Origin of the sequence: Sphingobacterium puteale (genome assembly GCF_050986225.1) — a bacterium.
Classification (GTDB): Bacteria; Bacteroidota; Bacteroidia; order Sphingobacteriales; family Sphingobacteriaceae; genus Sphingobacterium; species Sphingobacterium puteale.
Genome location: NZ_CP158959.1, coordinates 1 through 57,671 on the forward strand (window position 1 = coordinate 1; position 57,671 = coordinate 57,671).

Annotated in this window: 60 protein-coding genes (1 of these 60 running past the window's edge); 35 read left to right on the forward strand and 25 right to left on the reverse strand. The window is 40.0% G+C overall.

Going from position 1 to position 57,671, the window contains the following annotated elements:
* A complete protein-coding gene (gene dnaA, locus ABTV71_RS00005) occupies positions 1 to 1,425 on the forward strand; it encodes a chromosomal replication initiator protein DnaA (RefSeq protein ID WP_104384755.1) in 1,425 nt (474 codons plus the stop codon).
* Between the two features lie 147 nt (positions 1,426 to 1,572).
* Here dnaA and ABTV71_RS00010 read toward each other — a convergent pair whose 3' ends face one another.
* The 7 genes from ABTV71_RS00010 to ABTV71_RS00040 all read right to left on the reverse strand — a co-directional run bounded on the left by ABTV71_RS00010 (position 1,573) and on the right by ABTV71_RS00040 (position 7,370).
* Positions 1,573 to 1,983, reverse strand: coding sequence for a hypothetical protein (locus ABTV71_RS00010; RefSeq protein ID WP_433901832.1), 411 nt, complete (start codon positions 1,981 to 1,983; stop codon positions 1,573 to 1,575).
* A gap of 59 nt (positions 1,984 to 2,042) precedes the next feature.
* Positions 2,043 to 2,429 (reverse strand): hypothetical protein, encoded by a 387-nt coding sequence (locus tag ABTV71_RS00015; RefSeq protein ID WP_433901833.1) that lies wholly within the window; start codon positions 2,427 to 2,429, stop codon positions 2,043 to 2,045.
* Positions 2,430 to 2,815: 386 nt separating this feature from the next.
* Positions 2,816 to 3,184 (reverse strand): hypothetical protein, encoded by a 369-nt coding sequence (locus ABTV71_RS00020; protein ID WP_433901834.1) that lies wholly within the window; start codon positions 3,182 to 3,184, stop codon positions 2,816 to 2,818.
* An 81-nt stretch (positions 3,185 to 3,265) separates the two neighbouring features.
* On the reverse strand, positions 3,266 to 4,315 hold the full coding sequence (gene lpxK / locus ABTV71_RS00025; protein ID WP_433901835.1) for a tetraacyldisaccharide 4'-kinase: 1,050 nt from the start codon (positions 4,313 to 4,315) through the stop codon (positions 3,266 to 3,268).
* Entirely contained in the window at positions 4,315 to 4,779 is a 465-nt protein-coding gene (locus ABTV71_RS00030) for a gliding motility lipoprotein GldH (protein ID WP_183078732.1), read from the reverse strand. The genes lpxK and ABTV71_RS00030 overlap by 1 nt, the downstream gene beginning before the upstream one ends.
* 55 nt (positions 4,780 to 4,834) lie before the next feature.
* Positions 4,835 to 6,217, reverse strand: a complete 1,383-nt coding sequence (locus ABTV71_RS00035; protein WP_183078731.1) for a PSP1 domain-containing protein — start codon at positions 6,215 to 6,217, stop codon at positions 4,835 to 4,837.
* A 10-nt stretch (positions 6,218 to 6,227) separates the two neighbouring features.
* Complete coding sequence (locus ABTV71_RS00040; protein ID WP_121125396.1) at positions 6,228 to 7,370, reverse strand: ATP-binding protein; 1,143 nt, start codon at positions 7,368 to 7,370, stop codon at positions 6,228 to 6,230.
* A 209-nt stretch (positions 7,371 to 7,579) separates the two neighbouring features.
* Here ABTV71_RS00040 and dnaN point away from each other — a divergent pair, with 209 nt between their 5' ends.
* From dnaN to ABTV71_RS00085, 9 genes are all read left to right on the forward strand, one after another.
* Positions 7,580 to 8,701 (forward strand): DNA polymerase III subunit beta, encoded by a 1,122-nt coding sequence (gene dnaN, locus ABTV71_RS00045; RefSeq protein WP_108635409.1) that lies wholly within the window; start codon positions 7,580 to 7,582, stop codon positions 8,699 to 8,701.
* 14 nt (positions 8,702 to 8,715) lie between these two features.
* Entirely contained in the window at positions 8,716 to 9,378 is a 663-nt protein-coding gene (locus ABTV71_RS00050; protein ID WP_433901836.1) for a DedA family protein, read from the forward strand.
* A gap of 24 nt (positions 9,379 to 9,402) precedes the next feature.
* Positions 9,403 to 10,050: a DedA family protein gene (locus tag ABTV71_RS00055; RefSeq protein ID WP_433901837.1), complete on the forward strand. Its 648-nt coding sequence runs from the start codon at positions 9,403 to 9,405 to the stop codon at positions 10,048 to 10,050.
* A 43-nt stretch (positions 10,051 to 10,093) separates the two neighbouring features.
* Positions 10,094 to 10,666: a CAP domain-containing protein gene (locus ABTV71_RS00060; RefSeq protein WP_121125393.1), complete on the forward strand. Its 573-nt coding sequence runs from the start codon at positions 10,094 to 10,096 to the stop codon at positions 10,664 to 10,666.
* A gap of 27 nt (positions 10,667 to 10,693) precedes the next feature.
* A complete protein-coding gene (locus tag ABTV71_RS00065) occupies positions 10,694 to 11,569 on the forward strand; it encodes a YicC/YloC family endoribonuclease (protein WP_121125392.1) in 876 nt (291 codons plus the stop codon).
* Positions 11,570 to 11,571: 2 nt separating this feature from the next.
* On the forward strand, positions 11,572 to 12,141 hold the full coding sequence (gene gmk / locus ABTV71_RS00070; RefSeq protein WP_108635404.1) for a guanylate kinase: 570 nt from the start codon (positions 11,572 to 11,574) through the stop codon (positions 12,139 to 12,141).
* 8 nt (positions 12,142 to 12,149) lie between these two features.
* Entirely contained in the window at positions 12,150 to 12,725 is a 576-nt protein-coding gene (gene nadD, locus ABTV71_RS00075; RefSeq protein WP_433901838.1) for a nicotinate (nicotinamide) nucleotide adenylyltransferase, read from the forward strand.
* Between the two features lie 236 nt (positions 12,726 to 12,961).
* Positions 12,962 to 13,717 carry a hypothetical protein gene (locus ABTV71_RS00080; RefSeq protein ID WP_433901839.1) on the forward strand — a complete coding sequence of 252 codons (756 nt, stop codon included), beginning with the start codon at positions 12,962 to 12,964 and terminating at the stop codon, positions 13,715 to 13,717.
* Positions 13,718 to 13,750: 33 nt separating this feature from the next.
* The gene (locus ABTV71_RS00085) at positions 13,751 to 14,593 is read left to right on the forward strand and encodes a formylglycine-generating enzyme family protein (protein WP_220700096.1); all 843 of its coding nucleotides are present in this window, start codon (positions 13,751 to 13,753) and stop codon (positions 14,591 to 14,593) included.
* A gap of 27 nt (positions 14,594 to 14,620) precedes the next feature.
* Here the strand turns inward: ABTV71_RS00085 and ABTV71_RS00090 are convergent, their stop codons facing one another.
* Genes ABTV71_RS00090 through kduI form a run of 3 tightly spaced genes read right to left on the reverse strand, consistent with a single transcriptional unit; the run spans position 14,621 to position 17,402 of the window.
* Positions 14,621 to 15,385 (reverse strand): SDR family NAD(P)-dependent oxidoreductase, encoded by a 765-nt coding sequence (locus ABTV71_RS00090; protein ID WP_433903731.1) that lies wholly within the window; start codon positions 15,383 to 15,385, stop codon positions 14,621 to 14,623.
* Positions 15,386 to 15,390: 5 nt separating this feature from the next.
* Positions 15,391 to 16,515, reverse strand: coding sequence for a DUF4861 family protein (locus ABTV71_RS00095; protein WP_433901840.1), 1,125 nt, complete (start codon positions 16,513 to 16,515; stop codon positions 15,391 to 15,393).
* Between the two features lie 41 nt (positions 16,516 to 16,556).
* On the reverse strand, positions 16,557 to 17,402 hold the full coding sequence (kduI, locus tag ABTV71_RS00100) for a 5-dehydro-4-deoxy-D-glucuronate isomerase (protein ID WP_121125387.1): 846 nt from the start codon (positions 17,400 to 17,402) through the stop codon (positions 16,557 to 16,559).
* A 250-nt stretch (positions 17,403 to 17,652) separates the two neighbouring features.
* Here kduI and ABTV71_RS00105 point away from each other — a divergent pair, with 250 nt between their 5' ends.
* From ABTV71_RS00105 to ABTV71_RS00155, 11 genes are all read left to right on the forward strand, one after another.
* The gene (locus ABTV71_RS00105) at positions 17,653 to 18,645 is read left to right on the forward strand and encodes a helix-turn-helix domain-containing protein (RefSeq protein WP_433901841.1); all 993 of its coding nucleotides are present in this window, start codon (positions 17,653 to 17,655) and stop codon (positions 18,643 to 18,645) included.
* A 717-nt stretch (positions 18,646 to 19,362) separates the two neighbouring features.
* Entirely contained in the window at positions 19,363 to 19,983 is a 621-nt protein-coding gene (locus ABTV71_RS00110) for a hypothetical protein (protein WP_121125384.1), read from the forward strand.
* A gap of 101 nt (positions 19,984 to 20,084) precedes the next feature.
* Complete coding sequence (locus ABTV71_RS00115) at positions 20,085 to 20,792, forward strand: hypothetical protein (RefSeq protein ID WP_121125383.1); 708 nt, start codon at positions 20,085 to 20,087, stop codon at positions 20,790 to 20,792.
* Between the two features lie 106 nt (positions 20,793 to 20,898).
* Positions 20,899 to 21,708, forward strand: coding sequence for a 5'/3'-nucleotidase SurE (gene surE, locus ABTV71_RS00120; protein WP_121125382.1), 810 nt, complete (start codon positions 20,899 to 20,901; stop codon positions 21,706 to 21,708).
* Entirely contained in the window at positions 21,698 to 21,958 is a 261-nt protein-coding gene (locus ABTV71_RS00125) for a hypothetical protein (RefSeq protein ID WP_147430455.1), read from the forward strand. The genes surE and ABTV71_RS00125 overlap by 11 nt, the downstream gene beginning before the upstream one ends.
* Before the next feature lie 81 nt (positions 21,959 to 22,039).
* Positions 22,040 to 22,909, forward strand: a complete 870-nt coding sequence (locus ABTV71_RS00130) for a menaquinone biosynthesis family protein (RefSeq protein ID WP_121125380.1) — start codon at positions 22,040 to 22,042, stop codon at positions 22,907 to 22,909.
* Positions 22,910 to 23,227: 318 nt separating this feature from the next.
* Positions 23,228 to 26,515: a preprotein translocase subunit SecA gene (gene secA / locus ABTV71_RS00135; protein ID WP_433901842.1), complete on the forward strand. Its 3,288-nt coding sequence runs from the start codon at positions 23,228 to 23,230 to the stop codon at positions 26,513 to 26,515.
* 20 nt (positions 26,516 to 26,535) lie between these two features.
* On the forward strand, positions 26,536 to 26,994 hold the full coding sequence (locus ABTV71_RS00140) for an SPOR domain-containing protein (protein WP_121125378.1): 459 nt from the start codon (positions 26,536 to 26,538) through the stop codon (positions 26,992 to 26,994).
* Between the two features lie 13 nt (positions 26,995 to 27,007).
* A complete protein-coding gene (locus tag ABTV71_RS00145) occupies positions 27,008 to 28,198 on the forward strand; it encodes a M20 metallopeptidase family protein (RefSeq protein ID WP_433901843.1) in 1,191 nt (396 codons plus the stop codon).
* A 10-nt stretch (positions 28,199 to 28,208) separates the two neighbouring features.
* Positions 28,209 to 28,781, forward strand: a complete 573-nt coding sequence (locus ABTV71_RS00150; protein ID WP_433901844.1) for a thiamine diphosphokinase — start codon at positions 28,209 to 28,211, stop codon at positions 28,779 to 28,781.
* Positions 28,778 to 29,278 carry a GNAT family N-acetyltransferase gene (locus ABTV71_RS00155; RefSeq protein WP_121125375.1) on the forward strand — a complete coding sequence of 167 codons (501 nt, stop codon included), beginning with the start codon at positions 28,778 to 28,780 and terminating at the stop codon, positions 29,276 to 29,278. Before ABTV71_RS00150 ends, ABTV71_RS00155 begins: the two co-directional genes overlap by 4 nt.
* Here ABTV71_RS00155 and ABTV71_RS00160 read toward each other — a convergent pair.
* Complete coding sequence (locus ABTV71_RS00160) at positions 29,275 to 30,579, reverse strand: M20/M25/M40 family metallo-hydrolase (RefSeq protein ID WP_433901845.1); 1,305 nt, start codon at positions 30,577 to 30,579, stop codon at positions 29,275 to 29,277. The genes ABTV71_RS00155 and ABTV71_RS00160 overlap by 4 nt on opposite strands.
* Positions 30,580 to 30,846: 267 nt before the next feature.
* Here ABTV71_RS00160 and ABTV71_RS00165 point away from each other — a divergent pair, with 267 nt between their 5' ends.
* Genes ABTV71_RS00165 through ABTV71_RS00175 form a run of 3 tightly spaced genes read left to right on the forward strand, consistent with a single transcriptional unit; the run spans position 30,847 to position 31,706 of the window.
* Positions 30,847 to 31,161 carry a rhodanese-like domain-containing protein gene (locus ABTV71_RS00165; RefSeq protein ID WP_070562591.1) on the forward strand — a complete coding sequence of 105 codons (315 nt, stop codon included), beginning with the start codon at positions 30,847 to 30,849 and terminating at the stop codon, positions 31,159 to 31,161.
* A gap of 1 nt (position 31,162) precedes the next feature.
* Entirely contained in the window at positions 31,163 to 31,462 is a 300-nt protein-coding gene (locus tag ABTV71_RS00170) for a PLDc N-terminal domain-containing protein (RefSeq protein ID WP_433901846.1), read from the forward strand.
* 1 nt (position 31,463) lies between these two features.
* On the forward strand, positions 31,464 to 31,706 hold the full coding sequence (locus ABTV71_RS00175) for a DUF6358 family protein (protein WP_121125372.1): 243 nt from the start codon (positions 31,464 to 31,466) through the stop codon (positions 31,704 to 31,706).
* A gap of 82 nt (positions 31,707 to 31,788) precedes the next feature.
* Here ABTV71_RS00175 and gcvT read toward each other — a convergent pair whose 3' ends face one another.
* From gcvT to ABTV71_RS00205, 6 genes are all read right to left on the reverse strand, one after another.
* Entirely contained in the window at positions 31,789 to 32,871 is a 1,083-nt protein-coding gene (gene gcvT / locus ABTV71_RS00180) for a glycine cleavage system aminomethyltransferase GcvT (RefSeq protein WP_121125371.1), read from the reverse strand.
* Between the two features lie 80 nt (positions 32,872 to 32,951).
* A complete protein-coding gene (locus ABTV71_RS00185) occupies positions 32,952 to 33,773 on the reverse strand; it encodes a DUF6929 family protein (RefSeq protein WP_433901847.1) in 822 nt (273 codons plus the stop codon).
* A complete protein-coding gene (locus ABTV71_RS00190; RefSeq protein WP_433901848.1) occupies positions 33,770 to 34,456 on the reverse strand; it encodes a pseudouridine synthase in 687 nt (228 codons plus the stop codon). Before ABTV71_RS00190 ends, ABTV71_RS00185 begins: the two co-directional genes overlap by 4 nt.
* 1 nt (position 34,457) lies before the next feature.
* Complete coding sequence (locus tag ABTV71_RS00195) at positions 34,458 to 34,826, reverse strand: DUF4359 domain-containing protein (protein WP_121125368.1); 369 nt, start codon at positions 34,824 to 34,826, stop codon at positions 34,458 to 34,460.
* Positions 34,827 to 34,971: 145 nt separating this feature from the next.
* Positions 34,972 to 35,469 (reverse strand): DUF4112 domain-containing protein, encoded by a 498-nt coding sequence (locus ABTV71_RS00200; RefSeq protein WP_433901849.1) that lies wholly within the window; start codon positions 35,467 to 35,469, stop codon positions 34,972 to 34,974.
* A gap of 2 nt (positions 35,470 to 35,471) precedes the next feature.
* Positions 35,472 to 36,188: an SIMPL domain-containing protein gene (locus tag ABTV71_RS00205; protein WP_077436842.1), complete on the reverse strand. Its 717-nt coding sequence runs from the start codon at positions 36,186 to 36,188 to the stop codon at positions 35,472 to 35,474.
* 163 nt (positions 36,189 to 36,351) lie between these two features.
* Between ABTV71_RS00205 and ABTV71_RS00210 the strand changes: the two genes are divergently transcribed.
* Positions 36,352 to 36,543 carry a cold-shock protein gene (locus tag ABTV71_RS00210; protein WP_046672593.1) on the forward strand — a complete coding sequence of 64 codons (192 nt, stop codon included), beginning with the start codon at positions 36,352 to 36,354 and terminating at the stop codon, positions 36,541 to 36,543.
* Positions 36,544 to 36,951: 408 nt separating this feature from the next.
* Here the strand turns inward: ABTV71_RS00210 and ABTV71_RS00215 are convergent, their stop codons facing one another.
* The 3 genes from ABTV71_RS00215 to ABTV71_RS00225 all read right to left on the reverse strand — a co-directional run bounded on the left by ABTV71_RS00215 (position 36,952) and on the right by ABTV71_RS00225 (position 38,703).
* Positions 36,952 to 37,488: a DUF805 domain-containing protein gene (locus ABTV71_RS00215; RefSeq protein ID WP_433901850.1), complete on the reverse strand. Its 537-nt coding sequence runs from the start codon at positions 37,486 to 37,488 to the stop codon at positions 36,952 to 36,954.
* 242 nt (positions 37,489 to 37,730) lie between these two features.
* Positions 37,731 to 38,453, reverse strand: coding sequence for a DNA repair protein RecO (gene recO, locus ABTV71_RS00220; protein WP_433901851.1), 723 nt, complete (start codon positions 38,451 to 38,453; stop codon positions 37,731 to 37,733).
* Positions 38,437 to 38,703: a signal peptidase gene (locus ABTV71_RS00225; protein ID WP_121125363.1), complete on the reverse strand. Its 267-nt coding sequence runs from the start codon at positions 38,701 to 38,703 to the stop codon at positions 38,437 to 38,439. Before ABTV71_RS00225 ends, recO begins: the two co-directional genes overlap by 17 nt.
* A gap of 218 nt (positions 38,704 to 38,921) precedes the next feature.
* Here ABTV71_RS00225 and rpmB point away from each other — a divergent pair, with 218 nt between their 5' ends.
* The 7 genes from rpmB (at position 38,922) to ABTV71_RS00260 (ending at position 47,423) form a co-directional block, all read left to right on the forward strand.
* Positions 38,922 to 39,155: a 50S ribosomal protein L28 gene (gene rpmB, locus ABTV71_RS00230; protein ID WP_046672597.1), complete on the forward strand. Its 234-nt coding sequence runs from the start codon at positions 38,922 to 38,924 to the stop codon at positions 39,153 to 39,155.
* Between the two features lie 77 nt (positions 39,156 to 39,232).
* Positions 39,233 to 39,415, forward strand: a complete 183-nt coding sequence (gene rpmG / locus ABTV71_RS00235) for a 50S ribosomal protein L33 (RefSeq protein ID WP_002998409.1) — start codon at positions 39,233 to 39,235, stop codon at positions 39,413 to 39,415.
* A gap of 55 nt (positions 39,416 to 39,470) precedes the next feature.
* Positions 39,471 to 39,638: a DUF4295 domain-containing protein gene (locus ABTV71_RS00240; protein WP_077436837.1), complete on the forward strand. Its 168-nt coding sequence runs from the start codon at positions 39,471 to 39,473 to the stop codon at positions 39,636 to 39,638.
* A gap of 134 nt (positions 39,639 to 39,772) precedes the next feature.
* Positions 39,773 to 40,735 carry a signal recognition particle-docking protein FtsY gene (gene ftsY, locus ABTV71_RS00245; RefSeq protein WP_077436836.1) on the forward strand — a complete coding sequence of 321 codons (963 nt, stop codon included), beginning with the start codon at positions 39,773 to 39,775 and terminating at the stop codon, positions 40,733 to 40,735.
* Positions 40,736 to 40,883: 148 nt separating this feature from the next.
* Entirely contained in the window at positions 40,884 to 42,221 is a 1,338-nt protein-coding gene (rimO, locus tag ABTV71_RS00250; protein ID WP_433901852.1) for a 30S ribosomal protein S12 methylthiotransferase RimO, read from the forward strand.
* A 257-nt stretch (positions 42,222 to 42,478) separates the two neighbouring features.
* Positions 42,479 to 44,068 (forward strand): bacillithiol biosynthesis cysteine-adding enzyme BshC, encoded by a 1,590-nt coding sequence (gene bshC, locus ABTV71_RS00255; RefSeq protein WP_121125361.1) that lies wholly within the window; start codon positions 42,479 to 42,481, stop codon positions 44,066 to 44,068.
* 175 nt (positions 44,069 to 44,243) lie between these two features.
* Positions 44,244 to 47,423: a carboxypeptidase regulatory-like domain-containing protein gene (locus ABTV71_RS00260; RefSeq protein WP_433901853.1), complete on the forward strand. Its 3,180-nt coding sequence runs from the start codon at positions 44,244 to 44,246 to the stop codon at positions 47,421 to 47,423.
* Positions 47,424 to 47,622: 199 nt separating this feature from the next.
* Here the strand turns inward: ABTV71_RS00260 and ctlX are convergent, their stop codons facing one another.
* Entirely contained in the window at positions 47,623 to 48,576 is a 954-nt protein-coding gene (gene ctlX, locus ABTV71_RS00265) for a citrulline utilization hydrolase CtlX (protein WP_121125359.1), read from the reverse strand.
* Between the two features lie 541 nt (positions 48,577 to 49,117).
* On the opposite strand from ctlX, the gene gcvP reads away from it, so the two are divergent.
* The 3 genes from gcvP (at position 49,118) to ABTV71_RS00280 (ending at position 53,926) form a co-directional block, all read left to right on the forward strand.
* Positions 49,118 to 51,991, forward strand: a complete 2,874-nt coding sequence (gcvP, locus tag ABTV71_RS00270) for an aminomethyl-transferring glycine dehydrogenase (RefSeq protein WP_433901854.1) — start codon at positions 49,118 to 49,120, stop codon at positions 51,989 to 51,991.
* A gap of 240 nt (positions 51,992 to 52,231) precedes the next feature.
* Positions 52,232 to 52,891, forward strand: a complete 660-nt coding sequence (locus ABTV71_RS00275; protein WP_121125357.1) for a hypothetical protein — start codon at positions 52,232 to 52,234, stop codon at positions 52,889 to 52,891.
* Between the two features lie 210 nt (positions 52,892 to 53,101).
* Entirely contained in the window at positions 53,102 to 53,926 is an 825-nt protein-coding gene (locus tag ABTV71_RS00280; RefSeq protein WP_121125356.1) for an N-acetylmuramoyl-L-alanine amidase, read from the forward strand.
* Between the two features lie 167 nt (positions 53,927 to 54,093).
* Here ABTV71_RS00280 and idi read toward each other — a convergent pair whose 3' ends face one another.
* From idi to ABTV71_RS00300, 4 genes are all read right to left on the reverse strand, one after another.
* Positions 54,094 to 54,627 carry an isopentenyl-diphosphate Delta-isomerase gene (gene idi / locus ABTV71_RS00285; RefSeq protein WP_121125355.1) on the reverse strand — a complete coding sequence of 178 codons (534 nt, stop codon included), beginning with the start codon at positions 54,625 to 54,627 and terminating at the stop codon, positions 54,094 to 54,096.
* A gap of 74 nt (positions 54,628 to 54,701) precedes the next feature.
* On the reverse strand, positions 54,702 to 56,015 hold the full coding sequence (locus ABTV71_RS00290; protein WP_121125354.1) for a nicotinamide mononucleotide adenylyltransferase: 1,314 nt from the start codon (positions 56,013 to 56,015) through the stop codon (positions 54,702 to 54,704).
* A gap of 78 nt (positions 56,016 to 56,093) precedes the next feature.
* Complete coding sequence (locus ABTV71_RS00295) at positions 56,094 to 56,636, reverse strand: NUDIX hydrolase (protein WP_433901855.1); 543 nt, start codon at positions 56,634 to 56,636, stop codon at positions 56,094 to 56,096.
* Positions 56,637 to 57,671, reverse strand: the 3' portion of a protein-coding gene (locus ABTV71_RS00300) for a phospho-sugar mutase (RefSeq protein ID WP_433901856.1). Its footprint extends 702 nt past the window's final position; 1,035 of the gene's 1,737 nt are visible here — the last part of the coding sequence; the start codon falls outside the window, past its right edge; the stop codon is at positions 56,637 to 56,639.

Sequence of the window (57,671 nt, forward strand, 5' to 3'; positions counted from 1 at the left end):
ATGGAAAAAACGTATTCAAGTGTCTGGAATAATTGTCTTTCGATTATCAAAGATAATATACCGGCGCAAAGTTTCAAGACCTGGTTTGAACCTGTGAAAGCAGTCCGTTTGGAGGGTGACGTTTTGACTATTCAAGTTCCTAGCTTATTTTTTTACGAGTGGCTGGAAGAGCACTATGTAGGTATTCTTCGCAAGACCGTAAAGAAGTTTCTGGGAGAGCAAGGTAGATTGGAATACAATATTGTAGTGGAGAAGTCATCGGCTTCTCATCCCTATACGACTAATCTTCCATCGAATGGCAATGGAGCAGAGGGTAAGAGACAATCTATTCCTGTGCCGGTATCTTTGAATAGAGATATCAAAAATCCATTTGTTATTCCTGGATTAAAGAAATTGCAGGTTGACCCGCAATTGAATCAAAACTACACATTTGAGAATTTTATTGAAGGTGAATGTAACCGTCTTGCTCGTTCTGCAGGTTATGCCGTCGCAAACAAACCGGGAGGTACTTCATTCAACCCTTTAATGATCTATGGTGATGTAGGTTTGGGAAAGACACACCTTGCCCAGGCTATCGGTAATGAAATCAAAAGAAATCTTCCCGATAAGTTGGTCATTTATGTGTCCTGTGAGAAATTCTGTCAGCAGTTTGTGGATTCATTGAAAAATAACACCATCAATGATTTCGTAAATTTTTATCAGGCAATGGATGTTATCATTATGGATGATGTACACAATTTTGCCGGTAAAGAGAAAACGCAGGATATCTTCTTCCATATATTCAATCATTTGCATCAATCTGGAAAGCAAATCATTTTAACTTCCGATAAGGCACCTAAAGATTTAGCTGGTTTAGAGGAACGTTTGCTCAGTCGTTTTAAATGGGGATTATCTGCAGATATTCAAATTCCGGATCTTGAAACAAGAATGGCGATTTTGAAGAAAAAAATGTATTCTGACGGCATTGAGTTACCTGAAAATGTCGTGGAGTATGTAGCCACACAGATCGATAACAGTGTTCGTGAATTGGAAGGGGCAATGGTGTCTCTATTGGCTCAGTCAACATTGAACAAAAAGGAAATTGATTTGGGACTGGCAAAATCGATGTTGAAGAATTTTGTGAAAAATACACATAAGGAAATTTCAATGGATTTTATTCAGAAATTAGTTTGTGAATACTTTGAAGTTCCTGTGGATATGGTAAAGTCAAAGGTCAGGAAGCGTGAAATCGTGCAGGCCAGGCAAATTTCGATGTATTTAGCAAAAGCCCACACAAAATCTTCACTTAAATCGATCGGTGCATTCTTCGGAGGAAGAGATCATTCAACAGTCATCTATGCCTGTCAAACCGTTGAGGATTTAATTGAAACTGACAAGAAATTTAAAACTTATGTCAGCGACATTATGAAGAAATTGAAATCTTAATGTAGCTTGATATCGAGTTAAAGTAAAAAGGCTGTCCAGATAGACAGCCTTTTTTTGTAACCAGGGAGGACGATATAATAAAAAACCTCTGAATACGCCTAAACGTATCCAGAGGTTTAATACATTCCTATTAATTGAGTAGAATGATTATTGTTGTTGATTGCTGTTTTCGTTATTATTTTCCTTTTGTTCTGTTGGTGGTGTTGGGCTTGCGGGAATGTCTACTGCTGGCCGCTCTTCAATATATTTTTGAAAGGCTGCTTTTTGCTCATCAGTCAATAATAGCGCAATCTTGCTATCTGATTCACCTTGGAGTTTTGTAATGCGCTCTTTTTTAACCTCGGCAGTGGTGGTAGAATCCTGTATAAGCGCCGCTACCGCCTTCTCCTGATCTAACACAATTGTTGATACGGCTGTTTTTTGTTCGTCATTCAGCGTAAGCTTTGTGACTAATTCGGTCACAATTTTGGTTGCATTTTCTTCTGGAGTCGCTTGCTGTGCGAAGGTTAGACTCATCGCCAGGAAAAATCCTAGACCGGTTAAAAATAACTTTTTCATGATGTTTAATTTTAAATGAAATTATTCAATGAATTTATTAACGTCTGTTTTTTGGTTGTTTAATTAGTACCGGGTTCTGTTTTAGAAGCTTCAGTACGTGTAGGGACAGCTTTTGCCGGGCGTTCGGCAATTACCTTCTGATAGATGGTTTTTTGATCTTCCGTCAGTAATTGACTCACTTTGCCGTCTACTTCCGTTTGAAGTTTATTGAGGATTTCAACTTTCGCAGCCGTAGTAGAAGTACTGTCTTTTAAAATTGTTTCTTCTGCTTTTGCTTGATCCAATAGAATGGAGGATATGGCAGTCTTCTGCTCATCGTTCAGATTCAGCTTTTGTACCAGTTCGGTAGTGGCTTTTGCCACAGTTTCCTCCGGTGTGACCTGTTGGGCAAATGTTAGGCTCAGTGCCAGACACAGCCCCATACCTGTTAAAATTAGCTTTTTCATATCTATTGTATTTAAAAAGTTACAACTATGATGTCTTGCTATAAAAACTATCAAAGTCAATTTATATTGTATCAAGTATGTTACTTTAACAAATTTTTAACGCTAGATTTGGATATATGTTTCTATTATCAGCTTGATAAATGTTTTTCACGTTGTGTAATATAGACCTGTTATTGTTTTGTTTGAATAAAGGGCTGAGAATGACGATCAGTGTAAACTCGGGGAAATGCTTGCTTGGATAGATAAATAATGCTGGAAGGCTTTATAATGGTATTTATGGCTAAATATTGGGGGTAATTTAGTAATAGAAAACAATAGTTATGTTTATGTAATATAATCGCACTATAAAAAAGGTCGATTATAAATAACCGACCTTTCGATGCTAATTAGTTTGAAGAACGTTTAGACATCCTATCTTTCATTTTTTCTTGCTGCTCATCAAATAATTTGATTTGATCAGGAGTAAGCCAAGACTTTATTTTGGTCGCCTGAGCTTCTTGGAGCTGTTTAAATTTTTCCATATTGGCTTTGCGGTCTCCTCCATCATTTTTTTTCGCTGCGCGCTGTTGGGCATTGGCTAATGTAAGATTATAGATGGAATCTTTTTGCACTTGATTAAGTGTAAGTAGTTTGTCTAGATGTTCTACACGCATCTTCGCCAGTTCTTCTGGGCTCCGTTGTTGGCGTTGCTGCGCAAAAGCGACTGTTGTCGCCAAAAGCAGGCCGCTTATTGCCATTAAAGTTTTCTTTTTCATCGCTTTATATTTTAAGTCTACTTCTATTTTGAATATAAATTTGACGAAAAAGTTTACTAAAATATTAGCCCTTAACAAAATTTAAGGTTGATTAACACTTGAGGCGACTGTATCACTTAAAATATGACAAAAATGGGTGCTTTGTCGGGAGTCATTAAATTTAATCCCTATCGGCAGATAAACGAGTTCTACCGTATCAAATAGCGCTTTATATGGTTTTAGCCTTTGATAATCCTTCTCCGTGGTCAATACTATTTTATTGTCGCTATTTAGGGAGTGGAATGTTTTTATGATGCGGTCAATGTCTGCCTCGTCAAATGTATGGTGATCCCCAAAAGAAATATGAGTGACTGATTTCGCTTTTTGGGTAATATGGTCTATCAAGGGTTGTGTTTTAGCAATACCTGTCACCAAGACAATATCTTTATTTTGGATATCAATCTGTTTTCCATTGGTATTCACTGGTTCAAAATAGGTAATATGGCTAAATGTGATCGGAGCTTCTCTATTATAACGGCGCAGTTTTTTTTCTATACGTATTTTGTCTTCACTAGAAATATTGGCGGGACATTTAGTAATGACTATAATCTGCGCCCGTTTAGATTCCATCAATAAGTCTCTGAAATTTCCGGCGGGAAATACAAACATCGGTTGCGAAAAGGACCGGAAATCGAATAAGAGTATATTAAATAAAGGTGATAATTTTCGATGTTGATAAGCATCATCCAAGATAATCAGCTGATGATCCCCCTGAAGTTTTTCTATGCCCGTACAACGGTCTTCGCATACTGCTACAGTGACATTTGGAAGCTTGTTTTTGAATTGTAAAGGTTCATCGCCTACATCTGTCGCCAAAGAATCTATTTGTACGGTCCGGAATCCTTTTGTCTTTCGACCGTAACCTCTGCTGAGGATAGCTATAGTGTACTGCTTGCTAAGATAGGAGACAACAAATTCGGTCATGGGACTTTTACCGGTACCGCCAACAGCTAAATTACCGATTACGATGGTAGGAATTTGGAAAGATCGAGCCGGTAGCAACTGAAAATCATAGAGCCGATTTCGTAACCATACGACTAATCCATAGATCAGCGAAAAAGGAAGAAGAAGATATCGTAGAAAAAGCCACATTATTTTGGTATTACTGTCAATCCAATATCTGTAATTTCTTTTAAAGGATTGTCTCGCATATTCTGTTCAATGGATATCGTATATAATCCGGTGTCCGGAAATATATAATCTTTATGGAGAATAGCCTGCTGATTGTAAAGACTACCCGATGATTTTCCGGTCCACTTTCCATCGGATTTTGCCAATTTAACTTCCTTACGGAAGGTATATGTTTTTTTATTGGGATGCTGTTGATAGATTAAAACAAAGAGATTGGAGAAAGCATATTCTGGTGTATGGCGTACATTCATATATACATCGTATTTCTTCGTATTGTCACTAATATGGAATTGAAAACTAGGATGTGAAGTATACAGCCACGTTTTATTTTCAATGGGTTTATTTTCATTTATAATGGCAGTTTGGTCACAAGATGCCCATAAACCAATACTTAAAATTCCAAAAAGAAAAGCCTTTAGTTTCATTTTAAATCTATAAAAATAGAATATGCCTAACATTTTAACATTAGGCATATTTGTTTTATTCTGTTTTTGAGGAAGTGTTGTTGTTTCCTCTGTTTTTATTTCTATGCCGATTAAAGCGTTTTTTAGGCCTATTATTTTGCGCTTCTTTATTTTCTTTGCCAGCTGTTGCCGTAACAGCACTATCTGGATTGTTCTGCTGTTTAGCTACTGCCTGTTTTGGTGGATTTTGTTCAGCTTTATCGCTTTTTTGGCCATTCTTATTTTCCGGTTTAGCGTTATTATTGCTTTTAGTTTTCCGCTTTTTCTTTCTTTTGTTTCGGTCATCCAGCCGTGTTAAGCTATCCTGGCCGACGACATTTTCATAATCGTAATTGACAATCTTTTCTTCCCGGATATCTTCAGTCTCTATTGCACTTGATATGGCCTCTGGTTTAATACCCTGCTTATTCATTTCGACAAGTTCTTTGACCTGTTGAACTGGCATCGCAATCCAGTTTTCTGCTCCGGGGAAAGAAAACCACATCATTTTTTTGAAGATATCGGTTTTCTGTAGATAAGCCACACCTTTTAGTGTTTCAATACGATCAATATTGTTAGGAATGTCTTTCAGCGCATCCATGTAGCTATCCAATTCATAATTGAGGCAGCATTTCAATTTACCACATTGTCCGGCTAGCTTTAACGTATTCAACGATAGATTCTGATAGCGCGCTGCTGAAGTGGATACGGTTTTAAAATCCGTCAGCCAGGTAGAGCAGCAAAGTTCACGGCCACAGGATCCGATACCGCCGAGACGGCTTGCCTCCTGGCGCATACCGATCTGGCGCATTTCTATCCGTATACGGAATGCTTCGGCCATCTTTTTGATCAATTCACGAAAATCTACACGGCCTTCGGCGGTATAATAAAACGTCGCTTTTGTTTTATCGCCCTGATAGTCTACATCAGAAATTTTCATGGATAAACCCAGATCCAAAGCAAGTTTACGTGCCTTATGCATGGTTTCCCATTCAAGATCTTTTGCTGCATTATACTTTTCTACATCCACTTCATTTGGCTTCCGATAGATTTTTTTTGTAACCGATTCTGCGGTAACATTGTTCTTTTTCAATTGCAGCCGGACTAATTCACCCGTCAAAGAAACGTGGCCAACGTCATATCCTCCCGTTGAGGGTTCTACAACGACCATTTCTCCCATTTCGAGGTATAAGTTGTCTACATTAATAAAGAAATCTTTTCGAGATCCCTTAAACCGTATTTCTACGATATTGAATGGTTTATAGTTTGATGGCATATCCATATCGGAAAGCCAGTCATATACATCTAATTTATTACATCCGCTGGTCATGCAAGAGCCATTATTTTGGCATCCTGCCGGTGTCCCACTTGCCGTGGTAGTACCGCAACCTCCGCCGGATGAGCAACTGCCACATCCCATAGTTTTCTATTTATATATATTGAGTTCCTTTCGGAAACGTTTTGTATTTGTATATTAATGTTAACTGCAAAGATAAATCTAAAAATAATATTTTGGGATTTGCATTTCTTTCTACAAAATAGTGCGTTTCCTCAAATAGATTTATTGTTGCTTCAATTTGTTCGACTGTGTAATGTACTGCAAATTTTTGGACAAAATCCAATTCTTTTGCGGGTAAAAATACAAGACTGGAGAGGCCTTCCTTAATCAGAATAATCTGTCGCATCATGTTGATTGCGTAAAAAAGAAAGCTTTTCTGATTTTCACGGCCCATTTTGGATAAATCCTCTTCCACTAAAGAGATCATATTTGTGCCAGCATCCGAGACGATAAATCGCAGCCAGTTTACCAAAATACCAAAATGATTATTGGTTTGTGTATTCAACTGGTTAAGCGCTTCCTGCAAGTTGCCATCTGCTATAAAAGCTATTTCGGAGGCCTCCTGATCGGACAGGTGATGCGTTGTTTTCAAATATTGTGCGACTTCGGTATGGTCCAGTTTTTTTATTTTGACCAGTTGTGTCCGTGAGATAATGGTGTTTAATATTTTATCCTGGTTTTCAGCCACCAGAATGAACAACGTTTTTTCGGGCGGTTCTTCAATCAATTTCAATAAGGCATTGCCTTGGGTATCCAAGTATTCGGGCAACCACATGATCAAAACTTTATATTCAGCCTCAAATGCTTTAAGGCTCAGTTTTTTGATGATACCATGTGCTTCGGCAATATTGATATTGACCTGCTTATTGTCTGCATCCAGCTGATTGCGCCAGTATTCCAATCCCATATAAGGGTTGGTCAAAAAAGACTTTCGCCAGTTTTCAGCGTAATCAGCTGCTGTATCTTCTTTGTGTTTGGCAATAAACGGATAAGACATATGCAAATCCGGATGAATCAGCTTGCTATATTTTCGACAAGATGGACATTCTCCACAACTATCCGTAGCGTGTTTATTTTCACAGTTTAAAAATTGAGCATAGGCATAGGCCAGTGCAAGGCTTCCTGAACCCTCTGGGCCTAAAAATAATTGCGCATGGCTCACGCGGTTTTCATGAACCGTATGAACAAGATGTTCTTTGATGTCTTTATGCCCAATGATATCTTTAAACTGCATACACTATTGCTATTATACAAATGTAATAAATATTGTGATTTATCAGGGCGTATTTGTTTTCTATACTTTTGAAAGCGTGCTTATTAATTGAAATACAATTGCTTAATTAAGTGCTCTAAATCTTTGTTTGTGGAAAGAAAGGCGTTTACAAAAGGGAAAAATATTGATTAATTTGTGTATTATTGCACATAATAATTAGTAATTAGGAAATGAGATTCATTGTATCAACATCAATTTTATTAAAGCAGTTACAAGCTATCAATGGAGCATCTAGTACAAGTACTGTTTTACCAATTCTGGAAAACTTTCTTTTTGAAATAAAAGACAATAACTTGACTATTTCTGCTACGGATCTACAGACAAGTATGGTTACTTCTTTACCGATTGAGGCGAAAGAAGAAGGAAGAGTAGCTATGCCTTCAAAGATCTTGATAGAAACGTTAAAAACTCTTCCCGATCAGCCCGTTGCTTTTTCGGTAGACATGAATACATTGGCTATTGAAATCAGTGCAGGTGACGGTAAATATAAATTGAGCGGAGAAAATGCAGATGATTTTCCTAAAATACCTTCGATTGATAATGGATCAATTATCCAGATGCCAGCTCCAGTACTTTCCGAAGCGATCAGCAAGACCATCTTTGCGGTAAGTAATGATGAATTAAGGCCGGCGATGTCTGGGGTTTTGGTCCAATTGGCTGAGAAAAATGTGACTTTTGTCTCTACAGATGCACATAAATTGGTACGTTACACCAGATCGGATATCAGTGCTGAAAAACCGGCTTCACTTATTTTACCTAAGAAGGCACTTTCTTTACTAAAATCGTCATTGCCTTCGGATGATACAAAGGTATCTATTGAGTATAATCAGACCAATGCATTTTTTAGCTTTGGCAATATCAATCTGATCTGTCGTTTGATCGATGAGCGTTATCCTGATTATGCAGCGGTGATTCCCCAGCTCAATCCCAACAAACTGACGGTTGATAGATTGCTTTTCTTAAATACATTAAGAAGGGTTGTTATTTTCGCCAATAAAACGACACACCAGGTACGGTTGAAGATATCAGGTAGTGAATTGAATATCTCGGCTGAGGATCTGGATTTCTCCAACGAAGCACATGAGCGTTTGTCCTGTCAGTTCGAAGGGGATGATATGGAAATAGGTTTTAATGCCAAGTTTTTGGTTGAGATGTTAAACAACCTTGAAAGTGAAGAGGTCGTTATTGAAATGAGTACGCCTAATCGTGCAGGCTTGTTGATTCCTGCTACTTCTGAGGATCATGAAGATATTTTGATGCTGGTTATGCCTGTAATGTTGAATAACGCTTAATCTTCTGATCAGCTTTGGAACTAATTACACATCTTCTTGACTTTATTCTCCATATTGATAAACATTTGGTTGAGATTGTCAATGACTATCAGCTATGGACATACCTTATTCTGTTTCTGATCATTTTTGTTGAAACGGGAGTGGTTGTCATGCCCTTCTTACCCGGAGACTCCTTATTGTTTGCTGCGGGAATGCTTGCTGCACAGCCAAATGAATTGAATGTCTGGTTAATGATATTGATTTTATTGATTGCTGCGGTAACTGGTGATTCACTCAATTACTCCATCGGAAAGCATTTTGGAATGCGATTGACCAAATTCAAGCTTTTTGGCAAACAGGTTGTCAAAGATGAGCAGATTGCCAAAACACACGCTTTTTATGAAAAGTATGGCAGTAAAACAATTGTAATTGCTCGTTTTGTACCTATTGTACGCACGTTAGCACCATTTGTGGGTGGTATCGGAAAAATGAATTATGGTACTTTCATTACTTACAATGTCGTTGGGGCAATATTATGGGTAGGAGGTATTACATTAGCGGGCTATTTTTTGGGCAATATCCCAATTATTAGAGATAACTTTTCTAAGGTGGTACTGCTGATCATTTTCCTATCAGTATTACCTATTATATTTGAGTTGATAAGAGAGAAAATAAAAACTAAAAAGGGGGTCCAATAGGATTCCCTTTTTAATTTATTGCCTATGGAAGTCGTTTCTGAACTGGTCGATTTTATCCTGCATATTGATCAACACTTGTTGCAGATTGTCAATACCTATGCAGGATGGACTTATTTCATTCTATTCCTGATTATCTTTGCTGAAACAGGATTTGTTGTTACACCGTTCCTTCCGGGAGATTCGGTTTTATTCGCTTTAGGTGCCATTATTGCGCGACCAGAAAGCAATCTTTCACTGTCCCTTTTCTTATTTATTCTTATATGTGCAGCGATTTCTGGCGATTTTGTTAATTATGAGATCGGCAAATATTTTGGAATTCGAGTTTTTAAACCTGACTCAAAAATTTTTAAACCATCTTATCTTCGAAAAACGCAGGATTTCTATGCTAAATATGGCACTAAGACCATTGTTTATGCGCGTTTTGTCCCCATTGTCCGGACCTTTGCCCCCTTTGTAGCGGGTATTGGCAAGATGCCATACAGCATTTTCGGTAAATATAATATAATAGGAGGCATATTGTGGGTATCCTTATTGATTCTAGCGGGTTACTTTTTTGGACAGATTCCTTTTTTCAGGCATAACTTTTCCTGGGTTGTATTAGCGGTCATATTTATCAGTCTAATACCCATGCTGATACAGTTTTTAGCTGTTAAAAGGTCAAAAAAAGATTAAACGTTAAATACTAAAATCAGTCTTTTAAGGTTAAAGGATTGGTATGAAATATTTCATTTTAGCGTTTACCTTATTTGTCGCACAGCTTGCATTGGCACAACGTGTCAAAGTCGATCGTCATCAAGCAAAAGAAGCCTTTGATCTGCTGAATAAAATTCGAACAAATCCAGAGAGATATAAAAAGGAACTGAAACTTTTTAATTTACATAAGATTACCCGAACGAAGCTTAATTGGAATAAACAGCTTGCCGAGGTAGCAGAATACCGAGCTAAGGATATGGCTAAACGGTCTTATTTTGATCATGTTTCTCCTGAGGGCTATGGACCCAATTATTTTATTGAAGAAGCGGGATATCATTTAAATCAGTCTTGGGTAAAAAAAAGGAATGCCAATAACTTTGAATCCATTGCTGCTAATCGCGCCAGTGCGACTGATGCGATAAAAGCGTTAATCATTGGAAAGGAAGCCCCCGGTTATCATCATCGTACGCATCTGCTCGGGATGGATAAATGGAACGCATCGCTGTATGATATCGGAATCGGTTATGTAAAGTGTAAGGGGGCCAAACCTTATGAAAGCTATCTCGTTGTTATTATTGCAAAGCATGATTGGTAAAGAAAATGAAAAATCATACCTTTGCATATGATAAAATCCATGACAGGATATGGCACGGCTTCCAAAGAAAACGGTAAAGTCAAGTATAGTGTCGAAATAAAGTCCTTAAATTCAAAATTTCTTGAATTAAATCTTCGTCTGCCCAAAGTCGTTTCGGACAAAGAACTGACCCTACGTACAGAGTGCAGTAAGCTGCTTGAACGCGGCAAAGTTAATCTGAACGTAACTGTAGAATATACTGATCAAACGGCCAAGGCTTCATCTATCAACGCTGATTTACTTAAAAAATACTACGGTCAATTGCAGCAGATCGCAAATGAGCTAAATGATACGCATGTCAATCTATTTGAATTGGCGTTAAATATGCCTGAAGTTGTCACCAACAACGATGATACCGTTGATGATGAAGAAGCCAGCGTATTGATGGATGCTTTTTATGATGCGGTCCAACATTTCAATATATTCCGTGAGGATGAAGGAAATGTATTGGCTCAAGATCTAAAAAAGCGAGCTGAGCTGATCTTGACTTATTTGAGTGAGGTCGAAGGGCTGGAAGTTGAGCGTATCCCATTGATCAGACAGCGTATAGAGCAATTTCTCAATGATAGTGTGGGTAAAGAGAACGTGGATCAGAATCGTTTTGAACAGGAGCTCGTTTACTATATAGACAAATTAGATGTCACTGAAGAGAAAGTTAGGTTACGTTCCCACTGCAACTATTTCCTGAAAGCCTTTGATTCTGCCGATTCCAATGGTAAGAAATTAGGGTTTATCTCTCAAGAGATGGGCCGTGAAATCAATACCTTGGGATCCAAAGCTAATCATGCTGGTATACAACAGATCGTGGTTAGAATGAAAGAAGAATTAGAAAAAATAAAAGAGCAGTTGCTCAACGTATTATAAGGATGAGCGGTAAATTAATTATTTTCTCGGCACCATCAGGAGCGGGAAAAACAACTATAGTAAGAGACCTTTTAAGTAAACATGGGGATAAAATAGAATTTTCTATTTCTGCGAGTACCCGCGATCCAAGGGGGCAGGAGGTCGATGGAAAAGACTACTACTTTATGTCCAAAGAAGAATTTTTGCATAAAGTTGCCAAACAGGAGTTTATCGAATTTGAAGAGGTCTATTCGGGTACATTTTATGGTACGTTACGTTCCGAAATCGAACGTATCTGGAAAGAGGGTAAAAATGTTATTTTCGATATTGATGTCGTCGGAGGATTACGCCTGAAATCTAAATTTCCGGATCAGGCCATCTCTATATTTGTACAGCCACCTTCATTAGAAGTGCTGAAAGAACGTTTAACCGGACGTGGCACAGATTCGGAAGAAAAGTTGCAGGAAAGATTTGCCAAAGCGGAACTGGAGCTAACCTATGCGAATAAGTTTGATGTGATCTTGAATAATTTTGATCTAGCGACAGCTTGTGCTGAGGCAGAAGAAATTGTAATGGGTTTTATCAATAAATAAAACGCTAAATGAAAAAGATTGGTTTGTTTTTTGGTTCTTTTAATCCGGTGCATGTCGGGCATTTGATTATAGCAAATTACATGGCCAATTTTACCGGGCTGGATGAAGTCTGGTTTGTGGTATCTCCACAAAATCCATTTAAGAAAAAGTCAACTTTAGCGGATCCTTATGATCGTTTGGAAATGCTCAATCTAGCAGTGGAGGATTGCGAACATTTGCGCGTGAGCGATATTGAATTCCATTTGCCCGTACCATCCTATACCATAGATACCTTAACGCATCTGAAGGAAAAATATCCAACGCGAGAATTTGTGCTTCTGATGGGGGAGGATATCTTGGAATCATTGGAAAAATGGAAGAATGCCGATATTATTTTGCGTGACTATCACATTTATGTGTATCCCCGGCCGGGCTACGATGGAGGAAAACTAAGGGATCATCCGGCTATAACCATGACTGATACGCCATTAATGGAGCTTTCTTCAACGTTTTTACGAAAGGCAATCAAAGAAAATAAGAATATTCAGTTTTTTACACCGCAAAAAGTTATTGATTTTATAGACAAAAAGGGCCTTTATTCATAAGGACTGCAAAATATACAAAGCGAATCCCCGGATCTCTTAGGAAGTCTGGGGATTTTTGTTTTCTATGTCGTAAGAAAGCTAATTGTGTAGCATATAGCGTTGGAAAATGTAGATATATCAAAAGTGATACACTTATAGCGCAGAAGGAAATAAAATTTATGGTATTAGATTTAACAAATGGAATTGTTTTTGGTAGGAATAATTTCCTTACTTTTAAATAGCATTATGTATACTTTATGAGAAGTTTAATTTTATTATTTATTTGCTTAATTAGCTGGACTCATGGCTTTGCACAGACAGAAAATGAGACAGAAAGTGATTATATTATGGATCCTGCCGCCATTGAATTCAGGACTAAGATGACAATACCTCCATATGGTTTGGCAAAGGTGAAAGCTTTGATTGCTAAATTATCTCCTGTAGCGGATAACGATGGGACAGATACTGGCGTGCTTGCCCTTTCTGCAACGGATTTTAAGAATTTAAGTCTACGTGAAAAATTTACGTATACCATGATTCATGCGGAGGTGTACGCCCAGAATTGCGATATACCAGAAAACCAGAAAGCTATCGACAAGAAAATATTTGGTAAGTTGCTCGGTGGTTTTAATGAAGCTTGGTGGTCGGAAAGGCAGACTGATTTTTTGCAGGAAAACAGAGATTCGGTTATGAAACTGATCCAGGAATCTGTTTTGAGAAGCAAACGAATGGGGGTGAATTATAAGGAGGCGATCGAACAGATCAATGGCTGGCAAATGATTCCATTTATCGTTGAATATGCAAAGAAAACCCCGAAAGATAAGGATGCATTGACTTTATTGCTGTTACTCATGAAACGTGGCGAGTATAGTGAATTTATGAAGTCCACATCTTTCAAAAAGCTATATGGAGAGACGAGTAATTACTACTCCTATTTAGACTATAATAAGGAGAATGAAACTTTAATATATCGTAGAGCAATGGGATACTACAATGAGAAAAAAGGTAAATAAAATTTGGAGCTTGCTATAGAAAACGTCAAGTCAGTGAGAAAAGCGTTATACATACTGCTTATTTTTTTATTAAACTGTTTAACGTTAGCGGGGCAGGATAAGGGATATATTTTAATTCCGGGGGGAGACTATCAATTGGGTGACACGATGAGTCTGGATAACCCGAGAAGAACGGTACATATAACGTCGTTTTGGATTGCTTCCTATGAACTGACGAATGCTGAATTTGAAAAATTTGTCCTGGCGACGAACTACCGGACTTTGGCCGAACGCTATCATAATGCCATGGTATTTGAGCCCGGTCTTGCGGAGTTCAGGTGGCTGCAGGACAGCACCGCTTATTGGCGTTTTCCAAATGGAATAAGCCGTGGCGGTATACAGGACAAAATGGATCATCCCGTTACCTGCATATCTTTTAAAGATGTATTGGCTTATTGTGCTTGGGCTGATTGCAGATTACCTACTTTTGAGGAGTGGGAAGTCGCTGCGCGAGCCGGAAACGACGGTCGTTATTTTGAAGGGGTGAATAAAGAAAATATTGGGCAATATGCGAATATATGGCATGGTAGCGATCATCTTAAAGCAGACTACTCGGATGGCTATATGTATACTTCTCCTGTAGGGACTTTTAAACCGAATCCATGGGGGCTTTACGATGTATTTGGTAATGTATTTGAATTCTGTTCGGGCAAGCTAAATAGGGATGGGGAGCGCGATGTGGCTCATGCTAGAGGTGGCTCATGGTGGTGCAGCAAAAGGAGCTGTTCGGCCTTCAACACGGTTTATATTGGCTCTGTTAGTCCGAACGCCTCATTCAGCAATCTTGGGTTTAGGGTCGTAAAAAAAGCCTTTACCACTCAGGATAAAGACTTTTAAAACAAAAAATCCAAAAAGGTTGATTTTTTATCTTCCCATCCATCCACCGTCGACAGTAAGAATGGTACCGTGTACATAATCTGCCGCTTTTGAGGCAAGGAACACTGCCGGTCCTTTAAAGTCTTCCGGAGTACCCCAGCGTCCTGCGGGGATACGGTCCAAGATGGATTTCGAGCGTTCGGGATCATCTCTCAGTGCTTCCGTATTATCCGTTGCGATATAACCTGGCGCAAAACCATTTACATTGACTCCTTTGGAGGCCCATTCGTTGGCAAAAGCCTTGACCAACGACCCTATTGCACCTTTGGATGCAGCATATCCCGGAACATTGATACCGCCTTGAAAAGTCAATAGGGATGCCGTGAATACGATTTTGCCAGTTCCACGTGAAATCATATCTTTTCCAATTTCCCTTGTCAGAATGAATTGTGCATTCTGATTGATTTCGATGATTTCGTCCCAATATTCGTCAGGGTGTTCCGCGGCCTGTTTACGAAGGATATTCCCGGCATTGTTGAATAGGATGTCTATTGTTGGATGCTCCGATTTTACTTTTTCAATAAACTTATATAATTCTGTTCTTTTTGAAAAATCACATTGATACGCATAAAAGTTGCGGCCCGATGCCCGGATAGATCTTTCCACTGCGGAGCCCGTGGCCTCCAACGATGCCGACACACCGATGATGTCCGCTCCGGCTTCCGCTAATGCTTCCGCTATAGCCTTACCTATTCCCCTTTTACAGCCGGTTACCAAAGCGACCTTTCCGGTCAGATCAAAAGATTGCAGTATAGACATTATTTTGCGTATTTTATCGTTAATGGTTGATTTAAATTATTTCTGAATTCTTTGATGTAGGATTGCCATTGATCAAAACTGGTTATTTTACCCGCCTTATTAAATGCTGCTCCGGCAAAATAGACCAAAGGTTGGTTGTTTTTTACCGTAGTCGCCAATAAAAACTGTTTTGGACTATCTTTAAATACATAGTTTACTTTCGGTAAGATCAGGGCTGTTCCGGTGATTTTATCTCCTTCAGCAGGCTCCCAATATGCCAAAATACCATTTTTGGGATCGTTTAAGAATTGTGGTTGATCCTCTTTTCGTTTGGCAAGACCAACGACTATTGGGGTACTGCTTGAACTTGTATTTTTGACTGCATAACTTATTTTGTTGAGCTGACTTCCAGCATCCAGAGAAATTGTTTTTTCGACTTGTAACTGTTGTCCTTTTACATTTTCCGGTTCATAAGTAAGTTTAAATGTAGTGCGTAAAGGCCCATTGTCCAATACTTCATATTGACGATAATGTTTATGATAGACTACTTGCTGGTCAATAAATGGAGTTGCATCGCCCACTCCTAGGGTCTGCCCTACAGAATAATAATCTAAACCTTTACCGTGATCGGCGTGGTAATCTCCTGTTTTATACCATTCGTCAATAACAAGGTCGTTACTACGTTTAGCCCAAAAATCAAATCCCTGGGCGTCCTCGGAGCTACCTTCCAAAGCTTTTCCATAAGCTCTGAATGCGGCAATGTCATTTTCCCAGGCAAAGTCATCCTTACGTTCGGGGACATAACGTGCATAAGCCTTTGGAGCAACGGCTTGTGGGGTATTTCCGGTTATGCCAAAAGTTAGCGAGCTTTTAGGGGCAATCGATACCTGTATCAGTACATTTTGCGGTGTCGGCTGTCCCAATTTCTCCAATTGGTAAGCCAGTTCAGCCTTATCCTTGCTACTGACAATCGTAAAGACATTTTTCTTCAGTTCGAAATGTTTTTCGAACGTTGTATAAGGAATACTGATTAGCTCTGTTCTAGTTACCGCTGAGGGATTATTTATTGTGATCGTCTTATTGTTTTGGGCAAAGGCGATACTTGAAAGCCCGAGCGTCAAACTTAATATGAATGTTTTTTTCATTTGGTATTTTTGTTAAAGTCCAATCTCATATCTCCAAAATACTACTTAAGCTCAGTGATAGCACATTTATCCATGTCATCGTAGTCCAAGTTTTCACCAGCCATACCCCAGATAAATGTATAGTTGGACGTTCCTGCCCCCGAGTGAATTGACCAGGGCGGAGAAATGACCGCTTGATCATTATGCATCCAGAGATGACGTGTTTCATCTATTGGTCCCATAAAATGAGATACCGCCTGGCCTTCCGGCAATTCAAAGTAAAAATAAACCTCCATACGACGATCATGTGTATGCGAAGGCATGGTGTTCCATACCGATCCTGGCTTTAGTTCTGTCATTCCCATTTGTAATTGACAGGTTTGTACAACTTTATTCAGCAGCATTTGGTTGATGGTACGGTGGTTGGCTGTTTCCAGTGATCCTAATTCTATTTTATTGGCATCTTCCTTGGTCACCTTTTTAGTCGGATAACTATGGTGAGCGGGGGTTGAGTTTAAATAAAATTTTGCCGGATTAGCGGCGTCTTTGCTTTCAAAATAAACTTCTTGAGCCCCCTGTCCGATATAAAGTGCTTCTTTGGTATTTAGATCATAAGTAACACCATCCACTTCGACCTGACCATTGCCGCCGACATTGATGATACCCAACTCTCTTCTCGAAAGGAAATAAGGTTCTTTTAGTAGTTCCGGAATGGTATCTAGTTTGATTTTTGTATTTACTGGCATTGCACCACCGGCCATATAACGGTCATAGTGCGTGTAGACAAAGTTGATTTTGTCGGTTTCAAAAACTTTTTCAATGAGAAAATTATCTCTTAGCCCTTGTGTATCTAAGGTTTTGTATTCTTTAGGCCCGATAGCATAGCGGGATTCAAAATTGATGCTCATAACTGATATTATTTTCTTTGTTTGAATGTTAAATTTAGGGCTAATATTTGTCAATAACGAGATAATCTTACGCAATCGATGTCGTAATTGAATTTCGGTAGGATCACCGTTATACCTTAGCAGCAAAAAGTTCAGGTTGGGCAATTTTCCTTTCCAATAGAATGGGAATTGTTGCGACGTAATAGGAGCGTCCATGCTTTGTTATTAGCAATAAAGTTATTAACTTTAAAACAATACACCAATTATTAGCATGCTCAAAACCAATTTTGTTCAATCGCTATATACACGATCAAATACCCATAGGCAATACGACGGCTATCTGGCATTTTTGCCCGAAGGCGAACGACAGTTGTTTCCCGTAGCACTTGCAAGTCAGCGCATATTCCAGACAAGTGACTTCGTATGGATCGAATGCAAGGAAAACGGTATCGATACACCAGGTTTCACGACTATTAAGGTAGGAGATTATTCGCTTTGGCTTCATCTCCATTTCATTGGACAGGGAAAACTGAAGCTGACCGAATCATTGATGATGTCTTCGGGGCAGGCCCATTGCTATTATTTAAATGAAAGAGAGCCAGAATTGTTCCTTGATGAAGGAAAATCATGGTTTCTGATCCTTGGGGTTTCGGGAAAACATCTGGACAGTTTAATGACTGACTATCCGAGATTGAAGGAGTTGATGCCCGACGGCAACCAGCGTCCGGAATCTTATCTTGGATACACACCGATTCAGAGTAAGCTCTATAATGTTTTGGCATCGCTGCGACGCTATGAATTTCATTCTTTTGGAACAGCCTTTCAACTCGCAAATTGGAACTTGCGCTTATTCCAGCAGCTATTTCAGGACCTAAAGCCTAATCAGCCTGCCAGAGATCACAGTGATACGTTGCTCTATCAGAAAGCTGTCATGTATATCCGTCGGCATTATGACGACGAAGATATGTCTGTCGCAAAAATTGCGGAAGCAATGAATGTCAGCCCCCGTAAGTTGTCCCGTAGTTTTCAGGGAAAGTCGTTCACAGTTGTGGGTATGATACTCGAATACCGATTGATGGATGCGAGGGAAAGCCTAATTCATTCAGATGATTCGCTGGCAGGGATAGCTTTCGCATTGAATTTTGCTTGTCCCAAACATTTTGCCCGGGCGTTTAAGAAACGGTTCGGAATAGGTCCCAATGAGTTTAGAGCGCAACGTCGTAAAAAGGAATCCTTTGTTAAGCGATCATACCCCCAGGCTTAACACGTTATCACATTTTTCATTACCTGGCCGATAGCTTTTAATCCATGTTCATGTAAACGATGTTCAGTTCGTCGCTCTGCTGTCAACTTATTGGGACAAGTAGCGCTGTTCTCCTGTATTGCTCCAAAAATTCGGGTTTTGGAAGATCAGCACCAACTGTAATACGCCAATCATTTGTATAAATGAGATCAGCGGCGGCGTATTGCTAAGGACATTTGGTAAAATACTAAGGACATTTGGTAAAATGCTAAGGACGTTTAATAAAACGCTAAGGACGTTTAGTAAAATGCTAAGGATATTTGGTAAAATGTTAAGGACGTTTAGTAAAACGCTAAGGACATTTGGTAAAATGCTGAGGACGTTTAGTAAAATGCTGAGGACATTTGGTAAAATGCTAAGGACGTTTAGTAAAATGCTAAGGACGTTTGGTAAAATGCTAAGGACATTTGGTAAAATGCTAAGGACGTTTGATAAAATGCCAAGGACGTTTTGTTCATCTCTCCTTAGCAACGGTAAGTGTTTGCTTACCACTAAAATCTGTGTTTAAAGGGATATAGACCTTGATTTCTGTCTGATTTTAGGTGCTAGGTGTCAAAATCGGCAACAAAAAGTCCTGTCCTGCCGGAAAGTTGGCCGATTTTGCCCCCTAGTTCGTCAGCCTTCTGTCGTAGATTTGAGCCATTAACAAAATTAATTACATTTTTAATTATTTCAATTATGGCAAAGCCAACATTATCAAACCAAATCAAGACAGAAGCAACATTGCTTAAGTATGCTGAAAATGTTTTCAAAAAATCTACTGAAAACGCAAGTCTATTTCCAGAAGCCACAGCACTTTTGGCAGAACTCGGTGTTGTACTCGAGCTTTTTCGGGACGGTATTACCGAAGCGAATTATCGTGACAAACGTCAGGTCGTGATCAAAAATCAATATGGATCCCGGCTAAAACAGGCCTTATACCATCTTTCCCTGCACGTGGAACTTGTCGCAAATGGAGATGCCAATCTGATTTTGGCAGCGGGATTCATCCCATCGAAGGCCAAGGTAAGCGGTAGCTACTATGGACTTTCTCCGAAGCCAAACGGACTGGTTGTACAGCTGGCTGTGCAAGGATTGCTGATCGCCGAAATGGCGGTCAAATCGTGGAAAGGGGCTCGATTCTATCAATTTGAATACCGCGCGGTCGGTACGGTTCCTTGGACCACGGTCATTAGTCCAAAATCAAAGATAACGATTAAGGACTTGGAGCACCTCAAAGAGTACGAGTTTCGTGTAACCTATCTGGGGCCTGATCCGACACCGGTCTACAGTGACGTTGTCCGCTGTTATATCGTGTAACGTATAAGAGCGGTGATTTTCCATAGCTAAGATCAAAGGCACGGAAAATTACCGCTCTTTTTTACGGAAAATATTTTTTTCTTTATTAGCTTTAAAAAACAATGACCAATTTAAGCGTAACCATGGATTTTAAGAGCATCACAATCAATCATCCATTACGGAGTATAAATTACCTGACAAAAGATATCGGTTTTCCAAGTAATCTGGAAGAACAGGCTTTATTGAATTACCGGAAAGCACATGACCAAGCTTGGTTCATGAAAATCCGCTTTGAACAGGAGCGGGGAAATGCCCTGCTGGAGTCTATTGCGCTGTCAGATCTAGATGCCGAGATTGCCGAATTAGTAGCTATGTTAGATTGGTACAGCGGTACAGGTGCTTTGAGCAAGGAATTGCCTTTGGCCGAGGTGGATATCAAATTGCAGATCGAACTGCGTGACTATTACCTCAAGATTGAGGCGGCACACCGCAATACTATAAAATTCTATGATCGTATCGCGCTGCGCGAACAGGAATACAATGATATAGTAGATAAGTACTATAGATTCGACAAACCGCTTGATCCTTTAAAATTTGATGTACTGGATGATATATTTGAGTTTGCAGACGACATGGATGCCGATGTAGCTTCGTTGGGCACTGACCTTGAAGATTTTTTATCCGTATTGACACAGCTATATGATCTGCTGGAAAAGTACTTTGTGGCCTATCACGATCTGCATGCAGCTTATGGTAAAACAGTGCATAATATGGCTGAACTTACCAAGGCGGCCCAAGTGCTTCGGCCATTCTGGGAAGCTCATAGTTGATTCTTTCGCTCCTGAGACCCGGACACTGCTGCTCAGACAAGCGAGTTGGGGCCGTAGTAATTATCATATTTTTTACTTCTCGGTTTTAGATTTATTAACTTCGTATATGGTAAAGAAAAAACCGAATATTTTAGTTGTTAATGACGATGGTATTACAGCTCCGGGAATTAAGGTGCTGTTGGAGGAAATGCAAAAAATAGGAAATGTCGTTGTCGTGGCACCGGACTCCGCTCAATCGGGGATGGGACATGCGATCACGCTTGGTAGGCCGCTGCGATTAGATAAGATCAATCTCTATGAAGGGGTTGAAATGTATCAATGTTCGGGAACACCGGTAGATTGTGTCAAGCTTGCCGTTAATAAAGTCTTCAAAGGGCAAAAACCGGATATCTGTGTGTCTGGTATTAATCACGGGCTCAATAATTCGATTAATGTTTTATATTCTGGAACAATGTCTGCTGCGGTCGAAGGGGCTATCGAAGGAATTCCTTCTGTTGGTTTTTCGCTGGACAATTTTTCCCATGATGCGGACTTTAGTTACTGTAGACCTTATGTGATTTCCATAACGGAACAAGTTTTGGCCAACGGTCTGCCCAAAAATACATTGCTCAATGTCAATTTTCCGCAAACACAAGGATTTAAAGGTATTAAAATTTGCAGACAGGCTGGAGGACACTGGGTAGAGGAATTTGATGAACGTATTGATCCGCATAACCGTGACTATTATTGGACCACAGGAAAATTTGTCTTGCAAGACCGGGGAGAAGATACGGATAGTTTTGCATTAGCAAATGGCTATGTATCCGTTGTTCCTACACAATTTGACATGACTGCACATCATGCTATTCCGGAACTGAATTCATGGAGTTTTGATCATTTGGATGGTATGGACAAATACAGTAAGCGTGAAAAATAATCTTTGGATAGGCTTGGGCATAGGCCTTATATTTCCCTCACTGGCATTTTTGCTGGTGCGTTTCACCGATCTTGAACTTCATTTTCTGCCTGAGAAGCCAATGGCAACATATACCATTGCCATATTGATCAATTTGATTTTTTTAAGGTTTGCATACCGCTCAGGAAATGATCATGTAGGGAAAGGAATTATCATCATGACATTTTTGGCCATGATATTATATTTACTGACACATAAAGTGACTGTATAAAACAGAGCTGTCAATCACAGTGGCTATACCACAGCGATTGTTTAAAATGTTTTATCTGTCTATTTTTTAAAAAAGAATAAAATGAAATTAACATTGGGGTTTTCTCCCTGTCCGAACGATACATTTATTTTTGATGCCTTGATCCATCATAAAATAGATACGAAAGGATTGGATTTTGACGTAGCTTATCAAGACGTTGAGACATTGAATTTAAGGGCTTTTCATGGTGAACTGGATATCACCAAATTGAGCTATCATGCTTTTGCTTATGCCGTTGAAGATTACGAACTGTTAGATGCGGGAAGCGCCTTGGGCTTTGGCGTAGGGCCGATGCTAATCACAAAAGATGCTGCTTTGGCAGAAGTGCTCCGGGAAAAGCTAAAAAATGCTGACGGTCTGGGCGAATTTGATAAGTTAAAGGTGGGATATCCGGGGAAGTTTACAACTGCAAATTTTCTGTTGGGCTTGGCATTCCCGGAATTAACCAATAAAATAGAACTGGTTTTTTCTGATATAGAAGGCGCGCTTTTGGATGGTTCCATTGATTTGGGGCTTATTATTCATGAAAACCGGTTTACCTATGCAGAAAAAGGACTGTATAAAGTCGTCGATTTGGGAGAATATTGGGAAAGTACGACAAAATTTCCGATTCCACTGGGTGGTATTGTCGTAAAACGTTCGTTGCCCAAGGATGTGAAAGACACGCTTAATGCAATTTTAAAGGAGAGCGTCGAGTTTGCTTTTGCAAATCCAAAGTCCGGGTTGGAATTTATCCGTAGCCATGCGCAGGAGATGAGTGAGGAGGTGATGTATAAGCATATTGAACTTTATGTCAATAAGTACTCCATTGAACTAGGCACCGAAGGACGTAATGCAATTACTAAAATGTTTGAAAAGGCGCAGGAGATGGGCTTTATCCCGCATTCGGATAAAAAATTGTTTCTTTCATAAGACCTTCTTAATATTTGGTAGCCACAATAGCAGTAGGCTTGTGCAGCAGCGCTACCTGTTTGGTTTCAAGTACGACTATTTTGGGCGTGAAGAGCGAATAACCGGGATAGGGAAGCAGGACGGTCTCGGTAATGGGATAAATTGAGACAAGTAAATAAGATGTGTATCCAATTGAAAAAAATAACGCAAAAAAAATAGTGGTAAGCTGTTAGATATCATATCTAATAACTAAATTTGCCCGATTAGTGTCAAATTGTCTGCAATTTTACTTTGGAGTCATTATTGTACAAAATCTTTAGTTGAGATAGAAAAAAAATTATGTTAAAGTTTTTAAGTAAATTATTTGGAAGTAAATCCGAAAGAGATATCAAGGGGATTCAGCCGGTTGTAGAGCAAATCAAGGCTGAATATGATAAGCTTTCAAATCTAACCAATGACGAGTTACGTGCCAAGACCGCTGACTTCAAAGAAAGAATTAAGAATTACCTCGCAGATATTGACCAAGAAATAGATACGCTAAAAGCAGAGGCGGATCAAGATGAGGACGATATGGCTAAAAAGACTTCTATTTACGAGCAAGTTGACAAGTTGTCTAAAGACCGTGATAAGAAGTTGGAAGAGGTATTGAAGGATATTTTGCCCGAGGCATTTGCCGTGGTGAAGGAAACTTCAAGACGTTTGACAGAAAACGAAGAACTGGAAGTTACTGCCAGTGATTTTGACCGAGAATTGGCTGTCTACAAGCCAAACGTTATTATCAATGGTGATAAAGCGATTTGGAAAAACAAGTGGATGGCTGCAGGTACTGAGGTAACCTGGAATATGATACATTATGATGTACAGTTGATCGGTGGTATTGTACTGCATAGCGGAAAGATTGCGGAGATGGCTACCGGTGAGGGGAAGACATTGGTCGGAACTTTGCCAACATATCTAAACGCGCTTTCTGGACAAGGGGTACATATCGTGACCGTGAATGACTATCTTGCCCGTCGTGACTCCGAATGGAACGCACCTTTATTTGAATTCCATGGTTTATCCGTAGATTGTATTGATAAACACCAACCAAATTCGCCACAACGCCGTAAGGCATACCAATCGGATATCGTATATGGTACGAACAACGAATTTGGTTTCGACTATTTACGTGATAATATGGTTCAGACGCCGGATGCATTGGTGCAAGGTAAATTGCATTTTGCCATGGTCGATGAGGTTGACTCGGTTTTAATTGACGATGCCCGTACACCATTGATTATTTCAGGTCCGATCCCACGTGGCGATCAACATGAATTCTATCAATTGAAACCACGTATTGAACGTTTGGTACATGTACAAAAAGCTTATATCAATACCGTATTAAATGATGCTAAAAAGGCATTGGCTGCAGGTGATTCTGATGTTGAAGGGGGGGGGCTAGCTTTATTGAGAGCGTACAGAGGTCTACCTAAAAATAAAGCCTTGATCAAGTTCCTGAGTGAAGGCGCCAATCGTTCTATCTTGCAAAAAGTAGAAAACTACTATATGCAAGAACAAAATAAAAATATGCCTAAAGTAGATGCAGAACTTTATTTTGTGATTGACGAAAAAAATAATCAAGTCGAATTAACAGAAAAAGGTATCGAGTTGATCACAGCGACGGGTGAGGATCCTTCCTTCTTTATCTTACCAGATGTGGGTACAGCTATTGCTGAAATTGAAAAATCTAGTTTGAGCCTAGAAGAGAAAGCTGCACAGAAGGAGGATTTATTACGTGATTATTCGATAAAAGCGGAACGCATTCACTCAATCAACCAGCTGTTAAAAGCGTATACCTTGTTTGAAAATGATGTGGAATATATCGTGGATGAGGGTAAAGTGAAAATTGTCGATGAGCAAACAGGCCGTATCATGGATGGTCGTCGCTACTCAGACGGTTTGCACCAGGCTATCGAAGCGAAAGAAAATGTAAAGGTCGAAGATGCGACACAAACGTACGCGACGATTACTTTGCAGAATTACTTCCGTATGTACCACAAACTTTCAGGGATGACTGGTACTGCTTCAACAGAAGCTGGCGAGCTTTGGGAAATCTATAAGTTAGATGTTGTTGAAATCCCTACAAATCGTGGTATCCAACGTGAGGACCGTCAAGATTTGATTTACCGTACTGCGCGCGAGAAATACAATGCGGTAGCCGAAGAAATTCAACGATTAACAGAACAAGGTCGCCCGGTGTTGGTTGGTACAACATCAGTTGAAATTTCCGAGTTGTTGAGTCGTATGCTTCAGTTACGCAAAATCAAACATAATGTATTGAATGCAAAATTGCACCAAAAAGAGGCTGATATTGTTGCCGAAGCTGGTCGCCCTGGACAAGTGACTATCGCAACGAATATGGCTGGTCGTGGTACGGATATTAAATTGACCGAAGAAGTTAAGAATGCCGGTGGTCTTGCGATTATCGGTACTGAACGACATGAATCCCGTCGTGTCGACCGTCAGTTACGTGGTCGTGCAGGTCGTCAGGGAGATCCGGGATCATCACAATTCTTCGTTTCGTTGGAAGACAACTTAATGCGTTTGTTTGCTTCTGAAAGAATCTCCAATATCATGGTGAAAATGGGGGTTGAAGAGGGTGAAGTGATGCAACATAGCATGCTGACCAAATCTATTGAACGAGCACAACGTAAGGTTGAGGAGAACAACTTTGGTATTCGTAAACGTCTATTGGAATACGATGATGTCATGAACTCCCAACGTACAGTAATCTATACTAAACGTAAAAATGCTTTGTTTGGCGAGCGTTTGGATGTGGATTTGAATAATATGATCTTTGACGTTGCTGAAGAGATTGTCGCTGAAGCGAAGGAGCAAGGAAATTACGAAGACTTCCAAATTGAGGTTATCCGTATCTTTGCTATTACACCAGAAATCACTGCTGAAGAATTTGCGCAAGGAAAGATCGAAGGGTTGACAGACCGTCTTTTTGATCAAGCAAGTAGAGCATATCATCATAAAATAAACGCGATCGGCGCGTTGACAGTTCCTGTATTAAACAATGTATACGCAGAACGTGGTCAGATTGTTGAAAATGTAGTGATTCCATTTACGGATGGTATCCGTGGTATTCAAGTTTCAGCAAATTTGAAAAAAGCGATTGAGAGCAACGGTAAAGAGGTGTTCAAATCCTTTGAAAAAGGCATTGTATTGGCATTGATAGACGAAGCATGGAAAGAACATTTGCGTGAGATGGATGATCTAAAACAATCCGTTCAAAATGCTGTTTATGAACAAAAGGATCCAATCATTATCTATAAAATGGAGGCCTTTAACTTGTTCAAATCTATGTTAGCTTCTATGAACAAGGATGTCGTGAGCTTTATTTTTAAAGGTGAGATTCCCGGACAAGAAACAACCTCATTACAGGCGAGACAAGTGACTCAAGCACCTGTAAAGACAGTTGAGACAAAAGCAGATTTGGTGTCACCTACTGGTGTCAGTGAAGAGGATGTGAATGATGGTCCGAAAGAACCTGTTCGTAATGAAAATACAGTGGGACGCAACGACGAATGTCCTTGTGGTTCCGGTAAGAAATATAAAAATTGCCACGGCGCAAATAACTAATCGACAAGAAAGGTTAAACTATGCTGAAGAGAGGATTGATTTTCATATATGCACTTGTGCTATTTACGCTTGTTCATGTAAAAGCACAGGAAAAAGGTGGAGTTATTGTAACCAAAGATTCTTTGATTACACAGCTTCAAAATTTTAGGGCAGCAATGGGAATCAATCCTGTCGAAAGCAAAACCACTGCAGTTCCTTCGAAACCTGTTGTACGTTCCGCGGCAACAAGAATCAAGGTGAGAGGTTTTCGCGTCCAGATCTTTGCCGGATCCAGTCGAAACCAAGCTTTTTCGGAGCAAACTCGTTTTCGGGGAATGTATAAAGATGTTGATACCTATATCACTTATGATGAACCCAATTATCGGGTGAAGGTGGGCGACTTTAGAAGTCGTTCCGAAGCGAATGCGTTTATGCGTGAGCTCCGTCAATATTTTAGTAACGTTTTCGTCTTTTCAGAAAGCGTTTTTGTTTATCAATAAATCAAACAACCTTATGGCAAGTACGAAAGAAAAAGTCCTGGCCTTAGCCCATCAATATTTTCAAGATACAGTTGCTAACCGCAGACATCTTCATCAAAACCCTGAACTTTCCTTTGAAGAATATAATACCTCGGCATTTGTAAAGGTACAGCTGGATCAATTAGGAATCCCTTACGAAACAAAAGCAGACACAGGTATTGTGGCGTTAATTAAGGGCGAACTCCCTTCGGATGAGGTCATCGCCTTGCGTGCGGATATGGATGCATTACCTATTCAGGAAGTTGAAGGCCGACCTTATGGATCCAATACTCCGGGGGTCATGCATGCTTGTGGCCATGATGTACACACGTCCTCGTTGTTGGGAACCGCAAAGATATTACATAGCCTGAAAGCTGAATTTGGCGGGACGGTGAAATTAATCTTTCAGCCCGGAGAAGAGCGTTTGCCTGGCGGAGCGTCCATTATGATCAAAGAAGGTGCCCTACAAAATCCCGCACCTTCCGCTATAATAGGTCAACATGTAATGCCGTTTATCGAAACAGGCAAAGTGGGATTTCGTGAAGGGAAGTATATGGCTTCCTGTGATGAGTTGTTTATGACCGTAAAAGGAAGAGGGGGGCACGGTGCACACCCGCATCAGAATATTGATCCGATTGTGATCACAGCGCATATTATTACCGCTTTACAGCAGGTAGCAAGCCGTTTTGCGGATCCGCGCACACCGACTGTGCTGTCTTTTGGCAAAATCATCGCTAATGGTGCGACAAATATTATTCCTGACCAGGTTTATCTTGAGGGTACATTCCGTACATTCGATGAGAAATGGCGTGCTGAAGCGCATGAGACAATGGTCAAAATGGCTGTCGGAATTGCCGAAAGTATGGGGGCTACTTGCGACTTCGAAGTTCGCAAAGGTTATCCATTTTTGATCAATGCTCCTGAACTGACCAAAAGTGCACGAACTTTTGTAGAGGAATATCTTGGAAAAGAGAATGTCGTGGATTTAGACCTCTGGCCAGCTGCGGAAGATTTTTCCTATTACTCACAAGAAATCAATGCTTGTTTCTACCGATTAGGTACAGGAAATAAGGCGAAAGGAATAACTTCTGCGGTACATACACCCACATTCGATGTCGATGAATCCTCATTGGAAATCAGTACGGGCTTGATGGCTTACATCACCTTGCGCAGATTAGGTTATTAAATTTTTCGAAATGTCATCGCATCATATCGTTCGTGAGAACCAAGAGCCTGCTCTGCTGATTGAAGACCTTTTTCTGATAGGCGAAGAAGATTTGGGGCAATTGCTTGAATGGAGTCCAACAATTGTTATAGAAAACAATATGGTTGATCCATTGGACGCTAGAGGATACAAATTTGATATTGTTTTTGCGCAGACGCAAGCGAATCAAACACAGGAGAATTTGAAAGTAATTCCATATACCGATAATTTTTTAAATTCGGCCATTGAGTATCTCGTCGAACATCAATATAAAGCGGTTAATGTTGTTACGGATCAAATAAGTCTTGCGCGCTATCAGCGCTATTTGGATCTGATCAATGTGGTATTATTGGCTCAGGGAATGCGCTACTATTTTGTCACTACCGGTTTTACAAAATGGAAAGCAGGAGGTGAACAGCTAAAGATCGACAGCCAAGGCGAAGAAATCACCACAGAAGGACTTCGGAAAATAGGTGAGAATCTTTATGAAACAGAAGAGGATGGCTTATTTACCCTCGGATTTTCGAAATCAAAATATATTTTAATAGGAGAGACAATCTCATGATAACAATAGAATTAGCCGAACAGACAGATATCCGTAGTATTTCTAATATGGCGCACATCATATGGCCAGACGCTTATGGTGAAATACTTTCAAAAGAGCAGATTGATTTTATGCTGGAGAAAAGCTATACCGTTGAAGGCTTAGCTGAAGGCATGGTAGGCGGACAGTTCTTTTATATTCTGAAGGAAGACGGGATTGGCCAAGGCTTTGTTGCGCTGAAAACTCTTGCAGATAAACTTCGTATTGAAAAGCTGTATTTGATGCCCGATGTTCAGGGAAAAGGTTTTGGGAAAGCATTGATTGACTTTGCTGTTGAAAAAGCGAAAGCCAAGGGCAAAGATATTTTGGAACTCAATGTCAATAGAAATAACCCTGCTTACCATTTCTATTTAAAGCAGGGCTTTCAGGTTGTCGAAACTGTTGATATTCCCTATTATGACTATGTGCTCAATGACTATGTCATGCATCGGGCAATAGATCGTGCAGCCTCTTCCTAATCTTTTAATTTTTCCACACGTGAAGGGGTTTGCTTGCCTTCTACAATGCCTGAAGTACCGATAGCAATTGCTTCTATACTGGAGATAATATTTTGAACGTTTAACGTGGCGACTTCATCCTTTACCGTGTGGTAATACTCATCCTTGTCCATTTGGGAAGTAGAAAATGAATGGGCGGGAACACCCTTTGCCGCTAACACGGCATTATCACTGCGGTAGAATAAATTTTGTTTTGTATAAGGATCGGGATAAAATTTAAAGGTTGTATTCTTTAGGTTTTCCTGCATTAATTTACCTAAGTCAGATTGATCATAACCTGTTATATAGACCGTATTAGGGCCGAACTTTGAATCTTTTCCGATCATTTCCATATTGATCATTGCCACGACCTGATCCGCATTGATATGATTAGAAAAATATTTTGAACCATACATGCCGAGCTCTTCGGCCGTAAATGCCACAAAAATAAGTGTCCTTTCATTGTTGTTTTTCTTTTTGTAATAATCCGCCAGGGTCAACATCGCTGTTACTCCCGAAGCATCGTCATCTGCTCCATTGGCAATTGAATCTTGTCCTACGGCAGGCAATATGCCAATATGATCATAATGTCCTGAAAAGATTATATATTCATTTGGTTTGCTCTTTCCGGGGATAACTCCGGCAATGTTAAAAAGCGGGAAGTGCTGAAGATCGCGCTCGATATGGACTTGAAATGTTTTTGGTGTTTCTGTGCTTAACAGATAGACTATTGAAGGTTTTTGTATGTTCGGATCTTCTATGAATTTAGGCTTGTTGAGCATTTGCCCAAAACGGACAAAAGAGGCTTCAAAAGAAGGGTCTACCAGTACAAGCGTGTTTTCTTGGGATAGGGAATGCTCCCGAAAGGCTTGGGAGAAATCTGCACCGGATGCAATATAAGCGACTTTCACAGGACTTTTTTCATCCCATTTGAGCGTTACATGGTTACCCAATGATATCATATGCTCAGCGGGAACAGCCTTTTTATTGATCGTCGCGACGTTGCTTTTGGGCGAGAGCTTGTCCAATTGGAATGTCTGTCTGAAAGACTCTTCCGCATAAGGTTTGAGACCTATTTTTTTCATCTCTCCGGCGATAAAATCTGCCGCTGGCTCAATGTCCTTTGTCAGAGCCGATCGTCCACGCATATCATCCGAAGCCAAGGTATTTAAAATACGGCCCACATCCTGACGCTGTTGTTCAGAAATAACTTGCTGTCCAAAGGCAATGGAAGATAAGGCAACTAATGCGAATGTTAAAAATATTTTGGGTACTGAATTCATAACGTTAGTAATGTTCGGATGAAGATACTGATTTCGCCTGTAATTTTTGTGAAAATTCGTGCTATCCTCCAACTAAGGCCTATTATCGTTCCCCTTAGGACGATAAAAGTAGGAATGAAGTTGTCATTGTCCTTCAGTAAAAAGATGCATTCAATAGAGTGTCCGTGGTTGTCTTGAATTCGTAACAGGCACGAATGTTCCTGATGGCCGTTGAAGACAGACAATTCAGAAAAAAATGTAGTATATTTGATTATAAATTTTTTGACAATGAAAGAAGTATCTGTACAGGAATTAAAGAATAAGATCGATAACAATGAAGATTTTCAATTGATTGATGTGCGTGAGTCATTTGAATATGAGGTTTCAAATTTGAACGGTTTGAATATTCCACTATCAGGGATCCTGATCGAGGCAGATAAAATCGCCAAAGACAAACCTGTTATCGTTCAATGTCGTTCCGGAAAACGTTCAGCGCAGGCAATTATGTTATTGGAACAACAAGGTTTTGATAATCTTGCAAATTTAAAAGGCGGCATTTTGGCCTGGAAAGAGGAAATCGATCCAGAGTTAGACGTTTATTAATATGACAAATTTGGAGCATCAGACTAAACAGGCTTTCTTGTTTAGTCTTGCTTTTTATATCGTAGCCCTATTTGCCCGGCTATTAAGCTTCGGTATATTCCCCATATTAGGCAGTCTTTCTATTCTATTATCCCTTTTATGGGTGATATTGGTCTTACGGGAAATTATGCTTTCCAGGACAATTCCCAATAGTGATCGGATGTTGATGGCACTGGCTATCGTACTGCTCAATATTATCGGTGGAGCTTTCTATTTCTTTGCTGGATGGAGAGAACGGGTATTGGGATTAACAAAAAAGTAATATGACAAAATATTTTATACTGAATATTGTATTGAACTTGGCCATTGTGTTTTTGGCGTATTGTGGATTTGAAGGGTATAAAGCCGGAAATATGCTGGTGACGGGATTGTCTATCGCATTTTTGGTGGTACTTATTTACCTTAAGGTTGTCTTAAGCAAACGCATAAAAGTTGTGATTCAGGAGAAAGATCGCGAGAAAAAGCAGCAATATGCTGCTAAACAGGGAAAGGGGAAAAGCAAATAGGAGCGAGTTTCTTACTTATAACATACAAAAAGAGCAGAAAACGATTGTCTTCTGCTCTTTTTTATATCGCCTACCCCCGTTCTTATTTTACAAATGGAGGTTTCGTTACTTTAGCTTTTACTTTTTGATTACGGATATGGATAAAGATATCTGTACCGTCTTTTGCGAATGCAGTATCTACGTAACCCAAACCAACCGATTTTTTCAATGTCGGAGATTGTGTTCCCGAAGTAACCCGACCGATTACATGGCCATCAGCATCTACGATCTCGTAATCATGGCGCGGGATGCCTCTGTCGATCATTTCGAAACCGACCAGTTTCTTTTTAAGTCCGGCTTCTTTTTCGGCTTTAAGTGCAGCGGAGTTTACAAAGTCTTTCGTGAATTTCGTTACCCAACCTAACCCAGCCTCCAAAGGCGAAGTATTGTCGTCGATGTCATTTCCATAAAGGCAGAAACCCATTTCTAAACGTAAAGTATCGCGGGCACCTAATCCGATCGGTTTGATTCCGTAAGCTTTTCCGGCTTCAAAAATAGCGTCCCAAACTTTCTGAGCATCTTCATTGGCCACATAAATCTCAAAACCACCTGCACCAGTATAGCCGGTTGCCGACACCAACACGTTATCTACTCCTGCAAAAGTACCTTTGGCAAAAGTATAGTATTCCATTGGTGCAAGCTCGATATCTGTCAGTGATTGTAAAGCATCCGCTGCTTTAGGTCCTTGAACAGCAAATAAAGAAGTCTGGTCAGAAATGTTTTTCATTTCTACACCATCGGTATTGTATTTGGAAATCCAGTTCCAGTCTTTTTCGATATTGGAAGCATTGACAACCAGAAAATAGGTCTTATCATCTATTCGGTATGTTAGAAAATCGTCTACTACACCGCCAGTTTCGTTTGGAATATAAGCATATTGGACTTTACCGTCATATAGTTTCGACACGTCATTTGAAGAGATTTTTTGAAGAAGGTCCAGGGCCTTTTCACCTTTGAGGATGAATTCACCCATGTGGCTTACATCAAAAACTCCTACACCTGTACGAACTGTTTCGTGCTCATCATTGATACCAGTATATTGTACTGGCATGTTGAAGCCTGCGAAGGGAACCATCTTTGCTCCTAAAGCAATGTGCGTCTCCGAAAGGGCAGTATTTTTTAACATAAAAATTAAGTTTTAATCAGTTGCAAATTTAATAAAATATACGTGATTCCTAGCTTTGAATCTATTTTAGAACAAACGATTTAATTCGTTACATTCAACGAATAAACAGTCAGTTCAGCGTCTTCTGTATCCGTATCTTCGCATAGCAGGAAAATTAAACCCTTATCAGTTTTCTCCTTGAAGGTAATGCCCTCGAATTTATGATTTCCGGGGATCTGGAATACTTCAGGTTTGGACGACAGATCCGCTGGTATTTTTCCAAGTAAAGACCCGGCGATCTCGCCGTCAAGATAGGTTGATTTTGCATCCTCCGCGGTCGCGATGAAATAAATGTCTTCACCCACCAGTGCGGCATCCGAAAAACCGGTACTGATTCCCTTTATCGTCGGTAATTCCACTGGAATACACCGTGATTTATCTTCAGCTTTACCGTTGTATTCTAAAATTGCATTGACTCCTTTGGGGCCATTTCCTCTGTTGAAAAACAAGATCCGATCGTCAATATGCAGCACTCCCTCGATGTTGAAGTCCGATTTACTGATCTTAAATTTCTGCATTAAATGCGCGTAGATTTCGCTATAGTCTTCCTTCACGACTTTGTTTCCGTCCCAAATAAACCGGTTGTTTCTCTTTTCAGTTGACCCCGATCCATACAGGTAGTAGCACTTGCCATCGAAAGTAATGGATTCAAGATCCATTTTATTCGCTTTGCTGATATTTTCCATGGGTTCAGTGTCCAATAAGGCCGTTTTGGATAGGCGTTGCTGAGCGAGGTTATAGCTATACAGGTAATTGCTGTTGTCCGAGACAATATGGAGTTCATCGTTATTATAGACGATACCAGATGCCGCGGTGATACCAGTTATGCTAATAAATGCTTCGAGGATTAATTTTAACATCATTCATGTATGTTTAAGATTCCAAGAACTTTCCGGAAATCGGATTGAATAGCTGCTTTTATACGAACGGTCTCGCCCGACAAAGGGTGATTGAACGTTAATTCTGATGCGTGAAGTAACATCGTGTCCATCTGGTAGTTCTCTTTCCAGAATTTATTTTGTTTATTGCAGCCATGCGGACGATCACCGATAATGGGGTAAAAGATGTGTGCAAAGTGACGCCGCAATTGATGCATGCGACCAGTCAGTGGATTGGCTTCAACAAGACTGTACCTTGAAGTTGGAAATTTCCCGAAAGGAATATCGAGCTCACTTTTGGCCAGCAGTCTGAATGATGTCTGGGCATCTTGTATTGTGCCATTTTCTTTTTTCAGGGGATAGTCAATAATTCCTTCCTCAGGTGCGAATCCTCGGAGCACAGCAAGGTATTTTTTATCAATTTGATGTTCCTGAAAACTTTTTTGTAGGTATTGATCCGTTTCTTTGTTCAGAGAAAACAAAAGGACTCCACCAGTTTTACGGTCGAGGCGATGAGCAGGGTATACCGTTTTGCCCAGCTGGTCACGTAGTATTTGAAGGGCAAATTCGGAGGTGTCACGCGCAATGGATGAACGATGTACCAAAAGACCATGCGGCTTATTGATCGCCACAATGGATTCATCTTCGTAAAGAATTTCTAAGGACATATTAGATTTTTTTCAATGCAGCAATAATTTCATCTGCTTTTTCATCAATCTTGGGGCTCAGCCAAATCTGTTTAAACGCACCACCTCCGATAATCTGTTCTGTGCCTTGCCATTTGATCTTGGTCAGAGAGAAAAGATAATAATTGTCTATAACAACGGAATTCTGGACAAAGCTGTCCACTAATTTGTTGCCGAAAAGTTGCATTCCCAATCCGAAAAAAGCCTGGTCTTTTGCATGAAGCTGACTTTTTAGTAATTGCTCAGCCTTTGCACGGACAATTTTTTCATGTTCCTCTTTGCTCGGGTTTGTCAGTATAGCCGCCAGCATGATGACAATCAGAAGCAGGGCAAATATTCTTTTTTTGCTCATTTTTTTATGCTAAAATTAATGTTTAAAGATCGTTTCAAAACTGGATCTACCGCTATCAAAATTATTAAATAGATATTAGATATGCGCAATTGTTTTGATATCGAAGCTGTGCAGCGAAGGGAAAACGGCGTGAAAAGGTTGGATCTTAGAAAGAAATTCCATTTAACAGCGAAAACGCCCAGGAAAAGAAAGTCCAGATTAGGTAACAAACACCAGCTATTAAGATAAATAGGATCAATACGATCGATAAGATAATACCGATGCCCGAACCTTTGTGCCGGCCTTCATAATAGTGCTCGCGTAGCAATTTGATATTCTTTTCATTGGCTTTGCTATAGAAATCGAAGATATTACCTAGAAAGGGGATGCTTCCTAAGATCGCATCAAGGCTGATATTGAGTAGCATACGGATAACTAATTTTGGGCTGGCCCCATTTCGCCACATGGCGATAACCAGAACCAGTGATGTGCCAAAGCCGGCAACAGCGCCACCCAAAGGAATCAGATTCAAGATCGGATCCAGTCCGAACCGGAAGTTGCCAATCTTGAACTGATTATCCATTAACCAAGATATTCGGTTGATCCAACCGAAATCCTGGTTTATTTGTTTCTTCTTATCTTCCGGAGATAATTCCCTCTGCATGATTATAATAGTTCGAAAGAAGCGCTGATTTCGCTCGTTACTTTCATTGGTCTGATATTTAAGTCAAGGCCATTTTCACCAGCAGCGTCTGCCGCTTCAGCCATGGCGCCTTTATACATTGCATTACGCATCATCGGCTGAACACCAAAGATAATCTGTTGCGGTGTCTCAGAAAGCACGATCGCTTTACCGATTTTCTGCCCTGCTGCTTCGGCAAGAATCTGCGCATTTGCTTTCGCATCCAATACCGCTTTCGTTTTTAAGGTCTTTTCAAGTTCTTTTTTCTTCGAGTAATCGTATTCACTGATGTAAGTGCTTTGAATACCTGCTTTATCAACTCCATCCAATAACTGATCTAAGTTGTTTAAGTTCGTTACTTTAATTCGGTATTGTCTGGAAAGTAGGATATCCGTATCCTTTTTCTTTTTTTCCGGTGTATTGTAACTCCAGATATTCTGGATCGTAAAATCTTCTTTTTTAACACCGGCTTTTGTTGCAGAGTCGAAGAGATCTTTTTCTAACTTGTCTATGGCAACCTTTTTCTTGGTGTTTCCATTGTCATAAAATTCCTTCAGTGTAACATCTATATAGATGATGTCTGGGGTTACTTCTTCCTCTGCGCGACCCACTGTGGATACAAATTCTTTATTTACCATTTGTTGAGCGTTTAGTTTTGTCATCAAACCTAAAAAAGCCAGTCCTAATAATATTTTTTTCATGTTTTACTATCTTAAAGTTATTATAATAATACGATTCCTATTATCGCATTGCTACAAGATTGGAGCCAAAGTAGACAAAAAAGTTTAACGGATAAAAAAAATAAAAACGTTAAGATTTTTGATTTTATTTCTATACCTTTAGGGAAATTAATAAAATAGTGCCATGCAAGAAGGTAAAGTAAAATTCTTTAATGAGACCAAAGGTTTCGGTTTCATCATCCCTAATTCAGGCGAGAGCGAGATTTTTGTTCACGTTTCTGGATTAGTTGACAAAGTTCGTGAGAATGACAATGTATCTTACGAAGTTGAACAAGGCCGTAAAGGTCTTAATGCGGTAAATGTAAGAGTTATCTAATTAGATTCAAGATATATTTATTGTGAAAAGGCCCATGCGATAAGCATGGGCTTTTTTATTGAAAAAAATTTGGACTGATAATTGCATAAATGTTTCAAATAGATAGTTTAACATGAAACGTACTTTAATAGTGATCCTTTCTGTGGTGATGGCAATTTCAATGTCTGCGTGTTATTCCACCCATCATGGGCATAGACATGGCCGTGGACCAAAAGGTATGCCTCCAGGTCAGGCAAAAAAATATTATGGAGAACAATCCGCGAGGGATTTTGCGCCTGGGCAACAGAAAAAGAAGCATAGACATTGATCTCGATGACTTTTCACTTTTGAGGAAAATTTCGCAATCGAAAAAACAAAAAAAGAGCTTTCATTACAATGAAAGCTCTTTTTTTGTTCCGTTAGAACGACCTATGCAAATGGATCTTTATCTGCAGGTGGTGTTGAAGGTGAAGGAGGCGTTTGTGAATTTCCAAACGGATCATCATTGTTCCCCGCATTTTGTGCAGGCTGTGAACTTCCAAAGGAGTTATTCGGTTGTGAAGAACCAAATGGATCTTGTGCTTGATTGAATGGATGGTTTGTTCCATTTTCTTCTGCCTTTGGATCCGGACCATATTGATTAGGTCCCTTGTCGCCTTCAATGACCATCAGATAAATCAAGTATAAGTTGACTAATGGAATAAGACCCAATAATAAAAACCAGCCTGATTTATTCGTGTCATGTAATCTTCGTACAGCAACAGCAATGCCCGGAATAAGCAACGCTAAACTTATAAGGTATGAAATGTAAGAAAATACACTTGCAATTTGACCGAGAATTCCGAATACTACGCCGATAATAACATTTGCCAGAAAGAACATCCAGTACTCTTTACGACGAGCACGGCCATTAAAGTTTGCATAATTGTCCCTTACAACTTTTAAAAACCAATCTTTAATTTCCATATAATTTTGAGATTTTTAGGTGAAAAATATGTTAGTAAATCAATTGTTCACAATTCTGTTACAATAAATGTACCAAGAATTTATCTGGGAAAACAATTATTATAGATATATTAAGTGTCTGAAGATAGGCTCTTTGTCGAAACCTGAACAAGCAACAGTATTTATTTAGGTGAAAAGCCCGTGAATTGCTTCTGAGTAGGAAATAGGCAGCTATTTCGAAGGAAAATCTAAGGACAAATGTTTTATCGAAAGATCTCTTCGAGTATATAGAGCGATTTTATCTCCTTGAAGTTTGTGCGGTGAAGGCGGTAGAAATCCAGTAATTTTTCCAATAAAAATTGCCTGTCTGTACTTGACATTCTGATGCGGTCACAATTTGAATATTCAGCTTCGGTTAGGCTCCGAAAAATTGACGTGTGAGGTTCCTGAAGCACGAATGGGTGTTCCGGCAGTAGATTTGAAAACGTTGCTTCATGTAGGTTAAAATAAGGAAGAGCTCGTTTGGAAACCGTTGGATAAAACCCAAGGAATCGCGTCAGTTTGATTAAAAATACCAAGTGAAAATTGGCCAGGTTGAGATGTGTTTCGTCTAACCAGCAGACAGACTGATGGATGAATTCAAACAGATAAGGATCACTTTCCTGTTCTTTCAATATTTTGTACAATATTTCATTTAAGAAAAGAGCCAATGAACTTTTTATAATATCGTAAGGTATCTCCTGTAATACTGGTGTCTGCCGGGCTTCGGAAATACGCTGTAGTGAGCCATTGTCCTTATGTGTTGCTATAATTTCAAGTAGATGCAAAGGCTGTAAGATATTGGCTTTGATTTTGGCCTTTGGCTTGCGTGCGCCGGCAATGAGGTACGATTGCATACCAAAGGATTCAGTATATATCTGTGCAACGAGGCTGCTTTCCGAATAATTCGTTGTTTTTAAGACGATACCTCTAGTTTTGTTCAGCATCCCCTTCCTTTTCTTTTTTATGAATTTCCTCCTTATGAGCCTCTTCACGCATTTCAATAAGTGCATTGCGGTCTACTTTCCGAATCATTCGATAGATTAATGTCAGGACACCGATACCGAATGTAATAACTCCGATGATCATGGCTAACTTGTACCAGTTAGATCGTTGCTCCATCAGGTAATAACCTAGGATAACGAACAACGTGCCGATGATTATTTCTCTTAGGCCCTTGCGAAGATATTTGTTCATAAATGTGAATTGTTGAAAACTATTTTTCTTTACAGAGCAAATATAATACAATAAAATGCTTTATTTTTGCCCGTACCGTTCCTGTGTAGAACTATTTTTAAAAATAATTCCCATAATGTTGTTGCTTATCTAAAAAAAAATATAGATATTTGCAAACTCTTTGCAGAGAGTGCAAAGGATTAATATATTGTAATAAAGACAACAAAAAAGATAATATCATGTCAAGAATTTGTGATTTAACAGGCAAAGCAGCGTTAACAGGAAATAACGTTTCTCACTCAAACGTTAAAACTAAACGTAAATTCTATCCAAATTTACAAACTAAACGTTTTTACATTCCAGAAGAAGATCGTTGGATTACGTTGAAAGTATCTACTTCTGCTATCAAGACCATCAACAAGAACGGTATTACAGCTGCGATCAATAAATTTATCGTTAAAGGATCAATTTAATATTGATTTATCGCCTGTTACATTAAGATTATTCATGAATTTCAATCCTATATTAGGATTCAAAATAAAGTAAAACAATGGCTAAAAAAGGAAATAGAGTACAAGTTATCTTAGAATGTACTGAACACAAAGAAAGTGGTCTTCCGGGAATGTCTCGTTACATCACTACTAAAAACAAAAAGAACACAACTGAGCGTTTGGAGTTGAAAAAATTCAACCCAGTATTGAGAAAAGTTACTGTTCATAAAGAAATTAAGTAATTCACCCATCTTAGCACTTGCAAATAGCGGGCTGAGTAAAAATATTTAAAATACCATGGCAAAGAAAGCAGTTGCATCGTTACAAAAAGGTGGCGGTAAAGAATTTACAAAGGTTATTGTTACTACTAAATCTGCAAAAACTGGCGCGTATACTTTCAAAGAAGGTATGGTTCACAACGATAAAGTGAAAGACGTAGTTGCAGAAGCTCAAAAAAATAACTAGTAGCATTTTCCTTTTTTAAAGTTTTTCTTTAAAAAGAATTCGATAAAAATAGCCGTTTTGGTATCCTACCGAAAGGGCTTTTTTTGTTGAGGACATTTGTTTATATTTGGACATCAATTTTCACTAAACACTCCATGGGATTATTTGATTTTTTTAAGAAAAAGCCGCAAACACAAGAAGAAGAGCAAGCCTTAGACAAGGGTTTGGAAAAAACCAAAGAAGGATTTCTTTCCAAGATAACGAAAGCTGTAGTGGGTAAATCTACTGTAGATGACGATGTGCTTGATAATCTGGAAGAGGTTTTGGTTACTTCTGATGTGGGGGTTACGACGACTTTAAAAATCATAGACCGCATACAAGCGCGTGTTGCCCGAGATAAATATGTCTCCACTTCAGAGCTAAACAATTTACTGAAAGAAGAGATTCAGACCTTACTTGCCGAAAATAACAGCTCAGATTTTGAAAACTTCAATTACGGAGATCATAAGCCTTATGTCATTATGGTCGTCGGAGTGAATGGTGTTGGTAAGACGACAACAATAGGCAAACTTGCGCATCAACTCAAACAAGCTGGAAGTAAAGTCGTGTTAGGTGCTGCAGATACATTTCGCGCCGCAGCTGTGGATCAGCTTAAACTGTGGGGTGAGCGTGTTGGCGTGCGCGTTGTGGCACAGGCAATGGGTTCGGATCCCGCTTCGGTCGCTTATGATACGGTTAAGTCTGCTGTTGCAAATGGGGAAGATGTCTGTATTATTGACACGGCAGGCCGTTTACATAATAAGGTTGGTCTAATGAATGAATTGACCAAGATAAAAAATGTCATGCAAAAAGTCGTTCCCGGCGCTCCACATGAAATTTTGTTGGTCTTAGATGCCTCTACAGGTCAGAATGCCATTGAGCAATGCACACAGTTTACACAGGCTACGGATGTGAACGCTCTGGCACTGACGAAATTGGATGGAACAGCCAAAGGCGGTGTTGTTATAGGGATATCCGATCAGTTCAAAATCCCGGTGAAATACATTGGTGTAGGCGAAAAAATAGGCGATCTCCAATTATTTAATAAAAAGGAATTTGTAGACTCCCTTTTCAAATAGAAAATTAAAATTATTGTCAGAAATAAAGTTGTCATCTTTTGCTTGTGCATGATGATTAATCAGATTGAGGAAATAAATGGACATGTTTAAAACCTTGTTTCCTTAGTCAGGTGCTCCTTTTTGTTTCTTGACAAACCCTTCTAATCATATGAAGACAAAATATACGAAACCTGTCCCATTGATCAATAAACCACGTGTCAACGTCGTTACTTTGGGCTGTTCGAAAAATATTCACGATAGTGAAGTGCTGATGGGCCAACTGAAAGGTAATCAGATGGAAGTTGTCCATGAGGCCTCAAATATACAGGAGAATGATATTGTTGTCATCAATACCTGTGGATTTATTGACAATGCTAAACAGGAATCCATTGATGCAATCTTACAATATTCAGAATTAAAGGATCAAGGTAAGATCAATAAGGTGATTGTTACCGGATGCCTTTCGGAACGTTATAAGCCGGAACTGCAAGCTGAAATTCCGAGTGTGGATGCCTATTTCGGGACAAATGATTTGCCTGATTTACTCTCTTCTATCGGAGCGGACTATCGCCATGAATTATTGGGCGAACGCTTGTTGACCACCCCTTCACACTTTTCTTATTTTAAGATCGCAGAAGGCTGTAACCGTCCATGTTCATTTTGTGCAATACCATTAATGCGTGGTAAGCATGTTTCCAAATCAATTGATGATTTGGTTAAGGAAGCGAAATTTTTGGCATCAAATGGAACCAAAGAATTAATTTTAATCGCGCAAGATTTAACCTATTATGGATTGGATATCTATGGGAAACGTAATCTTTCAGACCTAATGCGTCATTTATCCGATGTGGATGGTATTGAGTGGATCCGTTTACAGTATGCCTATCCTTCGGGGTTTCCAATGGATATTTTGGATGCAATGAATGAGCGTTCAAATATCTGTAATTACCTGGATATGCCATTGCAGCATATTTCAGACCCAATGTTGAAGTCTATGCGTAGAGGGACAACCAAACAGAAACAGATTGACCTTGTCAATGCGATCCGGGACAAAGTGCCTGATATCGCGTTGCGTACGACATTAATCTGTGGATACCCCGACGAGACGGAACAGGATTTTCAAGAGATGTTGGAGTGGGTGGAAGAAACTCGTTTTGACCGTTTGGGCTGTTTTACCTATTCCCATGAGGAAAAAACCCATGCGCATACATTGGAGGACAATGTTCCACAAGAGACAAAAGAAGAACGAGTTGAGGCTATTATGGAGGTTCAACAAGGAATTTCTTACGATATTAATCAATCGAAAGTGGGCAATACATATAAGGTATTAGTCGATCGTGTGGACGGAGATTATTTTATCGGGCGAACAGAATATGATTCTCCGGAAGTGGATAATGAGGTCTTGATTTCAGCGGCGGATTCTTATGCGCGAATCGGCGATTTTGTTCAGGTAAAAATCGACCGTGCGGAAGATTTCGATCTCTATGGCAAAATTGTCAAAAAATAATATCCGGTTGACCGATGAAGGTCATTAAGAATATACGGAAGAGCCTCCCGAAATACAAGGGAGGCTCTTTTTTTGAACCGTCGGGAAAGAACTTCTGTGGATTTATGTCGCTGTTGGTGTCTGTGAAAGTATGAAGGTTTTATTTGGACATTTGTCAATAGAATGATATAATTTAAAAGTGGAATGGGCTTTTTATTAAAAATCAGTATTTTGTCCGCTCAAACTAAATACATTTGTATATCGTACAATAAGCATATATGAAAGCAACTTATATCGAATATAGTGAGACAAATAGTTTCTCCAAAACATTGTTGGCCTATCTGGCTCATGACGAGACGCTGAAACCGTTTGTTGGACACTGGCCTACATTTGACGGTTTTGAAAAGCAATTGCACGAAAAAAAACATTTTGACCACCGTGCCATTCTCGTGGAGCGCCTAAAAGCTCAATATGCGACATTGTTGCAGGGGTCTCCCGCCGTTGCCGAAAATATAGATTTATTGTTGCAGGAGAATACCTATACGATTACCACGGGCCACCAACTGAATATCTTTACAGGGCCTTTGTACTTTATATTTAAGATCATGACGGCAATACGTCTATCCGAAGACTTACATGCCAAACATCCGGACAAAAATTTTATCCCGGTATATTGGATGGCAACTGAGGATCATGATTTTGAAGAAATTAATCATACAAAAGTCTACGGAAAGAAAATTGCCTGGGAGACACCACCGGTGTCGGCGACAGGACGTATGGATACAGCTTCAATTGTCGATGCAGTAAAGCAATACACTAATATTCTTGGTCTTTCTGACAATTCTGCTAAGCTCACGGATATTGTGGAGCAAGCATACCTTAAGCACTCGAGGTTGGCTGACGCAACACGCTATATGGTAAACGAACTTTTTAAAGCCTATGGTCTTTTGATTATTGATGCAGATGATAAAGCACTGAAGGAGTTATTTAAACCGATTATCAAAACGGATATTTTATCCGAAAATAGCTTTAAAGCGATCACGGATAGATCGAAAGAACTGGAAGCAAACGGGTTTTCTACACAGGTACATGCGCGGGAGATCAATTTCTTCTATCTGACCGATGAATTTAGAGAACGCTTGGTGCTGACTGCAGACGGCCGATATGAGGTTCTGCATCAAAATATATATTTTACCAAGGAAGAGCTGGAAAAAGAAATAGATGCCCATCCTGAGCGTTTTAGTCCAAATGTGGTGATGCGTCCGATGTATCAGGAAATTATCCTTCCTAATTTAGCCTATATCGGCGGTGGAGCTGAAATGGTCTATTGGATGCAACTGAAATCTAATTTTGATCAGTACCAAATAGACTTCCCCATCCTGATTCCGCGAAATTCAGCAATGATTACCGACGATAATGTGGCCGCGAAGCTTTTTCGTGTTGATCTAACCTTCAAAAGCATCTTCCGGCCAGCAGAGGTTTTGAAGAAGGAGTATGTACGTCGTCATACCAAAGAGAGATTAAACCTTAATGATGAATGGATGGAACTGAATGCGATCTTTGGAAAAATAAAATTGCGCACGCACAAAATCGATCCGAGTCTGGGACCCAGTACGGAGGCGATAAAGGCTCGCTTGAAAAAGGCGATGAATAACCTGGAAAAAAAGCTGATGAAAGCAGAAAAACGAAACCATCAGCATGCATTGGCAGATATAGACAATGTAAAAGAAAAGCTCTTTCCCGGAGGGGGGCTACAGGAGCGATCGGAAAACTTCGCCCTGTTGTATGTAAAATATGGTGATAACCTCTTTAGAGATCTTTATAAATACTTTAATCCCCTGGATTTTAAATTTACAATCTTATATTAAAGTCAGTGTTTCACTGACTTTTTTTATGATTAATTCCCTCTTGTCTTTGCTTTTTGCTTCGTTATTTTTCCTTAAATTGCTTTGTGATGTTTTGTTTATAATTTCATAATATTTCATTTAGCTTCTGTTAATACTGTCGAAGTAGTTTTGATGCCATATCACAACCAACAACTAAATGAAAGAAATATTACTTACGACTTGTGCCATTGCGATAGGAACAGGTTTGTATGCGCAAACAACCCAGGCAGGATTTTCCGGGAAAATTACAGACGAGAATAACAAAAGGGTTCATGGAGCTTCAGTAGAGGTTCGTAACGAATCGACAGGTTTTACCACCAAAACATCGACCAATGCCAATGGTGATTTCAATTTCAAGGAGCTTCCATTGGGAGGTCCGTACATCATTAAAGTGACTTATATCGGTTACGGTGAGCAGATCCGTTCAGGCTTTACGTTAAACCAAGGGGATATGATCCGGTTAGATATTCCGATTCAGAATGCTTCAAATGTACTGGAAACAGTTGAGTTGACTGGTGTAAGCACCCTCAAGAATAAAATAGAGAACTTGGGCGCTGCAACAGCGGTTACAGCCCGGGATATTGCGAAATTACCCGTCAATGGCCGTAACTTTACCTCTTTAATGGATCTGTCTCCATTAAGCAAAGGCGATAATATCGGTGGTCAGCTCGGGTCTTCTACCAATTTTACGATAGACGGGATGAATGCGAAGAACCCGACTTCAGCAGGTTCGACAACAAGTCGGAGTGGCGCTCCTTTCTCGATCTCTATTGAAGCAGTCCGGGAGTTTAAAGTCGTGACCAACCAATATGATGTGACTTATGGGAGAGCCGGAGGGGGGACGGTCAGTGCAGTGACAAAACAAGGAACAAATAAGACACAGGGTAGTGCATGGTTATATTCGCGAGCAGACTGGTTGTCAAGTCCATACGATATTCGGGGAAACAAACGCAGCAACGATTTTTCCACTTATCAGTATGGCTTTACTTTGGGTGGTCCCATTATAAAAGACAAGCTCCATTACTTTGTTGCCTGGGATCATCAGCAAGACTCCCGTCCCTTGATTATTGCTGATATCAACTCTGAAGCCGATGAAAAAAGGTTTAATGTTACAAACGCGACATTGGATGAATTTGTCAATATTGGGCGGAAAAAGTACGGATTGGGGAACGAACGCCAATATGGTGCCTTTGACAAGAAAAGAGGCTCCGATGCGATCTTTGGGCGTATTGACTGGCAAATCAATGATAATAACTTATTGACAATCCGTAATAACTTTACAAGTGACAACAATAAGCTTGGGCTACAAGACAACAAGCCAATTACTTTGTATGAATCTTACGGAAATGACAAGAATATTGACAACAGCCTACTGGCTACTTTGCGTACCACCATTTCCCCGAGGGTAACCAATGAGTTAAAAGTACAACATCTTTATACTTATCAGAAAAGTAGTCCGGGAGACCTTTTACCGGGTCAGAATATTCCACGTGCAATTGTAGAAGATGCGATCTCCAAAGTTGCCGGGGAAGATAAAAAGACCACATTGCAATTGGGGGGACATCGTTTTGCGCAGGAATCTTTTAAAAATAATGTATTTCAGCTTGTCGACAATATCTATTACAGCACCGACAACATCAATTACACCTTTGGTGTGGATCTGATGTATACCCATGCCAATTCCATTTACGGGAGTGAGGTCAATGGGCGCTTCCACTTTAGACCAAGTGATGGAAAAACGGCTATGCAGAACTTTGACGACATGAAGCCGTATGCTTACTATCGTGAAGTTCCTTTGGTGAGTGATCCGGCTGTGGTCGGTAAGATATTCAATGCCGGTGTGTATGGACAATTGCAAACCAAGCTAGCGCAGGGATTGGACCTGGTCGCCGGCTTACGATTGGATTACGGACATTATCCTACCTCTCCTCTGAATGAAGAATTGCTAAGAGAAGTCGGTGTCCGTACAGATCATAAACTCAAGTCTTTTGTGGTACAACCGCGTTTCCAAATGACCTGGGATGTGAACGAAGAAAGAAAAGATTTCTTTCGAGTGGGGGGAGGTATATTTGCATCGGATATCAATAATTATATGACGATCAATAACCTTACTTTCGATGGGAAGCATTTTGCTACTGTTGATGTTCGCGGTGCGGATGTACCTACACCAAATTTTGTCGACTACAGAAAGGATCCATCATCCACACCCACTTTAGCCCAGTTTCAGGTCCCGACCATCAATACTTATGGTCCCGATGCCAAAATCCCGGTCGTGTATAAAGCAAATATTTCCTACACCCACTTTTTTACGGAGAAGCTAAAAGCGAGTCTTTCAGGATATATGAATTTGGGACGTAATAATTATATGTATGTCGATCGTAATATGGTGAAAGATCCTTTCTTTAGACTGGCAAATGAAGATAATAGAGGCGTATTCGTTCCTGCGGGATCCATCGTTGATGGAGCTCCTGACTGGAAAAAAGGACGGATTTCAGATAAATTTGGCCGGGTTTTGGAATTGAATTCTGAGGGCAAAGTCAATCAGTTTGCTGTCGTATTCGATGCAAGTTATCAGTATTACAAGGATGGAACGATCTCGGTTAGTTATACCTGGAACGATGCGAAAGACAATACATCCTTCAACGGGAATGTGGCCAATACGGCTACCTTATCCTTAGCTGTGAAAGATGATCCTCGCGATTTGAGCAAAATGAGCTATTCGAACAATCAATTCCGCAATAAGATTGTTATTTACGGAACTTTGCCAACATTTTACGGGGTTAGTGTCGGCGTTCGCTACTCGGGTATCGGCGGGACACGGTATAGTTTACTCGCAGGCGGTAACATCAATGGAGACTTTGTCGCCGGGGACAATGATTTGGCCTTTATCTTTGACCCGAATAATCCGAACACTTCAAAGCAGCTGGTCACCGGGTTGAATAATCTGTTGAATAACCCGGAAGCGAGTCAGAGTCTTAAAGATTATATCAAGAAATATCAGGGTAAAATAGCAGAACGTAATGGTGGGGTGAATGGTTTTTATGGTTTGATCGACTTACGAATTGCCAAAAAATTCAATTTATATAAGAACCACGCATTGGAAATATCGGGTGATCTTTTCAACGTTGCCAACTTATTTAAGAAAACTTGGGGCATAAATGAGTCTCTAGGCAATCAAAATCTGTATGCGTTAGGCGGGAAAGATGCTGCTGGGGAAAAGCTGATCCCTTTTGATGTTGCCAAGCAGCAGTTCAATTACAATGTAAACAATTCAGGTATCGTTACCCCCTCCGGCAACCCATACCAATTCCAGCTGGGCTTACGTTATTCTTTCTAAACATTTAGAAAAGCAGGACACGGCGATCTGACTAAATAGCCGTGTCCTTTTGAAATTGAATCAAAAAATAACAATAAAGAGGCAAAAGTCTGATGTAATACCTGGTTCAGATACAAGAAAGATCCAACAAATTAGTAACTAAAGAAGGTTCAATAGCTGCATGCTGATGGAGTTTGAGTCTCAAAAAGTGATGAATGCCTTAAGCATTCATCACTTTTTCTTTTGGAAGGAATACTTCCGCCATCATATGGCGGACACTACCTCCGCCACAGGTTTCGATAACATGTAAATCCTGATGGATGATTTTTCCATGTTTTTCCAATTGTGCCGTTTGATAAAGGGTCAATGAGGATAATGCTTTATCGCTTAATACTATAAAACGGTTTCCATATTTATTTCTGACCTGAAGGCAGTTTGCCGCAAAATTTTCCAGTTGGTTTTCGTTGATCTCGATGATTTCTTTTCCGGTCTCTTTTAGTTTCTTTAACAACCCTTCCCGTTCGGATTGATTATCTATCGCAGCCGGACATAAGATTGCAAAATCTTCTCCCACGGCCAATACCACATTGGTATGATAGATAGGTCTGCGTTCGCCATTGACTGTCTGAAATGCATGAAAGACGATCGGAGTGTAATTTTCCGTTCTGCAGTATTCGTCCAACATGCTGCGGTCTGCACGTTCCGACAGTGCACAATAGGCAATCCGGTGTGTTCGGTCCAATACAAGGGCCCCGGTCCCTTCTAAATATTGTCTGTTATTTTCGGCCTCGCTTAAGTCTTTAATCAACTTTACATAGTAACCGTTTTGTTTCAATGGGCCCTCAAAGTCCAATAAATGCTCTTTTCGACGGTTGGGGGCAAACATCGGATAAAAGATAATTTTTCCGTCCTGATGAAAAGAGACGATATTGTTCGGAAATATGCTGTCCGGGCTTTCCGATTTTTCATCGTCCTGAATGACCGTCACTAAAATGCCGTGTGATTTTAATTCATTGACAAGGGCATCAAATTCACTTTGTGCCTCCCTATTTACATCTTCACCGCTTAAGTTTTCAATGTCCTTTTGGAAAAAATTATTGACTGCGGTCTGCTCATTTTTGCGGAAGACAGAGGGTCTCACTAGGAGTACACTGTCTGTTACCTGTTTTCTCATGATTTATAATCGTTACTTCCCTGGTTTATATTTGTTAAAAAGAATGATATGCTTATTTTTAGAGTCCCATTGCAGTAAAAGCCCGATTTCTCTTTTCGATTTTTCAGCGATGCTGTAATATTGTGAAATCCCTTTGAATCATTGAACAGTGTCAGAAATCACTTTACAATTGGTACTTATACTAATGTATTGAAAAATCAGCGCCATTGCAAAAAGAATATCTTCAAAAAGAAAAAATGGCGGTTGAAAAATAGCAGCATAATCTTTCATTTTTTATTATTCTGTTAAGTTATCTTTGATTTGGTTGGTATATTTTCAACATGAACTTTGGTTGTTTGTTTTTATTTGAATTTTAATGCATATAGGACAATCGATTGCATATCTGCGCGTTGTTAAAACTGACTTTTTATACACTTTTTTGCTTCGTTTTCAGTCATTTATTTTGCTATCTTTGCTCATCCAAAAAACGACTGTTTATAAGAGAGTTAATTACCTAATTATTATGTCGCTAACTGTCTATAAGCGTTAACTTTTTGCACACATGAGCAATATACACTTCCAAGAAAAATTCGAAAGTCGCCACAATGGCCCAAGTCCAGTTGAAGCGAATGAAATGTTGGCCAAATTGGGCGTAACGTCAATTGACCAGCTAATCGACCAAACGGTCCCTTCTCAAATCCGTGCGCCAAAACCTTTAAATCTTCCAAAAGCATTGTCTGAGGTTGCCTATTTAAAGCGGATAGCGGAAATTGCAGAAAAAAATAAAGTTTTTAAATCTTTTATTGGTCAAGGATACTATGACGTGATCCTTCCGGGTGTAATTCAACGCAATGTGTTTGAAAATCCGGGATGGTATACGCAATATACTCCTTACCAGGCGGAAATTGCACAAGGTCGTTTACAGGCACTGTTAAACTTCCAGACCGTTATTTCTGATTTTACTGGATTGGAAATTGCAAACGCTTCATTATTGGATGAAGCCACGGCTGCGGCTGAAGCGATGTTTATGCTTTACTCAGCGCGTAAAAACAAAGATGCCAATGTATTCTTGGTTTCTGAAAATGCGTATCCACAGACAATAGATGTATTGAAAACGCGTGCCCTGTCTTTCGGTATCGAGCTAAAAATCACTGCTATTCAAGAATCGGAATTGACAGATGATGTTTTTGCAGCATTTGTGCAATATCCCGCGGCAGACGGTTCAATCGTTGATTACAAATCATTTGCTGAGGCTGCACACGGTAAAAACATTACGGTATGTGCTGCTGCCGATCTAATGAGCTTGGCGCTGTTGACTCCTCCGGGAGAATGGGGGGCAGATGTTGTTGTCGGTAACTCACAACGTTTTGGTGTACCAATGGGATTCGGAGGACCTCATGCCGCATACTTCGCGACGCGTGATAGCTTCAAACGCAATATCCCCGGACGTATCATTGGTGTAACTTCTGATTCGAATGGAAAGTATGCTTTACGTATGGCTTTACAAACTCGTGAGCAACATATCCGTCGTGATAAAGCATCTTCGAATATCTGTACAGCGCAAGCTTTATTGGCTATTATGGCCTCTTTCTACGCTGTTTACCATGGCCCCGAAGGAATCAAAAATATTGCATCCCGTATCAATGCTTTAGCAAATTTATTGGATCAGGCTTTACAATCATTGGGTTATGCCCAATTGAATACCGCTTACTTTGATACCCTACGTGTGGATTTAGGTGCACATGCGGGCGCATTAAAATCTGAAGCGTTGAACAACGAATTGAACTTCTACTACAACGGTTCACAAGTTTCTATCGCTATCGATGAAACAACAACATATGAGGATATCAAAACGATCGTAAAAGTGTTTGCAAAAATTCAGGGCAAGACATTGAACGATGTGGATTTCGATACCTTAGAAGAAAACTTAAGTTCTTCGATCCCTGCTGAATTGGTTCGTACCTCAGCGTACTTAACTCATCCAAACTTTAATAGCTACCATTCTGAACATGAAATGTTACGCTATATTAAATCATTGGAAGCAAAAGATCTATCGCTTTGCCATTCGATGATCCCATTGGGTTCATGTACAATGAAATTAAATGCCACAGCTGAAATGACCCCTGTTACCTGGGCGCGATTTGGTGGATTACATCCATTTGCACCAGCAGACCAAACTTCAGGTTATATGCAGATGATCGGAGAATTGAACGATTGGTTGTCAGAGATCACAGGTTTTGCTAAAATGAGCTTCCAGCCAAATTCAGGAGCACAGGGTGAATACGCGGGGCTAATGGTTATCCGTGCTTATCACGAGAGCCGTGGCGATCATGGTCGTAACATCTGTTTGATTCCAGCTTCTGCACACGGTACTAACCCTGCATCGGCTTCAATGGCTGGTTTGAAAGTGGTCGTGGTAAAATGTGATGAACTTGGAAATATTGATATCCCAGATTTAAGAGCAAAAGCGGAAGAGCATGCTGCTCATCTGAACTCTTTAATGGTGACTTATCCGTCTACGCATGGTGTATTTGAGGAATCAATCATTGAAGTTTGTGAAATCATTCATGCCAATGGCGGTCAGGTATACATGGACGGAGCAAATATGAACGCACAGGTAGGTTTGACTAGTCCGGGGCATATTGGTGCTGACGTTTGTCACTTGAACTTGCATAAAACATTCTGTATTCCACATGGTGGCGGTGGCCCGGGTATGGGGCCGATCGGTGTTGCTAAACACTTGGTGCCTTTCTTGCCAAACCATCAAGTTGTTTCTACTTCAGGAGAAGAAGGAATTACAGCTGTTTCGGCGGCACCATTTGGCTCAGCATCAATCTTGATTATCTCCCACGCTTATATTTCGATGATGGGTGGTGAAGGCTTGACCAATGCGACACGGACAGCAATATTAAATGCAAATTATATTAAGGCGCGTTTGGAAAATGCTTATCCAGTACTTTATTCTGGTAGCAATGGCCGTTGTGCGCATGAGATGATCTTGGATTGCCGGGGTTTCAAAAATGTAGGTATCGAAGTTGCTGATATCGCGAAACGTTTGATGGACTATGGTTTCCATGCGCCAACAGTTTCTTTCCCTGTTGCAGGCACATTGATGGTCGAGCCGACGGAGTCTGAATCAAAAGCGGAATTAGATCGTTTCTGTGATGCATTAGTTGCTATTCGTCAGGAAATTGCTGCAGTGGAGGCTGGAGAAGCTGAACAAACAAATAACGTTTTGAAGCATGCTCCGCATACAGCGGCAGTAGTTACCGCAGATGAGTGGGATAGACCTTACAGTCGTCAAACGGCTGCTTATCCGTTGGAATACGTGAGAGATCGTAAGTTCTGGCCTTCTGTAGGCCGTGTAAACGACTCTCAGGGAGACCGTACATTGATCTGCTCATGTCCTTCGATCGAGGAATATGCCGAAGCATAATTGGCTTCGAAAATAATATAAAAATAGAGCCTCCGTATTACGGAGGCTTCTATTTTTACTGAGAATTTAGAGAAAGCCATTATATTGTTGTCCAAAATGTATTGACTTTTAGTGGAAGACGAATTGGGGATAAGTTGGAGAAGAACGGATCAGACTATTTTACTGCTATATTTTAATAGTTGTGCCTATTAAATCATTTTTTTATCTTTCTAACGTTTTATCTAAAAAAAACTGATAATCATGAAAAGACAATTGAGCGTAATGTCTCTCTTATTGAGCGCGGCTATTTTGATCGCAGGTTGCGGAAACCGTAACGAATCCAAGGATGGTTCGGCGGATGAAAATGAAACAAGTACGGGAATCTCGGATGTGGTTAAGGGGGTGTCTAATCTAGATAACCTGACTGACGGAGCAAAGAAAATGGAGGAACTCCAGGCCAAGCTAAAATCTGAAAAACCATTGAGTTCGGAGGAGTTAAAAGCATTTCTTCCAGAAAGTTTAGACGGCTTGAAAAGAACATCTTATTCTGCGGGTTCTATGTATGGGGTCAGTGTCATTTCTGGGGATGCAACATATACCGTCGATGATCAAAAGGATATTAAAATAAGCATTATTGATGGCGCTGGTGAGACGGCTTCTGCTATTGTTAGTCTCGCACAGATGGGTTTTATGGTTGATTCAGAAAATATTACTGATACGGAAGTAGAAAAAACAGGTGATTTTGAAGGTAAGCGGGCAAAAACTACCGATAACAAAGGTGTGGAAGGTTCAACACCAAAGAGTTCTGAAATCAGTTATCTTGAAAAAGACCGTTATTTAATCACATTAAGAGGAAATGGGTATAGTTTGGATGAGCTAAAGGCATTTATGGGTAAATTGAATGTAAGCGCTTTAAAATAAAATATCAATACCTTATAACGATCTCAAAAAGTCCAGATGTTCCGTCTGGACTTTTTTGATGATCAGCTGATGTTAGAAAACAATCGGGCCTGTGAATAAGGAATGATTTCATGAAAAGCGCCGCAGAAACGGAAGAATATTGTATCAATTTAAGCTACAATCGCCCTGATATGGTATTTTGGAAGTATATTTGTGTTGAAACATTTCGATATGAAGATAACATCAGTATCCAATCTCTTTATTGCTGCGGCATTGATTACATCCTGTGCGGGCAATAAATATGCGAAGACCGAGAAAGTATATAAGAATCAAGCGAAGGAGTTTTCTAATTTATATCGTCAGTCTCCTGTATCCGGGCAGCTGGAAAAAGTAAATGTGAAAGATCAGCAGTGGATTGCCTCCATCAATTTTGGTGTCCGAAAGCCTAATTTTGTGGTTATTCATCACACTGCTCAGGATTCTCTGGGGCAGACCATTCGTACCTTTCATTCTGCAAAAGCAGGCGTAAGTTCACATTATGTTGTTGGTAGGGACGGTAAGGTTGTGCAGATGGTGAATGATCTGTACCGTGCGCATCATGCCGGTCTGGGGAAATGGGGAAATGATACCGACCTGAATTCTTCGTCCATAGGTATTGAACTGGATAATAATGGGACAACAGATCCCTGGACGGATGCGCAGGTAAATGCGTTGATACAACTATTGACTTATTTAAAAAATACCTATAAGATTCCACAGGCAAATTTCATTGGCCATATGGATCTTGCCCCTACACGTAAAAATGATCCGTCACGATTCCCTTGGAAAAAGCTGGCCGATCAGGGCTTTGGCTATTGGTACGAAGAATTTTTGGAAACACCTCCTATTGACTTCAATCCGAAAATGGCGTTACGTATCATTGGTTATGATGTCAGTAATCTGGATGCGGCAATAAAAGCTTTTAAACTCCATTATATCCAACAAGATGTGAATACGGCATTTTTAGGGGAAAACGATTTAAAGATTATGTATTCTATCTATAAGAAGTATCTCTAGGGAGGACAACGATATAAACTTGAAAGGAGCAATTTGTGAAGGAATTGCTCCTTTTTATTTTCAGAATCGACAGCTCATAGCGCTTTTATTATAGCGTTGTTAATTTTAGCCACGATAGGAAGGGGAAAGGCTTCGGCATACTTTTTCGCCGTAGGCCTTTTTGAATCTTATTTTTTGTATTTCTCTACATAGGTTTCAAATACACGTTGATAGATTAGCTTGAACCAAGGAGTAAATTTTTCAGGGAAGTGCGTGATTTCGTCCTCGATTTCCTGTTGACCCATATACTGTACAGCGGCGACTTCTGCCGGATTAAAATCAGGCTCTCCACTGAATTTTCCAATCAGGACATGATCAAATTCATGTTCGGTAAGGCCATTGTCAAATCGGGCGCTGTATACAAATGAAAAGGCATCATAGAGCGCTGTTGCCTCAATCCGGAGCTCTTCTGTCAGGCGTCTCGTTGCAGCGTCCAGATTGCTCTCTCCGAGGCGTTGATGCGAACAGCAGCTGTTTGTCCAAAGCCCGCCACAATGGTATTTATCCAGGGCCCTTTGCTGTAGGAGAAGCTGATCCCGGTCATTAAATAAAAAAACACTAAATGCCCGATGCAATAAGCCCTTTTGATGGGCTTCAAATTTTTCCATGCTGCCAACCACGGCATCATTAGTATCAACGAGTATTACATTTTCGTGCTTCATAAGGACTGGAAATAAATATAGTCCAATTTAACTAAATTGGACTATATAATAAATTAATTTTTAACGACGTGTTATTATACGGTTTTTACAAATTTCTCGTCGTAATTTTCAATATCAATGATATATCCGTTCTTGATCAAGAAATCAAATAGAGGTTTTGCCTCTTCGGAAACGGGCATATTTTTAGTGGTGATGATTTTATTTTCCTTTTTCAATAGATAAGGATAAGCGTAAAGCTTTACGTTTTTATTGAACATGCCGGAAATATACGATAATAGCTCATTGGTGTACAGCTCTTTATTGTAGTTGTCCGAATTAAAGATGTTCTTTAAGTTATAAACGTTTGTTGCAATTCCGATATTCTTAGGTTTAAAGTTGCTTATAAACTCAGCGAGATGATTATTTCTGCGGAAGTTGCTGACGATAATGTTGTTGCCTGTCGCACATAATTCATCCGCTCTTGATGCGAATTCTTGTAGATCTTCATCCGTAATTTCATGAGTATCCTCTAGCACATTCCCCATCAAAACCTCGATCAAAACAATGGTGTCACTATCCGTAGCCCCTGTATTTTTCTTAAACTGTTCGACGGCAAGGTTAAACAGGTCGAAGTTAGGAAGTGATTTCTGACGGTATTTCGTGCGAAGTAAGATGATGTTTTTTTTGTATAAATAATCCTTGATCTGTACCGCTTTACCATCGGGCTGGAAAATAGCAGCCTTAGCGAAGCCTTTGGCAATGAGATATAAATTAATCAAGCGCTGGTTGACATTTTCAAAAAGAGGACCATTTAACTTAACCAGATCGATTTCGACAGACCCAATGGATAAGTTATCGACCAGGGATTCGATCATGGTCTGCACATCCTCTGCATAATAGTAGGCTGCAAACAACAAATTCACACCGATAATGCCCAATACCTTTTGTTGCAGCTGATTGTCGCTGTCCAAGAGTCTGATGTGAACAATAATATCGTTTGTAGGCCCGCCGACCTCGTGCTGAAAACGGAGGCCAATCCATCCATGGGGTTCATTTGTTTTGGTGAAATTCAGCGTAGTGACAGTGTCCGCAAAGGCAAAGAATTTTTTATTGCAATACTTATCGCCGTGCAATCGTTGGGTCAGCAAGTCAAATTCATGGGAAAGCATCTTCTGTAAACGAGTTCTGCTGACATATCTGCCGTCTTCTTCTTCACCGTATATGGCATCGCTGAATGCCATGTCATAAGCTGACATTGTTTTAGCAATTGTACCTGATGCAGCTCCTGCATTGAAAAAGTTACGTGCGACTTCCTGTCCAGCACCGATCTCAGCGAAGGTTCCGTAAATCTCGGGGTTTAGATTTATCTTCAGGGCCTTTCGCTTGGTTTCAAAAATTTCTCTTGCCATGGCACAAAGGTACAAAAATCAAAAGTCTAGTGAAAATTAAAGTATGAAAGGAAAAAACAGAATAAAATTAGGCTTGTCTTAAAACAAGCCTAATTTATTAAAAGCATAGAACAATGCACTGCTATGCAGGGCTTGGCTAAATTTGTTTTCCAGCAGCATGGCTTTTGCTTCCTTAAGCGGTATAAGGAAAACGTCAATCTCCTCGTGTTCATCCAGTTCCTGTTCCTGAACTTTCTGTCCTCCTGTCATGAGATAAGTATACGTAACATTACCACTTGTTGCCGGGTTGGCATAGAGTGTTGCTATCTCTTCGATTTTTTCAAACTGATACCCTGTTTCTTCGAGCATTTCCCGTACAGCAGCTTCTTGGGGATTTTCACCCGGCTCCATTGTACCAGCCGGAATTTCCAAAGAAAGTATCCCTGCTCCGTGACGGTATTGCCTGATTACCAATAACTCGTTTTGTGCCGTAATCCCGACCATATTGACCCAATCTGGATATTCCAGCACGTAATAATGGTCGTTGATGCGTCCATCGGGCAGTTCGCATGTATCGCGCCGTAATGTCGCCCAAGGCTCCTTGCAGATATATTCAGATGATAGTAGTTTCCATTTTTCCATTTAACCAACAATATCTTTCATCATGCGGTCCACTTTTTCTTCCAATATATGTTGAAGATTCAGATAGTCCTTTTTATCCTGAAGTATTCCCTTAACGGAGCAATAAAATTTGATTTTGGGTTCCGTACCTGAAGGTCTTGCCGAAATCACGTCACCATCCGTCGTAATGAATTGCAAGACGTCCGACTTTGGAAGTGTAATCTCTTTCTTATTTCCGGTCTTCATGTCAGTCGCCTGGGAAAGTTGATAGTCCCGAATTTCCTTGACTTCGATTCCTCCGAGTTTCGTCGGTAAATTTTGACGCAACCCAGCCATCATGGCCTGAATTTCCTCGGCTCCGGCTTTTCCTTTTTTCGTTAAGGAAATCAATTTTTCCTGATAGCAGCCAAACTCCTGATAGATCTCCAATAATACGTCATAGACAGTCTTGCCTTTTGATTTAAAATATGCGGTCATTTCAGCCAGGAAAGCACATGAATTGGGTGCGTCTTTATCTCTGACCAGGTCACCGACGAGGTAGCCATAACTTTCCTCTCCACCGGCTAGATATTGGGCCGAATCTCCTAATTTTGTGATCAGTTCGCCAATATATTTAAAGCCAGTAAGGGTTTCATAGTGCGCTACATGATAATGATCGGCAATATCCGCCTGAAGGTTGCTGGTTACAATCGTTTTAACGATATATGGGTTGTGTCCCAATTGTTGTAGGTCACTCTTTGCACTCAATACATAGTAGATCAGCAAACTGCCGATCTGATTACCATTGAGTAACTGAAATTGGCCCCCGCTGTTTTTAACGGCGATTCCCACACGGTCAGCATCGGGGTCAGTCGCCAAAACGAGATCCGCGCCAATCTCTTCGCCTTTTTTCTTCGCCAAAGCCATTGCGTCCTCCTCTTCCGGATTTGGATAGATCACCGTTGGGAAATTTCCATCCGGTGTCGCCTGCTCGGTAACTACCGTAACGTTTTCAAAACCCCACGATGCCAGCATTTTGGGGACAATTGTAATTCCTGTGCCATGGATCGGAGAATA

Coding starts and splice junctions, on each gene's coding strand:
- ABTV71_RS00190 (WP_433901848.1), bottom strand. CDS start 34,456: ATGTCCTTAGAAATTCTTTACGAAGATGAATCCATTGTGGCGATCAAT.
- ABTV71_RS00130 (WP_121125380.1), top strand. CDS start 22,040: ATGAAATTAACATTGGGGTTTTCTCCCTGTCCGAACGATACATTTATT.
- ABTV71_RS00080 (WP_433901839.1), top strand. CDS start 12,962: ATGAGAAGTTTAATTTTATTATTTATTTGCTTAATTAGCTGGACTCAT.
- ABTV71_RS00020 (WP_433901834.1), bottom strand. CDS start 3,184: ATGAAAAAGAAAACTTTAATGGCAATAAGCGGCCTGCTTTTGGCGACA.
- ABTV71_RS00195 (WP_121125368.1), bottom strand. CDS start 34,826: ATGAGCAAAAAAAGAATATTTGCCCTGCTTCTGATTGTCATCATGCTG.
- ABTV71_RS00150 (WP_433901844.1), top strand. CDS start 28,209: ATGTCATCGCATCATATCGTTCGTGAGAACCAAGAGCCTGCTCTGCTG.
- dnaA (WP_104384755.1), top strand. CDS start 1: ATGGAAAAAACGTATTCAAGTGTCTGGAATAATTGTCTTTCGATTATC.
- ABTV71_RS00275 (WP_121125357.1), top strand. CDS start 52,232: ATGAAAAGACAATTGAGCGTAATGTCTCTCTTATTGAGCGCGGCTATT.
- secA (WP_433901842.1), top strand. CDS start 23,228: ATGTTAAAGTTTTTAAGTAAATTATTTGGAAGTAAATCCGAAAGAGAT.
- ABTV71_RS00215 (WP_433901850.1), bottom strand. CDS start 37,488: ATGGAAATTAAAGATTGGTTTTTAAAAGTTGTAAGGGACAATTATGCA.
- ABTV71_RS00035 (WP_183078731.1), bottom strand. CDS start 6,217: ATGGGATGTGGCAGTTGCTCATCCGGCGGAGGTTGCGGTACTACCACG.
- ftsY (WP_077436836.1), top strand. CDS start 39,773: ATGGGATTATTTGATTTTTTTAAGAAAAAGCCGCAAACACAAGAAGAA.
- surE (WP_121125382.1), top strand. CDS start 20,899: ATGGTAAAGAAAAAACCGAATATTTTAGTTGTTAATGACGATGGTATT.
- ABTV71_RS00240 (WP_077436837.1), top strand. CDS start 39,471: ATGGCAAAGAAAGCAGTTGCATCGTTACAAAAAGGTGGCGGTAAAGAA.
- ABTV71_RS00165 (WP_070562591.1), top strand. CDS start 30,847: ATGAAAGAAGTATCTGTACAGGAATTAAAGAATAAGATCGATAACAAT.
- rpmG (WP_002998409.1), top strand. CDS start 39,233: ATGGCTAAAAAAGGAAATAGAGTACAAGTTATCTTAGAATGTACTGAA.
- ABTV71_RS00030 (WP_183078732.1), bottom strand. CDS start 4,779: ATGAAACTAAAGGCTTTTCTTTTTGGAATTTTAAGTATTGGTTTATGG.
- kduI (WP_121125387.1), bottom strand. CDS start 17,402: ATGAGCATCAATTTTGAATCCCGCTATGCTATCGGGCCTAAAGAATAC.
- rimO (WP_433901852.1), top strand. CDS start 40,884: ATGAAGACAAAATATACGAAACCTGTCCCATTGATCAATAAACCACGT.
- ABTV71_RS00260 (WP_433901853.1), top strand. CDS start 44,244: ATGAAAGAAATATTACTTACGACTTGTGCCATTGCGATAGGAACAGGT.
- ABTV71_RS00145 (WP_433901843.1), top strand. CDS start 27,008: ATGGCAAGTACGAAAGAAAAAGTCCTGGCCTTAGCCCATCAATATTTT.
- gcvT (WP_121125371.1), bottom strand. CDS start 32,871: ATGTTAAAAAATACTGCCCTTTCGGAGACGCACATTGCTTTAGGAGCA.
- rpmB (WP_046672597.1), top strand. CDS start 38,922: ATGTCAAGAATTTGTGATTTAACAGGCAAAGCAGCGTTAACAGGAAAT.
- ABTV71_RS00185 (WP_433901847.1), bottom strand. CDS start 33,773: ATGATGTTAAAATTAATCCTCGAAGCATTTATTAGCATAACTGGTATC.
- ABTV71_RS00055 (WP_433901837.1), top strand. CDS start 9,403: ATGGAAGTCGTTTCTGAACTGGTCGATTTTATCCTGCATATTGATCAA.
- ABTV71_RS00205 (WP_077436842.1), bottom strand. CDS start 36,188: ATGAAAAAAATATTATTAGGACTGGCTTTTTTAGGTTTGATGACAAAA.
- ABTV71_RS00175 (WP_121125372.1), top strand. CDS start 31,464: ATGACAAAATATTTTATACTGAATATTGTATTGAACTTGGCCATTGTG.
- ABTV71_RS00280 (WP_121125356.1), top strand. CDS start 53,102: ATGAAGATAACATCAGTATCCAATCTCTTTATTGCTGCGGCATTGATT.
- ABTV71_RS00295 (WP_433901855.1), bottom strand. CDS start 56,636: ATGGAAAAATGGAAACTACTATCATCTGAATATATCTGCAAGGAGCCT.
- ABTV71_RS00210 (WP_046672593.1), top strand. CDS start 36,352: ATGCAAGAAGGTAAAGTAAAATTCTTTAATGAGACCAAAGGTTTCGGT.
- ABTV71_RS00115 (WP_121125383.1), top strand. CDS start 20,085: ATGACCAATTTAAGCGTAACCATGGATTTTAAGAGCATCACAATCAAT.
- gcvP (WP_433901854.1), top strand. CDS start 49,118: ATGAGCAATATACACTTCCAAGAAAAATTCGAAAGTCGCCACAATGGC.
- ABTV71_RS00140 (WP_121125378.1), top strand. CDS start 26,536: ATGCTGAAGAGAGGATTGATTTTCATATATGCACTTGTGCTATTTACG.
- ABTV71_RS00155 (WP_121125375.1), top strand. CDS start 28,778: ATGATAACAATAGAATTAGCCGAACAGACAGATATCCGTAGTATTTCT.
- ABTV71_RS00060 (WP_121125393.1), top strand. CDS start 10,094: ATGAAATATTTCATTTTAGCGTTTACCTTATTTGTCGCACAGCTTGCA.
- ABTV71_RS00010 (WP_433901832.1), bottom strand. CDS start 1,983: ATGAAAAAGTTATTTTTAACCGGTCTAGGATTTTTCCTGGCGATGAGT.
- ABTV71_RS00170 (WP_433901846.1), top strand. CDS start 31,163: ATGACAAATTTGGAGCATCAGACTAAACAGGCTTTCTTGTTTAGTCTT.
- nadD (WP_433901838.1), top strand. CDS start 12,150: ATGAAAAAGATTGGTTTGTTTTTTGGTTCTTTTAATCCGGTGCATGTC.
- gmk (WP_108635404.1), top strand. CDS start 11,572: ATGAGCGGTAAATTAATTATTTTCTCGGCACCATCAGGAGCGGGAAAA.
- ABTV71_RS00065 (WP_121125392.1), top strand. CDS start 10,694: ATGATAAAATCCATGACAGGATATGGCACGGCTTCCAAAGAAAACGGT.
- ABTV71_RS00160 (WP_433901845.1), bottom strand. CDS start 30,579: ATGAATTCAGTACCCAAAATATTTTTAACATTCGCATTAGTTGCCTTA.
- idi (WP_121125355.1), bottom strand. CDS start 54,627: ATGAAGCACGAAAATGTAATACTCGTTGATACTAATGATGCCGTGGTT.
- ABTV71_RS00095 (WP_433901840.1), bottom strand. CDS start 16,515: ATGAAAAAAACATTCATATTAAGTTTGACGCTCGGGCTTTCAAGTATC.
- ABTV71_RS00110 (WP_121125384.1), top strand. CDS start 19,363: ATGGCAAAGCCAACATTATCAAACCAAATCAAGACAGAAGCAACATTG.
- ABTV71_RS00290 (WP_121125354.1), bottom strand. CDS start 56,015: ATGGCAAGAGAAATTTTTGAAACCAAGCGAAAGGCCCTGAAGATAAAT.
- ABTV71_RS00225 (WP_121125363.1), bottom strand. CDS start 38,703: ATGAACAAATATCTTCGCAAGGGCCTAAGAGAAATAATCATCGGCACG.
- ctlX (WP_121125359.1), bottom strand. CDS start 48,576: ATGAGAAAACAGGTAACAGACAGTGTACTCCTAGTGAGACCCTCTGTC.
- ABTV71_RS00200 (WP_433901849.1), bottom strand. CDS start 35,469: ATGCAGAGGGAATTATCTCCGGAAGATAAGAAGAAACAAATAAACCAG.
- dnaN (WP_108635409.1), top strand. CDS start 7,580: ATGAGATTCATTGTATCAACATCAATTTTATTAAAGCAGTTACAAGCT.
- bshC (WP_121125361.1), top strand. CDS start 42,479: ATGAAAGCAACTTATATCGAATATAGTGAGACAAATAGTTTCTCCAAA.
- ABTV71_RS00105 (WP_433901841.1), top strand. CDS start 17,653: ATGCTCAAAACCAATTTTGTTCAATCGCTATATACACGATCAAATACC.
- ABTV71_RS00015 (WP_433901833.1), bottom strand. CDS start 2,429: ATGAAAAAGCTAATTTTAACAGGTATGGGGCTGTGTCTGGCACTGAGC.
- lpxK (WP_433901835.1), bottom strand. CDS start 4,315: ATGTGGCTTTTTCTACGATATCTTCTTCTTCCTTTTTCGCTGATCTAT.
- ABTV71_RS00040 (WP_121125396.1), bottom strand. CDS start 7,370: ATGCAGTTTAAAGATATCATTGGGCATAAAGACATCAAAGAACATCTT.
- recO (WP_433901851.1), bottom strand. CDS start 38,453: ATGCTGAACAAAACTAGAGGTATCGTCTTAAAAACAACGAATTATTCG.